Genomic DNA, 57,671 nt, shown 5'->3' with positions numbered 1-57,671 from the left:
CGGCGACAAGGAGATCCTGGCAGCGAGCGGCATGGAAACCCTGGAGATCGTGAGTCGCCTGAACCGGTCCGACGTCGACAGCGCAACGCTCGACGCTCTCCGGATCACCACAGACCGGCTTTGCTCTGAGTACCCGTTCATGCCCAGCGGTCAGCTCCTCATCGAGGGGCGTCAGTGGCTTCGCCGCGTGGTTGACCTGCACACCAAGAGCCTCACCCTTGCACAGCATCGCGAGGTGCTCGCACTTTCGGGTTGGCTCGCCTTGCTCGTCGGATGCGTTGAGTACGACACAGGAGACCGTCACGCGGCAGAGTCCACGCGGCGGGCAGCCCTCTCGCTCGCGACCGAGTCCGACAACCCCGAGGTGGCGGGGTGGGCCCACGAGATGCGGGCATGGTTCGCCCTCACATCCGGCGACTATCGGGGGGTCATCGCCGCAGCCCAAGCCGGGGCCGAAACCGCAGCGCACCACAGCGTCGCTGTGCAGCTCGCCGGCCAGGAGGCCAAAGCTTGGGCGCGACTCGGGGACCGTCGACAGGTTGAAGTGGCCCTCGACAAGGGACGCCGACTGCTTGAAGGGATGCCGTACCCCGAGAACCTGGACAACCACTTTGTTGTCGACCCAGCCAAGTTCGACTTCTACGCGATGGACTGTTACCGCCTCGTTGGCGAAGACCGGCTTGCGCGAACGCTAGCGGACGAGGTTCTTCGGGCGGGAACAGACTTCGACGGCACGGAGCGATCCCCGATGCGCAACGCCGAGGCCCGGGTAACTCTGGGGGTCACCGCAGCGCGAGATGGCGACCTTGAACAAGCGGTCATCCACGGTGAACGTGCCCTACAGGGCGAGCGTCAGTCTGTCCCCTCGCTGATCATGACCAGCCGAGAACTCGCGGCCGTCATGAGGCAGAGATACAGCACCGAACCGGCCGCACGGGAATACTTGAACCACCTGCAAGATCTAGGCAGGGAGAAGCCGGGATTCCTTTCTTCATAAGAGCTCTAGGCGCCTTTCGGGGGGTCCCATAGTTCATTCATCACCATCTCCTCCATATCTATGTCCAGCGACAGAGGTAGCTTGGAAACAAATTCGTCCCTATCAAGCACTGTCTGCACTTTCATGTCGCCTGGCGAATCTGACGCGAGAATTACAGCCACGAGGATGTAGCGCAGCGTTCCCGTTAGCCCGGCGGTGGCCAGATACATTTCCTGCAAGGAAGGGCCTAGGCTCTGACTCGTTTGAGCAGTACGTGGAGCATAGACGGTCAAGGATAAACGCAGAGACGTAAAACGATGCCATGCGACCGAAAGAATAGGGAAGGCTTCGGCTAGTTCGGCTACTTGCTTTGAGTGCTCCTCTCTGAAATCGCGCACGCTCGGAACAAAAAAGACCCCCTGCGAGTTGCCAGAGCATATTTCGTCATAATTCAATATGAACGCGAGGTCGCGCCTAGACAGCTCGCGGGTGAGCCGAAGCAGTGATCGTGCGAGAAGTGCTGTTCGCTCCACGCCCGCGGATTGAACTGCTCCGATAGCCGCCTCTATGCGCTGACGCTGTCTCTTAGGTAGGAGCCTCATCTGGACCCAGCGTTGCCCTCCTAAGAGCTTGTGTAAGGCTAAAGCGATATTGCCAATAGCCACGAGACCAATGAAACCGACCTCCAGCAATAGTTTCATTCTGAGGCGCCCTCGCCACTATGGCTCCCTACCCCAGATCCCAGGATTTTGAATCCCATCAATGAGGCCGCAGCCTTCAGTTCATGAATGACTCCCTGTCGTGCTGTCGATAGCGAAGTCACGGCGTCGCGCCACTCCGAGTACCGGTGGGTGTAATTTTCAACCTCGCCGACTCTAGACCAACAGAAAAACCGTAGAGTAGCGAAATTACGCCAGGCTGCACTCACCTCTGGTCTATACTGCGAGATAGCGATAATGCTGTCCAAATCCCGAGAAGTCCTTTCGCGATCTCGGTGGGCCTGCTCTGATATCAGCAGCAGATTGGGTGTCGAACCGGAGTCGATCTGTTCGCGCACATCCTCCAGCGCATGCACCTGCCGTCGAGTTTCCTCTCGGAGTTCGACCATGAGTTCGTAGAGCCTCTGTCGATGCCGCTCCTCGATTGCTTGCAAGCGCTGAGCAGTCGTGGTCGCGAGCTCCCTCGCCTGGTCGGCTCGCTTATCCTTCATCTGCATTTTTCGGATTATCAACGGCACAGCGATAGCCGTAACAACTCCCCCTCCTGCGGCAATCAGCGCGGTCACGACATCGACTTGCATTTTGCCCCCACGGTTCGACCAGCCCGCAGACCTCCTTCCCGTCGACAGCGGAGCGCAACCAATCCAATGATCAGGGCTCCGAGACGACGACTACCACAGTGATGCAGCACGAATCTCCGTGGTAGCTACGGGTACCGCTGTTACCACAGAGATTGATGTGCAGAAAATGAATTCCTGATAAGGATAGCCATCATCGCGCATGAAGGGAGATAATAGAGCGCACTTTCATTTTCGAAATGCGTTGTGCTATCAACCGGTTCCAGTTGCGGCAAAGGGCTCAACGGCGTTGCGCCGGTTTGCGGGGCACCCATTGTTCGGTACGCTTCGTTGTCCTGGTCTTTGTCCAGTGCGCCGACGGCCGCCACCGTTCCACGTCGTACGCACACACCCTCTGATCTGCTCCCTGAACCCCGACGAACGTCCTCGTACGGCCAAGCGGACAGTTTGAAAGCGTGTTGGGTGATCCTTCCCGAACAAGCCCTGATCACGTTCTCAGCAGCGCGGACAATCCTGGAGGCTGGGTTCCCGACCGCCGATCTCCCTGTCACCGTAGAGACATGAAGAACGACTTACCAGTACGCATCGTCGGCGAGCGCGTAGTCACGGAACCCGGCATCGGGCCAGTGCCGACGGTATGGCTTCCGCTGCACGGGCAGGTCATCGCTGAGCTGCCACCCCGGAAGGGCAACCGCCGTTGGCTGCACGAGACGGTGGGCATTCGTTCCCCGGAGTTCGATGGTGATCAATGGAACCTACCGCGCAGCAGTCTCATGCGGTTGGTGATCGCGGCGGTCGACCGGTACGGGTTCATCGTGCTCTGGCGAGACATGTCAACGCTGTCGCACTGCACAGACAACTGTTTGAAAGCAACGGGAATCGAATGCCAGTGCTCATGCCTGGGAGTGCACCATGGGCAGGACTCTGCAGGATGGTTTGAACGGGTTGGCGACGCAGTGGTGGCCGACCTTGGCGAGTGCATCCGTACAGGTGTCGTCTACGGAGCGAGAGGCACCGATGCGAATGCGGTGATCTACGCCAGCGAGCTGCAAGGCGAGACCTACTGCGTCGATCGCATTGGCCGGCAGCACTGGCCGATGGCCAGCCAATTCATGTGCGTGAGCTGCATGACGGAGCGCGCGACCGTCTGGGACCACTGTCACACTCACGGCTTTGTACGCGCACCACTGTGTAATCCCTGCAACACACGCCACTGGCGTGGCTGGCGGCCGCAATACGGTCGAGCACCGCAGAGCCGCAACCTTGATGACAGCTACTACCGCCAGTGCCCCAAACACGCCGTCGCGTGGAGGCAATGCAGTGCGTAGCCCCGTTAACTGCTTCTCGCCGGGGGCGTCGCCCAGGTCAGCAGTCCCAGCACCGTCTCATTTTCCGTCTCGTTCGTGGCCGCACGTCGCCGTTCCGGGTCGTTCACTGAGCTCCATCCGGCATGTCGTCTGCACGGGATTGAACGCCCCTGAACAACCTCGGATCATGCTCTGAACAGCCCGGACAAACCTGCAAAGCGAGTTACGTGGGTTCGATTCCCGCCACGGCCTCCAGCGCCTGAACGGGCGGAGGAAAGGGCGGCCCCCCCCCCTGGCGGGGTGCCGCCCTTTCGGCCGTCCGTCTCGCTTCGCCTCTCGGTCGACCGATCCGCCCACGGGGGAACTCGATCTCCGGCAGGGTCGTGAGCCACCGCCGGCCAACCGGGGCGAGGCCCGAGGGCCGGGGGCATGTGCCGGTGCCGGGCACTAACCCAGGTGCCGGGCCACGGCCGCCTCGACCTCCGCCACGTCCGCGCCCTCCGCCGCCCAGGCCACGTATCCGTCGGGCCGTACCAGGACGGTCGTCCGGCGGTCGCCCGCCCAGCGCCCCACGGTCAGCCGTCCCTCGTGCGGACCGGGGTCCTCGTACGTCCCGGGCGTGATCAGTACGAACCGGCCGCCGCGCAGCGCCTCGTAGAGCCGGCCGCTCTTCAGGGCGACGTCGGGGGCGCGGGTGCCGGTGAGGCGGTGGGTGCCGCGAGGCGCGGGGTAGGCGTAGCCGATCCCGGTGACCTGCCCCAGCGCCTTGCGCTGGACGGACGGGGCGACGTCGACGATCGCGGAGACCATGGCACGGGCGGTACGCAGCAGCGGATGGCGCGCGCGGGCCAGCCGGACCAGTCCCCCGCTGCTGCGCAGCACCGCTCTGCCGACCGGGTGGCGCTCGGCCTCGTAGCTGTCGAGGAGCCCTTCGGGCGCCCGGCCTTGGACGGCTGCGGCGAGCTTCCAGCTGAGGTTGGCGGCGTCCTGGAGGCCGGTGTTCATGCCCTGCCCACCCGCCGGGGAGTGGATGTGCGCGGCGTCCCCGGCGAGGAAGACCCGTCCGACGCGGTAGTGCGGTGCCTGGCGCTCGTCACTGTGGAAACGGGAGAGCCAGCGGGCGTCGTGCATCCCGTAGTCGGAACCCAGCGCACGGCGGGTGATCTCCTTGACCTCGTCGAGGTCGAGCGGGGCGTCGTCGAAGACCTCGTTGCGGCGGTTCCAGCCCATGACCCGGTACCAGCCGTCGCCGAAGGAGGCGATCATCGCGAAGGCGTCGTCGCGTCCGTTGACCGTGAGGACGTCCTCGGGCTTCTCCGCCAGCCGGACATCGGCCAGGATCAGCGACTTGATGACGGAGACCCCGGGGAAGTCGAGGCCGATCGCCTCCCGGACGGCGCTCCGGTGACCGTCGGCGCCGACGACGTAGGCCGCCCGGCGGGTGACGACCGCTCCGTCCGCGCCGCGCACGTCGAGGTCGACGCCCTCGTCGTCCTGGCGCAGTCCCACGACCTCGCTCTCGTACGCGAAGTCGACACCGGCCTCCCGTGCCCGCCGCTCCAGGAGCCGCTCGACCTCGTACTGGGGGGTGATGAGCAGGAACGGGAAACGCGAGGGCAGTGTGCTCAGATCGAGGGAGAGCCGGCGGAACAGGCGCAGGCCGGTGATGGTGTCGCCGGTGGTGAGCAGTTCGTCGGCGAGGCCCCGGGCGTCGAGCTGCTCCAGCGTGCGGGCGTGCACCCCGAAGGCTCGGGAGAGGTTGCTGGTCTTGCGCGGCCGCTTCTCGACAAGGGTCACGGCGACGCCGGCTGCGGCGAGGTCACCGGCGAGGAGGAGGCCGGTGGGTCCGGAGCCGACGACGATCACGGTGCGGTGGGTGGCGGTGCCGTTCATGGTGGCCTCCTGTTGCCAGCGCCGGGTTGCCGCCTCATGCCTGCCATCTCTTGCCTGCCATCTCGGACGCGCCAACACTTGTTGGCCAACGTCCGTTGACGACCGTACCGAGGCGTCGGCATGGGCGTCAACACGTGTTGGCAAACGGTTGTGGGCCTCCAGCTGTTGACCCATACTCGTTAACCTACGTTCGTTGGCCTACGCTTGTTGGCATGATCGGCAGTGACAGCACCTCCACGGTTACCGGCGCCCGCACCCCACGCCGCTCCGACGCCACCCGCGGCGCGATCCTCGCCGCAGCCCGCGAACGCTTCGCGACCGACGGCTACGAGCGAGCTACCATCCGCGCCATCGCGAGGGACGCGAACATCGATCCGTCGATGGTGATGCGGTACTACGGCAACAAGGAGGGCCTCTTCGCGGCGGCCGTCGCCATCGACCTTCGACTGCCGGACGTGGACGGGGCGGACCGCCGGCAGGACGCCGGGCGGACCCTCGTCGAACACTTCCTCGACATGTGGGAGAACGACGAGGTCCTCACTGCCCTGCTGAGGGTCGGCGTGACCAACCAGGCCGGAGCGGAGCGGATGCAGGGCATCCTGCGCGACCAGCTGCTGCCCGTCGCCCGGCAGGTGTGCCCCGACCCCGAGCAGGCCCCGGCACGGGCGGCACTCATGGCGTCACAGCTGCTCGGACTGGCGCTCACACGCTACGTACTGCGCATGCCGCCGGCGGTGGAGCTGGCGCGGGCGGAGATCGTGGCATGGCTGGCGCCGACGATCCAGCGCTATCTGACCGCGCCAAGTCCCTGAAGCCTGCCGGACGCTCGTGCCCGGCGGATCCACGGGCGCCCGCGAAGCCCGCCACCCGGACCCGCCTCGGCGACGGCGATGTCCGGCAACGCAACGCCGCCCATGAGACCAGGCGCCCGGCGCTCCCGTGGACTCCCCCGCGTCGGACAACGCGTCACGATCACGCCGCCTCACGACCACATCCAGAGGCCTCCGCCTATTCCCTCCTGCCAGATGTGGGGCCAGTGCCCTCGGTCGTCGTCCCCGGAGTCCGTCGGCGTCCGGTCGCCGGCGACAGCATCAGCCCCCGTCAGGGCCGGCGTCGCGGTGGTCGTCAGGTGGGCGTAGGAGTCCGTCAGGCTCTGCGTCGGGGCGAGTGACCTCACGCGGTGAAGCAGCCAGAGGGCGAACGCGAGGGTGGAGACGTCTGTGTTCAGCGGGCGTAGGGCGCCGTCGCCGTCGCTCCAGGCGAGGACCGCTCCCGTCGTCCCGTCCACGACCAAGTCGGCGGCCCCGGTCAGGTGACCCAGGCGGATCAGCCGGTCCGCGCCCGATGGGAGTTCCTCGTCGGGGAAGTCCCCCGGCCACTGGTCCGCGCAGTACTCGGCCAGCGTCCGCAGCGGCGCCTCCGTATCGAGCTGGAACACGCCGCCGTTCTCCGGCAGTCCCGTCTCGCGCAGGAAGCGGCGGGTCGGTTCGTGCGTCAGCGTCGGCGGGAAGTCGACCTCCTCGAAGCGCATGATCCCGCCTGTGCCGAACTCCTCGTCCAGCAACCTGCGCGGCAGCTCCAGGACCAAGCCGCCCTCGGAGCCCCCGATCCGGGCCAGCGGGCGCACCACAGCCGCCGCCGTCCAGAACGGCGGAAGCGCCCCGGCACCCACGCTCCGCTCGAACACCGCGGTCAGCTGCGCCGACGCCCGCTCCACCGCCTCGGGCCCGAACCGGCCCGCCAGGGACGCGGACCGCCCGCGCACCGAGGCCAGTTCCTCCGTCGCCGCAGTGAAACGCAGGACCGCCTCCAGCGAGGGCGCTGACAGAGGAGGGCCGGTGAGGGCCGCATCCCTGCGGGAGTCCGTGAAGTCCGTGAAGTCCGCGACGGAAAGCTCCCCCGGGATCTCCGTCATCCCCGTGAGCCCCGTGCCGCCCGTCACCCCGGCCATCCCCCCAGCCCCCGTCGGCCCCTCCAGGACGATCGACTCCAGCTCTCTGTCGTAGGCGTAGGCGTGGGCGGGGTCCGTGACCAGGTCGTTCCGCAGTTCGGCCGCGAGCCTGTCGAGGGTGCCGAGAGCGTCGAGGGTGTCGAGCGGGTCGGTCAGGTCCGTTGCCTGGCGGGGCTTCCGGGCGCTGGGCGTCTTCGGTCCCCGCTGCGTCGCCCCGGACGGCGGCAGGCCGACGGTCAGCGGGAGCCAGGACGGCACGCGCGCGGCGTACCGGTCGAGCTCCTCGTCGGCCGGTCCGATCGCACCGCCGACAACGGTGTCAGTCGTGATCATGGCTCCCCCGCGCATGTGAACGCATTCGTGCTTCCCCCGTGCGGAACCTCCCGCCACCCGGCGGCAGTTCTCCCACTGCCCAGAACCCTACGCGGCACCACTGACAACGCCGGGAACTCCAGGGGCATCACGCACGACGCACCACGTAAGACGTCAGGAACGCGGAAAAGGCTGCTTCGGGGCTCAGGCGAAGTACACGCCGCCGAGGACGACCACCACGGCCGCCGCCACGAACACCAGGACCCACAGCAGCAGCCGGCCCACCGCGGGAGCGGGCTCGTAGCGCGGTGGCTCCGGGGCCGTCACGCGCCGGTCACCACCGCGGCCTGCGGCCGGATCGGCAGCCGGTTGACGGGGCGGCCGGTCGCCGCGCGGACGGCCGACGCGATCGCCGCCGGGGACGTCACGACCGGCACCGCGCTGACCGCCTTCGCTCCGAAGGGGGCGACGACGTCCCGCTCCTCGACCAGCTTGACGATGCGGATGTCGGGCGCGTCCAGCGAGGTCGGCAGCGCGTAGCCGGTGAGGTCGGGGTGGCGGACCAGACCGCGGGCGGTGCGCAGGTTCTCGGTGAGGGCCGCGCCGACCCCCTGCGTGACGCCGGCCTCGATCCGGGCCGTGACCTGGGCCGGGTTGAGGATGCGGCCGACGTCCTGGGCCAGGGCCAGTTCGACGACGCGGACCGAGCCGAGTTCGATGTCGACGTCCACCACCGCGCGGATCGCGCAGAACGCGAGGCCGACGAACGCGTCGCCCTGGCCCGCGGCGTCCAGCGGCTCCGTCGGGTGGGGCCGGCACTGGGCGGTGGCCCACAGCTCCTTGCCGTCCAGCGCCTCCGTGACGGTCGTCGAGAGCACGCCGTCGTACGACGTGATCTTGCCGTCGGTGATCTGGAGCAGCTCCGTGGACATCCCGAACTTGTGCGCGAGCGGCTGGAGGAGCTGCGTGCGGACCATCTTGGCGGCGCGCTCCACCGCCCCGCCCGACACCCAGGTGTGGCGGCCCCGGCAGCTCGGGCCGGCCGGCGGCTGGTCGGTGTCGACGGGGGCCACGTAGACCTCGTCGATACCGAGGGTCTCCTGGACGATCTGGCGGGCGAGCGTGGTGAAGCCCTGCCCGGTCTCCACGGCCGCGCACAGCACCGTGGCGACGCCGTCGTGGACCTTGACGGTGGCCGTCGAGACCTCGTCCGCGCCCTCGGCGCCGAGCATGTGCACCATGCCGACGCCGTAGCCGACGCCCCGGCGCACCGCGCCCGGTTCGCCCGCGCCCTCGGGACCGCCGGGCAGCAGCCACTCGTCCTCGGGGGTGTCCTTGGGCAGCGCGGGCAGCGGGAAGTCCCGCACCGCCTGGAGCAGTTCGGCGACCGGCGCCGGGCAGGTCACCGTCTGTCCGGTGGGCAGGACATCGCCGGTGGCCATCGCGTTGCGCAGGCGCAGCTCCGCGGGGTCCATGCCGAGCTTCTTCGCCAGCTTGTCCATCTGCGCCTCGTAGGCGGCGCAGACCTGCATGGCGCCCTCGCCGCGTACGTGGCCGGAGGGCGGGTTGTTGGTGCGTACGGCCCAGCCCTCGATGAAGGCGTTCGGGACGACGTAGGGGCCGCAGGCGAAGGAGACGGCGGCGGCGAGCGCCTCGGAGGACGTGTCGGCGTACGCGCCCGCGTCCAGGAGGATCTGTGCCTCGACCTTGACCAGCCTGCCGTCGGCGTCCGCGTGGTGGCGGTAGCGCAGCAGGGTGGGGTGGCGGTGGGCGTGCCCGAGGAAGGACTCCTCGCGCGTAGCGGTGAGTTTGACCGGGCAGCCGGTCTTCAGCGCGAGCAGGCCGAGCGGGAGCTGGATGCCCTGGTCCTCGCGGTCGGCGGTGGCCCCGGGGACGCCGGTGACGACGACCTTGACGCGGTCGGGTTCCAGTCCGTAGCAGGCGGCGGCCGCGTCGCGGTCGGTGTGCGGGTCGGTCGACGCCACGTAGAGCTCGACGCCGCCGTCCGGGCGGGGCACGGCGAGGCCGGCCTCGGCGCCGACGGGCGCCGGGTCCTGGCGGCCGATGCGGTACAGGCCCTCGACGACGAGTTCGCCGGCCGCGTCCGGGTCGCCGTGGCGCAGCGGGATGTGGCGGATCAGGTTGCCGTCGGGGTGCAGGGGTTCGGCCTCGAAGGCCGCTTCCGGGTCGGTGACCGGGTCGAGCACCTCGTACTCGACGATGACGGCGGCGGCGGCCATCCGCGCGGTGTCGGGGTGGTCGGCGGCGACGGCCGCGATGGGCTCCCCGTGGTGGCGTACGACCTCGGAGGCGAACACCGGCCGGTCGGCCTTGCCGCGGCCGTGCAGCGCGGTGCCGGGCACGTCCTCGTGGGTGACGACGGCGTGGACGCCGGGCATCTCACGCGCGTGGGTGGTGTCGATGGACACGATGCGCGCGTGGGGGTGCGGCGATCTCAGCACGGCGGCCCAGAGCAGGCCCTCGGCCCACAGGTCCGCGGCGTACGGGAAGGTGCCCTCGGTCTTGGCGCGGGCCTCGGCGGACGGCAGTGACGCGCCGAGGCCGTGCGGCAGCGGTTCGGGGGCGGGCGGTGCCGCGGTGGTCTCCGTGGCGGCTTCGTTGCTCACGCCTGGCCTCCGTCCTGGCCGTACGGCTGGTCGTGCGGGGTGGCCGGTTCGAACGCCGACCTGTTGACGCCGCCGTCGCCCGGGCCCGCCTGGTGCGGGATGCGGGCCTCGTCGCCGTCCTGGTCCCCGTTGGCGGAGTGCGCCTCGCGTTCGGCGACGACCTCGCGCACGGCGTCCAGGACGCCGCGGTAACCGGAGCAGCGGCACAGGTTTCCGCAGAGGGCCTGGCGGGCCTCCAGCTCGGTCGGCGCCGGGTTGCCCTCCAGCAGGTCGTGCACGGTCATGGCCATGCCCGGAATGCAGAAACCGCACTGGACCGCACCGCACTTGGCGAGCGCCCGCTGCACGTCGGAGGGCTGTCCGTCGGCGGCGAGGCCCTCGACGGTGCGCACCTCGCTGCTCGCGGCGGTGACCGCGGGCACCAGGCAGGACGCCACGAGCCGGCCGTCCACCTGGACGTTGCAGGCGCCGCACTCGCCCTGCGAGCAGCCGTCCTTGGCGCCGGCGAGGCCGAGGCGCTCGCGCAGGACGTAGAGCAGCGATTCGCCGATCCAGGCGTCGGTGACGGGGCGGTCGGCGCCGTTGACCCGCAGGACGTACGACGACATGGGGTGCTCGTCGTGCGCGGGGGCGGGGGCTTCGGTGGTGTCGGTGGTGTCGGTGTCCTCGGAGGCGGACCGTTCCGCCGGGGCCGCGTCGGGTCCGGCGGCGTCCGGGGTTTCGGACGTCACCGGGGCCGACGGGGACGTCTCGTAGGCGGTGCCGGTGGTCTCGGGTCCGGCGGACTCGGGGCCGGTGTCCGGCGCGAACTCCGCCGTCTCCCGGGTGCGGCCGCCGGCCTCGAACTCCGGCCCGGCCGCCTCGAACCCGCGCCCCTGCGTCTCGTGGCCGTGCGGGACCGTCTCGTGGTCCTGCGGGGCCGTCGTGTGTGCGTGCGCGCCCGTCGCGTGGCCGTCCGCGGCCGCCCCGGGTCCGGGCGCGCCCGTGTCGTGGCCGTGCGGAGCCGTCGCCGGTCCGTCCTCGGCCGTCTCGTACGGGTGCGCGTCCGCCTCGGCTCCGCGCCGGGCGTCCTCGTGGCCGTCACGTCCGTAGCCCTCGCGGGCCACCGCCTCAGCGGCCTCAGCGGCCTCGTGGACGCGCTCGGACGCCTCCTGGGCGGCCTGCGCGGTCGCGCCGGGGTAGGAACCGCCCGGCGCCTCTCCCGGCGCCTCAGCGGCCGTTCCGGCACTCGCGTCCGGAGCGTGCTCGCGGGGGCCGGCGAACCACGGCTCGCCCACGGTCTCGGTCGCCCAGGGCGCAGCGGCGCCGCCGGGGAGCGTGGCGGGCGGCGTACCGCCCCACTGCTCGACGAGCGACGACGTGGTGAACTCGCCCGACTCGTCCGGAAGATCACCGCCGGCAACCGGGATCGACCACTGCCCGGTGACGTCGTGCCCGGCGGGCTCGTGCCCGTAGGACGCGCCGTCGGAGGGCTGCTGCCCCTCGGCGGCGTGCGAGCCCTCGGCGTCCGCGAAGGTCCACTGCCCGGTGGCTCCCGGCCGGTACGAGAAGCCGTCGTGGGCGCCCTCCTGGGGCACCGCGTTCGGGTCCGGCCACTGGACGCCCTCGGCCGGCACGGCCCAGCTGCCGGTGGCCGCCGGGTCGGTGCCCGCGGTGGTGGCGGGGGTGACCGTTATCTGCGGGGGCACGTAGCCGTGCCCGGGGGCCGCGAGCGGGCTGTCCCGTTCCGCCAGGAGGGCGTCCATGCCCCCCTCGGGGAGCTTGACGAAGGCGGTGGCGCCGTCGTCGTAGTCCCCCTGCGGCAGCCGCTCCCAGGCTCCGTGGGTGCCGCCTCGGGGGGCGTCCTCTCCGTGCTGGTCGTCGGTCACGACAGCGCCCTCCCCAGTGCTCGTCGGGCCAGCGCGGCGACGGTGCGCCGCAGGTGCAGTACGGCGGGCGGAAGCTGCGGCAGGGAGCCGTCCTCCGCCGGGACGGGGTCCGGGATGCAGGCCGCGGCGACGTAGTCCCCGAAGGCTCCCAGCGCCTCGGGCACCAGGGCGCGGTTGTTGTCCCAGTCGATCAGCGAGGCGACCCACTGCTCGGCGTCCAGGGGGCGCAGCGGCATCGGCGCTATGGCTCCGACGGCGCACCGCACCCCGCGCCGGGCGGGGTCGAGGACGAGCGCCACGGAGGCGATCGCCCGGCCGGGTCCGGTGCGTCCGGTCGCCTTGACGAAGACCTGCGGGGCGTGCAGCAGCGGCACGCGCACGTAGCCGATGAGTTCGCCGCCGCGGAGCATGTCGACGCCCGCGAGGAGGTGCGAGACCGGGATCTCGCGGCGGCCGCCGGCGGGGCCCGCGATGATCAACGTGGCTTCCAGGGCGGCCAGTACGGGCAGCGCGTCCCCGGTGGGCGAGGCGGAGGCGATGTTGCCGCCCAGGGTGCCGGCGTTGCGGATCTGCGGCGGTCCGGCGGCGCGGGCGGCGGCGGCGAGCGCGGGGATGAGGGCGGCGAAGTCGGGGCGGCCCATCCGCGCGTGGGTGAGGCCCGCGCCCAGCAGGGCGTGGCCGTCCTGGTACTGCCAGCCGCGGATCTCGCTGATGCGTCCGAGGCCGACGAGGGCGGCGGGCCTGAGCTGCCCGGAGTTGACGGCCGCCATGAGGTCGGTGCCGCCCGCCACGGGTACGGCGGCCGGCATGGCGGTGAGGGCTGCCACGGCCTCGTCCAGCGAGCCGGGCAGCGTGACGGCTGCCTGCGCCGCCTGCGGTGCTTGCGTGGTCAAACCGGCTGCCCCTTCCCGCTGCCCCACCTGGTCCCACCTGTGTTGCCGTACGGTACGTGCTGACAGGGCGGACGTGGCAACTCTGGCACATCTTCCCCGGCCCTCGACGCGGGGGTCCGCTAGGAGGCATTCGCCCCTCTCACCTGCGAGATGGTCCGTTTTCGCACGGCATCGCCGGTCCGGGCGAATTGGCACTCTTCGGTGACTCCCGGGGCTTTCCTCCGGCCGGCCGCGCTCCCGGGGTGCGCACTCCCCCGGGGCGGCCCTCAAGGCGGCTCCTCAGGCGTTCGGCGGCGCCCCCTCGATCGGGCGTCCGAGCACCCCGGGCCGCCGCTGCCACGGCCGGGGTCCCGTGGGCGGCCGGTAGGCGACACCGAGCGCGTCGAGCCGCGCGTAGTGGGCGCCCATCCGCCGCTCGAACCCGGCGAAGTCCCGTTCGGCGGGGGCCGGCAGGGCGCTCCAGGCGACCTCGGCGAACGCCGCGAGCCGCGGGAACACCTGGTAGTCCACGCGCGCCTGGTCCTCCATCACCTCGGTCCACACGTTCGCCTGGGTGCCCAGCACGTGCCGCGCCTCCTCGGGGGTCAGCTCCGGCGGCACGGGCTCGAAGCGGTAGACGTCCTCCAGGGTGCGGACGTAGCCGATGGGCACCGGCTCGTCCTCGCCGCCGTGCTGACGGTGGTCCAGGTACACCTGCTGCTCGGGGCACATGACGACGTCGTGGCCCGCGCGCGCGGCGGTGATGCCGCCCTGGTAGCCGCGCCAGGAGGACACGGCGGCGCCCGCCGCGAGTCCGCCCTCCAGGATCTCGTCCCAGCCGATCAGCCGACGCCCGCGCGCGGAGAGCCAGTTGTCGAAGTGTCCGATGAACCACGCCTGGAGCCCGTCCTCGTCCCCGACTCCGAGTTCCTCGATACGTGCCTGCGCGGCCGGTGAGCGCTTCCACTGGTCTTTGAGGCACTCGTCGCCGCCGACGTGGAAGAACGTCGAGGGAAAGAGTTCGAGGAGTTCCTCGAAGACCCCTTCGTAGAAGCGGAGGGTGTTGTCGGTGGGGGCGAGTACGTTCTCGGAGATGCCCCAGTTGTCCCAGACGGAGAGGGAGGCCGTGTCGACGACGTCGGAGTTGCCGAGTTCCGGATACGCGGCGATGGCGGCCTGCGAGTGCCCGGGGATGTCGATCTCCGGGACGACGGAGATATGCCGCTCGGCCGCGTAGGCGACGATCTCGCGGATGTCGTCCTGGGTGTAGAAGCCGCCGTGCGGTTTCTCCTCCCACAGGGGTGAGGCGCGGTGGCCGAATTTCGTGCGGGACCGCCAGGCGCCGACCTCCGTGAGTTTCGGGTACTTCTTGATCTGGACACGCCATCCTTGGTCGTCCGTCAGATGGAAGTGGAAGACGTTGAGTTTGTGCGCGGCCAGCAGGTCCAGATAACGCAGGACCCCTTCCTTGGGCGTGAAGTGGCGGGCCACGTCGAGCATCAGGCCGCGCCAGGGGAACCGCGGGCCGTCCTCGACGGACAGCCGCGGCACCGTGTGGCGTCCGCCCGGGCGGACGGGGGCACGCCGGAAGGCGTCGGGGCCGAGCAGCTGACGCAGCGTCTGGGCGCCCCAGAAGACGCCGGCCGCGCCGCCGCCGGTGATCTCGACACCCCGGTCCGCGCTCGTGACCAGCCGGTACGCCTCCGGTTCCAGACCGGCGTCGAGACGCAGCCGTACCGTGTTCGCGCCGTTCGCGCCGTCCTCCTCCCCCGGCGGCAACGGCAGACCGAGCGCCGCGCCGAGGACGGAGCGCAGCCACCTCTGCGTGCCCTCCGTGCCGGGCGCGCCCCACAGGGCGGTCGCCTCGTCGAGCACCGTGTCGCCCGCTGCCGGGCCCGTCACGGCGCGCGGCGCCGGAATCAGATCCATCACGTCAGTCCTTTACCGCTCCGCCGAGGCCCGAGACGAGCCTCCGCTGTACGAGTACGAAGAAGATGAGTACGGGAATCGTCATGAGCGTGGAAGCCGCCATCACGCCGCCCCAGTCCGGCTCGTCGGGTTTGTAGAAGACGAGCAGGGCCATCGGCAGGGTGGACTGGGAGGTGTCGCTGATGATGAACGACTTGGCGAACAGGAAGTCGTTCCAGGCGGAGATGAACGAGAAGACGCTCGTGGCCACCAGTCCCGGGAAGACGAGCGGGAACAGAATCTGCCAGAGGAATCGCGTCCGGCTCGCTCCGTCGATGAACGCCGCCTCCTCCAGCGCCTCGGGAACCGCCTTGACGAAACCCCTCAGCATCCAGATCGCGAAGGGCAGCGAGAAGGCGATGTGGGGCAGGATCAGCGAGCCCAGGGTGTTGAGTTGGCCGAGGTCGCGCATGACGAAGAAGAGCGGGATCGCCAGCGCCTCCACCGGCACCATCTGCGCGATGAGGAACATGATCAGCAGGGTGGTGCGGAAACGGAAGCGGAATCGTGTCACCGCGGTCGCGGCGAGAAAGGCGACGAGCGCCGAGACGACGACCACCGAGCAGGCGACCACGAGGCTGTTGACGAAGTACCGGCCGAATTCCTGTTGCCCGAGGACGCGCCGGAAGGAGTCCAGCGACGGCGAGTTGGTCCAGGGCCGGGGTTCGCTGGACTCGATCTCCCCCGCCGGCTTGAAGGCGCCCAGCACCATCCAGTAGAGCGGGAAGGCGACGGCCACCGCGATCAGCAGCGCGGACGCCTCCGCCGCCAGCCGCCAGGGACGCCGGGGGCGCAAGGCTCCCCGCACGGTGTCCAGAGCACTCACAGTTCCTCCCCCTGCCGGCGCAGCAGCCGCAGGTACACCAGCGTGACGGCCATCAGCAACAGCAGCATCACGACGCCGATCGCGGAGCCGAGGCTGTACTGGGACGAGGCGAACGCCTTCTGGTAGGCGTACACGTTCAGCACGAGGTTCTGCCCGGCGATGCCGCCGCCGTTGGTCATGACGTAGATCTGCGTGAAGACCTTGAAGTCCCAGATGACGGACTGGATCGTGACGACGACCAGGATCGGCCGGAGCATCGGCGCGAGCACCGAGCGCCACACACGCCACTGCGAGGCGCCGTCCAGGGAGGCCGCCTCCAGCACCTCGGACGGCACGGCGCGGATGCCCGCGTACACCGTCACCATCACGAACGGGAAGGAGCACCAGACGACTTCGAGCAGGACGAGCGCGAAGGCGCTGTAACGCCCGTACGTCCATGAGTGGTCGCCGAGCCCGAGGACGCGGTTGACCGGGCCGAAGTCGGGGTCGAAGAGGAACAGCCACACCGTGGAGCCGGTGACGGCCGGGGTCGCCCAGGCACCGAGCGCCGCCAGCATCAGCGCGAGCCGGGGCAGTGCCCGGACCCGGGTCAGCAGGACGGCCAGCGCGCAGCCGGTCGCGAGGGTCGAGACGACGCACGCCGCCGCGAACACCACGGTGGCGAGGAGCACCCGCCAGAACTCGTCGTCGGCGACGAGCGTCGCGTAGTTGCCGACGCCCTGGAAGGTGGTCGGTTCACCGCCGCTGACCTGGGCCTGGGTGTACTCCAGGAACGAGATCAGGCCGAGCTGGTAGAGGGGGTAGACGAGCAGGCCGGCGAGGACGACGAGGGCGGGGGCGAGGTAGAGCCAGGGGGTCCAACCACCGCGCCCGCGCCGCGACTTCACGGGCTTCGTCTTCGCGACGGGGGCCGGCCGGGGCCGTTCGCCGGGCGGTCCGGCGGGTCCGTCCGGGCCGGGCCGCCCGGCGACGCGGAGGGTTTCGTGCGCCGTCATCGGTTCAGCCGACGGAGCTGAAGGCGTCGTCCATCTTCTTCGCCGCGTCCTTCGAGGCCCGCGGCACGTCCTTCTTGCCGCTGACGACCTCCTGGAACATGGTCGGCAGGACGAGCGAGGCGTCGATCTGGGCCCAGGCCGGCGAGGCGGGGACGAACTTGGCGCCCGCGGCGAGGGTCTTGACGAAGGGCTCGACGAACGGCTCCTTCTTCGCGACGTCGGCCCGCACGTCGGTGTACGTCGGCAGGAAGCCCATGGCGTCGAAGAGTTCGCCCTGCGTCTTCTTGGACGCGAGCCGCTTCAGCAGGTCCACGGCGAGGGAGCGGTGCGAGGTGCTCTTCAGGACGCCGAGGTTGTTGCCGCCCGCGAAGGCCGGGGCTATCTCCCCCTTCTTCAGGCCGGGCAGCGGGACGACGGCGTACTTGCCCCGAACCTTTCCGGCTTCCACGGCCGCGTGGCTGAAGTCGCCGCCGATGGCCATGCCGGCCTTGCCCGCGGCGAAGGCGGTGACGGTGTCGTTGCCGCCCATGCCCGCGCACTTGGCGGCCGGGCAGTTGGTGTCGCCGAAGAGCGAGGTGTAGGCCTTGATGCCCTTCTGCGCGGCGGCGCTGTCGATGGCGGAGGCGTACGAACCGCCCTTGCCCCGGGCGAGTTCACCGCCGTTGGCCCAGATGAAGGGCATCGCGCCGTAGGTGTAGGCGCCGCCGACCGCGAGGCCGTACAGGTCGGGCTTCGCGGCCCGGATGCGCCGTGCGGTGTCGATCAGTTCGGCCTGCGTGCGCGGCACGTCGAGGCCGAGGTCCTCGAAGACGTCGGTGCGGTAGTACAGGGCGCGCACGCCGACGAAGAGGGGGGCGCCGTAGACCTTCCCGTCCACCGTCACGGACTGGCGGGCGGTCGGATCGGAGTCCTTGGCCTCCTTCCAGTCGGTGAACTCCCGTGTGATGTCGGCCAGTCCACCGTCCTTGACGTAACCGGCGGTGTCGGTGTTGCCGTACTCGATCACGTCGGGCGCGCTCTTCGGGTCGTTGAAGGCGGCCTTGATGCGCTGGGCGCGCGTCTCGACGGGGATGTACTCGACCTTCACCTCCGCGCCCGGGTGCGCCTTCTCGAAGCCGGCCACGGCGGCGCCGACGACCTTCTCCTTGGGCGCGTTGGCGACCTCCTGGAAGAGCCACACGCGCAGGGTGCCCTTCTTCTCGTCCTTGCCGGAGGAGGAGTCGTCGGACGTCTGTGGGGCGCAGGCGGTGGCGGTCAGCGTGGCCGCCACCAGGGCGGCCAGCGACGCGGTCAGGCGGACAGAGAGCTTCATCGAGCATCCTCCGGGGGGAGTGCGTTGCAACATACGCAATGGCGGTTTCGCACTGCACAACACACCGGAGGCTATGGAGTAGAGGAAGGCGCCCACAAGAGGTCTCAACCACTCTGTGACCCCGGGACGCACTCCGTGCAACGGGCGGACCGCGACGGCTCATCCGGAACCGCACTGCCCGGACCCGGCCGACTTCACCGGACGCCCCCGGGACGGGAGCCGCGCACGCCTCAGGGCACGACAAGGCCGCGGCACCCCGGTCCGGGGTGCCGCGGCCGTGCTGGATCCACGCGGCTGACGCGCCGAGGGAGGGCGGGACCGCCCGCGCCCTACTTCTTGTCGCCGCCCTTGCCACCGTCCTTGTCGCCGCCGGCGCCCATGGACTCGTAGATCTCCTTGCACATGGGGCACACGGGGTACTTCTTCGGGTCGCGGCCCGGGACCCACACCTTGCCGCAGAGGGCCACGACGGGCGTGCCGTCGAGGGCGCTCGCCATGATCTTGTCCTTCTGGACGTAGTGGGCGAAGCGCTCGTGGTCGCCGTCGCCGTGCGACGTCTGCGGCGTCGGCTCTACGAGGGTCCCCGTCCCAGTACCTCGCTGGGGCTGGGTCTCAGGCTCAAGAGTGCTCATGTCCGCAAGGGTACTGAAGGTCACAGCCATCAGTTGAGCGAAGGGTCGTCCGGATAGGTGGCCACCATCGCCAGGTCGCTGCGCTGGCGGCGCAGGACCTCGCGCCACAGCCGCTCCGGGGAGGGCGACGAGACGTCTCCCGGCTCGGACTCGACCACGTACCAGGCCCCCTCGGAGAGCTCGTCCTCCAGCTGTCCCGGGCCCCAGCCCGCGTAGCCGGCGAAGATCCGCAGCGAGCCGAGGGCCGCGGCGAGCAGCTCGGGCGGCGCCTCCAGGTCGACGAGCCCGATCGCGCCGTGCACCCGGCGCCAGCCCAGCGGCGACTGCTCCCCCGACGCGTCGCCGGGGATCACCGCGACGCCCAGAGCCGAGTCGAGCGAGACCGGCCCGCCCTGGAACACCACGCCCGGCTCGCCCGCCAGGTCCGCCCAGGCCTCCAGGATGTCGCCGACGTCCACGGGCGTGGGCCGGTTGAGGACGACGCCCAGGGAGCCCTCCTCGTCGTGGTCGAGGAGCAGCACCACCGCGCGGTCGAAGTTCGGGTCCGCCAGGGCGGGCGTGGCCACGAGCAGCCGCCCTGTGAGCGAGGACACCTCGGTCATGCCAGACATGATCTCGCATCTTCCCGTCACGTGGGGAGCCAATGCGGGTACGCGAGTGAATGCAGCTCAGGGCGTAGAGGAGCGGGACCGGCGCACGGCGTGGCCGGTGACCCGGTGTGCCCGATTAGGAACGGTTCGTGTTGTGGCAAAGCTATGACGTAGCTGGGAGGTCCTCGGGCTTACAGAAGGGGGGTGGGCGGCCATTACGCTTGCCTCTTCAACCCCTGCCCACCTCACCGGAACGCGAGATTCATGACCGTCAACGGCTCTGATGACGTATTGCTTGTCCACGGCGGCACCCCGCTCGAGGGCGAAATCCGTGTCCGCGGTGCGAAGAACCTCGTACCCAAGGCCATGGTCGCGGCCCTGCTGGGCAGCGCTCCGAGCCGACTGCGCAACGTCCCGGACATCCGCGACGTGCGGGTCGTGCGCGGGCTGCTGCAGCTGCACGGCGTGACGGTCCGTCCGGGCGAGGAACCGGGCGAGCTGGTGCTCGACCCGTCGCACGTGGAGAGCGCGAACGTCGCCGACATCGACGCCCACGCGGGCTCCTCGCGCATTCCGATCCTCTTCTGCGGTCCGCTGCTGCACCGCCTGGGGCACGCGTTCATCCCCGGTCTGGGCGGCTGCGACATCGGCGGCCGGCCGATCGACTTCCACTTCGAGGTGCTGCGGCAGTTCGGCGCGAAGATCGAGAAGCGGGCGGACGGCCAGTACCTGGAGGCCCCGCAGCGGCTGCGCGGCACCAAGATCAAGCTGCCGTACCCGTCCGTGGGCGCGACCGAGCAGGTGCTGCTGACCGCGGTGCTCGCCGAGGGCGTCACGGAGCTGGCCAACGCGGCCGTGGAGCCCGAGATCGAGGACCTCATCTGCGTGCTGCAGAAGATGGGCGCGATCATCGCCATGGACACCGACCGGACCATCCGGATCACCGGTGTCGACACCCTGGGCGGCTACACGCACGCGGCCCTCCCGGACCGCCTGGAGGCCGCCTCCTGGGCTTCCGCGGCCCTGGCGACCGAAGGCAACATCTACGTCCGCGGCGCCCAGCAGCGCTCGATGATGACGTTCCTGAACACCTACCGGAAGGTGGGCGGTGCCTTCGAGATCGACGACGAGGGCATCCGCTTCTGGCACCCGGGCGGCCAGCTGAAGTCGATCGCGCTGGAGACGGACGTCCACCCGGGCTTCCAGACCGACTGGCAGCAGCCGCTGGTCGTCGCCCTCACGCAGGCCACGGGCCTGTCGATCATCCACGAGACGGTGTACGAGTCCCGGCTCGGCTTCACCTCGGCGCTGAACCAGATGGGCGCGCACATCCAGCTGTACCGCGAGTGCCTCGGCGGCTCGAACTGCCGCTTCGGCCAGCGCAACTTCCTGCACTCCGCCGTCGTTTCGGGCCCCACGCGGCTCCAGGGCGCCGATCTGGTGATCCCGGACCTGCGCGGCGGGTTCTCGTACCTGATCGCCGCTCTCGCGGCCCAGGGCACCTCCCGGGTGCACGGCATCGACCTCATCAACCGCGGCTACGAGAACTTCATGGAGAAGCTCGTGGAGCTCGGTGCGAAGGTCGAGCTGCCCGGCAAGGCGCTCGGCTAGCGGGACCGGCCCGGGCCGGCGGCGCGACCGCCGGCCCGGGCCACGGCAGACACCACGATGGGGCGGCGCCCGGAAGTCCGGGCGCCGCCCCATTCGCGTACTGCTCGTTGCCGCGCCGTCCCGTGGCGCAGGCGGTTACTACTTACCCTTGGCGGCTTCCTTGAGCTTGCTGCCCGCGGAGACCTTCACGCTGTACCCGGCGGGGATCTGGATCGGGTCGCCGGTCTGCGGGTTGCGCGCGGTGCGAGCGGCACGGTGGGTGCGCTCGAAGGTCAGGAAGCCGGGGATGGTGACCTTCTCGTCGCCCTTGGCGACGATCTCGCCGACGGTCTCGGCGAACGCGGCCAGAACGGCGTCGGCGTCCTTGCGGGTCACCTCGGCGCGGTCGGCCAGCGCGGCCACCAGCTCACTGCGGTTCATGTTGTTACTCCCGTGTTCTTCTTGCCGTTGAGGCGTGCCACGCGGCAGAGCCGCATGTTTGATGCGGCGTAGCCGATGCTGCCAGGGTCCTCGGTCGGTCCCCGGACCCGGGTCCGTCGCCAGACCCTCGCGCCCGAAGACGCATCCTGCCCCCACCTGCGGCGGGAAAGCCAATCCGGCACCCCTGGGAGTCACACGAACACCCTTGGGAGTCACACGAAGAGCGCCACTGCCTCGGAGTGGTGACGCTCCGTCTGCTCCCGGCAGCGGACCGCAGGACCTGGGGACCTGAGCCTGGCCGCCACCCTAAAGGCGGCCGGAGGCCGTGCGTTCCGCGACGCGCCGGGCCTCAAGCGGTCGTGGTACCCGTCACAGCCGGTCTCACACCGATGTGTTGGCGGACGTGCTGTCCGTCACGGTCACCCCGGCCGCCTTCGCGGCGTTGCGCACCGCACCGGCGACGGCGCCCGCGACCTTGTCGTTGAAGACGCTCGGGATGATGTAGTTCGGGTTCAGCTCGTCCTCGGTCACCACGTCCGCGAGGGCGGTCGCGGCGGCCAGCATCATCTCCGTGTTGACCGTACGCGACTGGGCGTCCAGCAGGCCGCGGAAGACGCCCGGGAACACCAGGACGTTGTTGATCTGGTTGGGGAAGTCGGAGCGGCCGGTGGCCACAACTGCGGCCGTCAGGCGGGCGATTGCCGGGTCGACCTCGGGGTCGGGGTTCGCGAGCGCGAACACGATGGCGCCGTCCGCCATGGCGGCCACGTCGTCGCCGTCGATCACGTTCGGGGCGGAGACGCCGATGAAGACGTCGGCGCCGCGCACGGCCTCCTTGAGGGTGCCCGTGAGGCCCTCGGGGTTGGTGTTGTCGGCGATCCAGCGCAGCGGCGAGTCGGCGGCGGCGTCGACGAGGTCCGTCCGGTCCGCGTGCACGACTCCGTGGATGTCGGCCACGACGGCGTTCTTGACGCCCGCGGCGAGCAGCAGCTTGAGGATGGCGGTACCGGCGGCGCCTGCGCCGGACATGACCACGCGGATGTCGCCGATCGCCTTGCCGGCCACCCGCAGGGCGTTCGTCAGGGCGGCGAGGACGACGATCGCCGTGCCGTGCTGGTCGTCGTGGAAGACGGGGATGTCGAGGGCCTCGCGCAGCCGCGCCTCGATCTCGAAGCAGCGGGGAGCGGAGATGTCCTCCAGGTTGATGCCCGCGAAGCCGGGGGCGATGGCCTTGACGATCTCGACGATCGCGTCGGTGTCCTGGGTGTCCAGGCACAGCGGCCAGGCGTCGATGCCGGCGAAGCGCTTGAAGAGGGCGGCCTTGCCCTCCATGACCGGCAGGGCGGCCTTGGGGCCGATGTTGCCGAGGCCGAGCACGGCCGAGCCGTCCGTCACGACCGCAACGGAGTTGCGCTTGATGGTGAGGCGGCGGGCGTCCTCGGGGTTCTCGGCGATCGCCATGCACACGCGGGCCACGCCCGGCGTGTAGATCATCGAGAGGTCGTCGCGGTTGCGGATGGGGTGCTTGGACTGCATCTCGATCTTGCCGCCGAGGTGCATGAGGAACGTACGGTCGGAGACCTTGCCCAGGGTGACGCCCTCGATGGCGCGCAGCTGCTCGACGATCTCGTCGGCGTGGGACGTGGAGGTGGCCGCGATGGTGACGTCGATGCGGAGTTTCTCGTGACCGGACGCCGTGACGTCGAGGCCGGTCACCGAGCCTCCGTGGGACTCGACGGCTCCGGTGAGCTGGGAGACCGCCGTTCCGCTGGCGGGCACCTCCAGCCGGACCGTCATCGAGTAGGAGACGCTGGGCGCCGTTGCCATGGCCGACTTCCTCTGCTTTCACCGTGTTCGCTGCGTACGCCGCGGGAACGGGGTCGTTCCGGCGGCGTCGTCCGATCGTCGCACCTACCGCGGAGTACGTGGTAGCCACCCCGGGTTGCGAACGTTTTGTTCGCAACGACCGAGCACTTTCGGAAAACTACTTCCACCATACGAGAAGTGATGGACGGGAGGGAAGAGCCCGCCGGGACGCACGGTGCCCGGGAACGACGAAAAGGCCCACGTCACGGGGTGACGTGAGCCTTTCGCGAAGTCAATGACACCGACCCGCCATGCTCGCCTCGCGGCAAGTGGTCGCTCGTAGCGACGAAGGTTGGGCCCGGGGGCTTGGATCGGGCCGGTGCCACGTCCAAGGTAACAAACGATCCCCGCAAGGCAATTCCCGTCCCGAAAGTTCATTTCCGGGTCGTCCTGTCGGCGGGCCACGGAAACCCCCTCAGTCCCTCAGCAGATCGGGCACCCCCTGGGCGTCCGGCTCGTCCCGGTCCGCCGAGACGATCGTCAGCTGCTGGGTCGCGCGGGTCAGGGCGACGTACAGCACGCGCAGGCCGGCGGGCGACTCGTCGGCGATCTCCGCGGGCGACACGACGATCGTGGCGTCGTACTCCAGCCCCTTGGCCTCCAGGCTGCCCAGCGCCACCACGCGGTCCCCGAGGCCGGCGAGCCAGCGGGCGGCCTCCTCGCGCCGGTTCATGGCCACCACGACGCCCACCGTGCCGTCCACGCGCTCCAGCAGCCGCTCGGCCTCCGCCCGGACGCTCTGGGCGAGCGAGTCCCGCACGACGGCGAAGCGCGGCTCGACGCCCGTGGACCGTACGGCCGAGGGGGACTGCGAGCCGGGCATGGCGAGGGCGAGGACCTTGGCGGCCAGCTCGGCGATCTCGGCCGGGTTGCGGTAGTTCACCGTCAGGGTGAAACGGCGCCGTGGACGGGACCCCAGGGCCTCGTCACGGGCCTGCGCGGCCTCCTCGGGGTCGGACCACGAGGACTGGGCCGGGTCGCCGACGACCGTCCACGTGGCGTGCCGGCCCCGGCGCCCGACCATGCGCCACTGCATGGGCGTGAGGTCCTGCGCCTCGTCGACGATGACGTGCGCGTACTCCACCCGCTCCTGGGCGAGCCGCTCGGCCCGCTCGCGCTGCGACTCCTCGCGCACCGGCATCAGCTCCTCCAGGCCGGTGAGCTGGTCCAGCGGGTCGAGGTCGCGCCGCTTCCGGGGCCGGGCGGGCGTCCCGAGGATCGCCTGGAGCTCGTCCAGCATGGCGACATCGTGCACCGAGAGCCCCTCCCGCCGCAGCGAGCGGGCCACCTTGCGGACCTCGCCGGGATTCAGGATCCGCCGCGCCCACCGGCCGAGCCGCTTCTCGTCGGCCATGGCGGACAGCACGCCCCGCGGGGTCAGCTCGGGCCACCAGGCGTCCAGGAACTCGATGAAGCCGTCCTCGGAGGTGACGTCCTCGTCGAAGGACGACCGCAGCTCGGCGGCCAGCTCGGGGTCCGTGTGCCGCGTACCGGCGCCCGAGCGGGACCACAGGGCGTCCAGCAGCAGCTTGCGGGCACGCGGGCGCAGCAGGTTGACCGGCGCGGTCCCGCTGAGCGCGCTCTGCCGGATTTGGTCCAGCTCGTCGGCCTCCAGCTCGATCCGCCGGCCGAAGGCGACCACCCGCAGCCGGCCGGGCGTGCCGGCGGGTGCCCCGGCCTGCTCGGCGTCCTCGCCGAGGGCGAGCTGCTCGCCGCCCGCGGGACGGCCGGAGCCGCCCCGGGAGGACGGGCCGCGCCCGGCGCCCCACGGTGTCTCCAGGGCCCCGCGGGCGGCCTTCCGCAGCACCTTGAGCATGCGGTACGAGCCCTTGGCGCGGGCCACCGCCGGGGAGTCGTACTGGGTGGCCTCCGCGCCGTCCACCAGGGAGCCGATGGCGCGGATGGCGACCTGGCCCTCCTCGCCGAGCGAGGGCAGCACGCCCTCGGTGTACGCGACGAGCAGCGGGGTCGGGGAGACGATCAGGATGCCGCCGGCGTATCTGCGGCGGTCCTGGTAGAGGAGGTAGGCGGCGCGGTGCAGGGCCACCGCCGTCTTGCCCGTGCCGGGGCCGCCCTCGACGTAGGTCACCGAGGCGGCGGGCGCCCGGATCACCAGGTCCTGCTCGGCCTGGATGGACGCCACGATGTCGCGCATGGTGTGGCTGCGGGCCTGGCCGAGGGCGGCCATGAGGGCGCCGTCGCCGATCACGGCGAGTTTCTCGCCGTCCAGGGTCGCCGTCAGCTCCGGCCGCATCAGGTCGTCCTCGACCCCGAGGACGCGGCGGCCCTTGGAGCGGATGACCCGGCGGCGGACCACCCGGCCCGGCTCGACGGGCGTCGACCGGTAGAAGGGCGCCGCCGCGGGGGCGCGCCAGTCGATGACGAGCGGCGCGTAGTCGGCGTCCAGGACGCCGATACGGCCGATGTGGAGCGTCTCCGCGATCTCCGCGGTGTTGTCCTCGCGGACGGCGCCCTCGGCCGGGTCGACCGCGGTGTACGCGCCGTCCGGGCCCTTCTTGCCGTCCTTCCCGAGGAGCAGGTCGATCCGGCCGAAGAGGAAGTCCTCGAACTCGTTGTTGAGGCGGTTGAGGTGAATTCCCGCGCGGAACACCTGGGCGTCGCGCTCCGCGAGCGCCCCCGGCGTACCGACCTGACCGCGCTTGGCGGCGTCGTTCATCAGGAACTCGGCCTCGTGGATCTTCTCCTCGAGGCGCTGGTACACCCGGTCCAGGTGTTCCTGTTCGACGCCGATCTCCCGGTCGCGTACGGAATCTCCGGCCGAGTCGAGCGCGGCGGAACCCTCGACCGGACCGAGCGCGGCCTGCTGTTGAACCTGAGCGGCCACCGGGCCCCCTTCTGACGTGCTGGGCAGCCGTCAACCGTACGCGAAGGGGGGCCCGCCAGGCTACGTGTGCGCTCCGGGACCGCTCACGCGTCCCGCGGAGGCACGCTCACGCGTCCACCTCCACGAGCCGCTTCCCGTCGAAGGTCATGACCTCGAAGTGGTCGATCTCGTTCGGGGTGAAGGCGGCGCCGCCGTGGACGTAGAGCGGCTGCTTGGCCTGCTCCGTCTTGGCGTTCTCGATGCCGTAGCCCCACTTCGGGACCGCCCAGGAGGTCACGGTCTCACGCTCGCCGTTCTTGCCGACGGCGATGAGGGAGCACTTGAGCGGGCCCTTGACGTTCTTCAGCTCCAGGACCGCGTGCGTGCCCCAGGGCTTCGGCTCCGTCGCGACCACGGCGTTGACCTTGGTGCCCGGGTCCGTGGCGTGGACCTTGTCGGACATCACGTCGAAGGCGGCCTTGGCGGGGCTGGTGGGATGCGGCATCCCGGCCTCGTCGGTCGTGCCGCCGCCGCTGACCGCCATCACCGTCAGCGGGCCGCCGATGATCAGCGCGGCCGCGGCCGCCACCAGGTACATGCCGCGCCGGCGCTTGCGGGCGCGCCGCTCGGCGACCTCGTCGACCAGCCGTTCCGCGAGCCGCGGAGCGGGGCGGGCCGACAGGGACTCGCCGATGGCCGGGGTGCCCTGGGAGCCGGGGAGGTCCGCGAGGGCCGCCAGCATCGGTTCCATCCCGGCGAGCTCGTCGAGCTGCTGGGCGCACCATTCGCAGGTGGCGAGGTGCGCCTCGAAGGCGGTCGCCTCGGCGTCGTCGAGGATGCCGAGGGCGTAGGCGCCGACGGTCTCGTGCTCATTAGGGCCCTGTGATCCCTGCATGGATCCAGGACTACCCGTTCCGAATCCCCCGTAAATGCTCATGCCGTCACCCCCCGCTCCTCCAGTGCCAGCTTCATCGACCTCAGTGCGTAGAAAACTCTCGAGCGCACGGTGCCACTGGGGATTCCGAGCGTCTCGGCCGCCTCATTGACCGTACGCCCCTTGAAGTACGTCTCGACCAGAACCTCCCGGTGGGCAGGGGTCAGGTCGTCCAGCGCGTCAGACAGTGTCATCAGCCACAACGCCTTGTCGATCTCGTCCTCCGCGGGGATGACCTCCAGCGGCGACGGGTCGACCTCCTGCGGCCGGGCCTGCCGGCTGCGGTGGCCGTCGATGACGATGCGCCGGGCGACCGTCACCAGCCAGGGGCGTACCGAACCGGTGGCCCGATTGAGCTGACCGGCGTTCTTCCAGGCACGGATGAGCGTCTCCTGCACGACGTCCTCGGCCCGCTGCCGGTCACCCGCGACCAGCCGGAGCACGTAGGCGAGCAGGGGTCCGGCGTGCTCGCGGTACAGCGCCCGCATCAGCTCCTCGTCAGGTTCCGAGGGCTGGGACGCTCGATGTCGTGCCCTTGGCGGGCGTTCATCAGCCACGGCGGAATCCTTGCGCACGCCTACCTCCGGTGTCCCCGATTCGACCGGGGTCCCCCAGTCGGTCGCTCACCACCGGGTACGGACCCGGATGCGCCCGTGTTCAAAGTGGTCGCACAAATTTCTTGAGCGGGGTGTGACAGGAGGGTAGTTCACGCCCGGGCGAGTGCCGCACGCCGCCTGTGTCTGGCCACCCGCTCGCGGTTCCCGCACACCTCGCTGGAGCACCAGCGGCGCCGGCGCCCGCGCGAGGTGTCCAGGTACACGATCGGGCAGTTGTCCCCCTCGCAACGCCGCAGGCAGGCCCGGGCGACGGGGTCGGTGAGCAGCTCAAGGGCGTCGCGTGCCACCGCCGCGAGCAGCGGGGCACGGAGCAGCGGCCCGTGCAGGCGCCGCAGCAGCGACCCGTCCTCGGTGCGCACGGCGCGGGGCGCGGGCGGCGCGTGCAGGGCGAGCGCGTTGACGCGGGCCAGGTCCGCGTCGGCGGGCCGTCCGTCCAGCTCGCCGCTCACCAACCGCTCGATGTGGCCGCGCAGTTCGTGGCAGGCGACGAGCCAGGCCTCGTCCACCGCGCCCAGCGGGGTCCCCTCGGGCACCAGGCCGGAGCCGGCGATCCAGGCCCGCAACCGCTCGGCGGAGCCGAGCCGTTCCTCGGGATGGGTGGTCGCCACCAGGTCCAGGCAGATCCGCCCGGAGTCGAACCGCATGTCGTACGAGGCCGTGGCCGTGCCCGATGCCATGCGCCTGTCACCGCCTTGGGTTACCGCTCCGCGAGGGGTCCGTGCGGGGTCCGTACTCCTACAGTGCCTTTCCCCGGCCGTCGCGGGAACCCCCGCGCTGGACGTCCGCTTATGCGACCGCGCGCCTCGGCCATGTCCCCATGGCGATCACGCCGGTTGACTGGACGGCATGACACAGAACAGCAGGGGGCGGCGTACGGCCGCCGGAGGTGTGCTGGCCGCGGCCGCCGTCGCGACGGGCCTGGTCGCCGGGGTCTTCTACGTGTTCGCGTGCGCCGTGATGCCGGCGCTGGCCCGCAGCGAGGACCGCGTGTACGTCGAGGTCGTGCAGAACGTCAACGAGGTGATCCAGAACCCGGTGTTCCTCCTGAGCTTCCTGGGGGCGCTGCTGCTCACGGCGGTCTCCGCCTGGCAGTCGCGCGGCGAGCCGGGGCTCCGGGGCTGGGTGGGGGCGGCGCTGCTCGCCTACGCGCTCGCCTTCCTCGTCACCGTCGCCGTGAACATCCCGCTCAACGACGCCCTCGCGGACGCCGGAGACCCGGCGAAGATCGCCGATCCGGCCGCCGTGCGCGAGGAGTTCGAGGACCCGTGGGTGGCGTGGAACGTCGTACGGGCCCTGCTGTCCACCGTCGCGCTGGGCTGCCTCGCCCGGGCCCTCGTCGGGTACGGGAGGATCAACCGGGCTCAGGAATCGGCGTACTTGGCGTCGGCGGCCGGGTCGAGCGCCAGCCGGTAGCCGCGCTTGACCACGGTCTGGATCAGCTTGGGCGCGCCGAGGGCGGTCCGCAGCCGCGCCATCGCCGTCTCCACGGCGTGCTCGTCGCGGCCCGCCCCGGGCAGCGCCCGCAGCAGGTCGGACCGGGAGACCACCCAGCCCGGCCGCCTGGCCAGGGCCCGCAGCAGCGACATCCCGGCGGGCGGCACCGGCCGCAGCCGCTCGTCGACCAGCACCGCGTGCCCGCGGATCTCCACCCGGTGGCCCGCGATCGGCAGCGTCCGGGCGCGGCCGGGCAGTTCCTGGCACAGCAGCTGGACGAGGGGGCCGAGCCGGAAGCGCTCGGGCTGGACGGTGTCGATGCCGTGGGCCTGCAAGGGCAGCGCGGTGACGGGGCCCACGCAGGCGGGCAGCACGTCGTGGTGGAGCGCGGCGAGCAGTTCGGGCAGCAGGCCCCGGTCCTCGGCGCGGGAGAGCAGGGAGGCCGCGGCGGGGGCGCTGGTGAAGGTGAGCGCGTCCACACCGCGGGTGACGGCCGCGTCGAGCAGCCGGTCGACGGGGCCGATGTCCTCCGGCGGCATCCACCGGTAGACCGGTACGCCCACGACCTCGGCGCCCGCCTCCCGCAGCGACTCGACGAATCCGGGCAGCGGTTCGCCGTGCAGCTGGATGGCGACGCGGCGGCCCTCGACCCCCTCGTCCAGCAGCCGGTCCAGCACCTCCGCCATGGACTCGGAGGACGGCGACCACGCCTCGGTCAGGCCCTGGGCCCGGATCGCGCCCTTGACCTTGGGGCCGCGGGCGAGCAGTTCGACCCCGCGCAGCCGTGCCAGCAGGTCCTCGCCGAGGCCCCAGCCGTCGGCGGCCTCGACCCAGCCCCGGAAGCCGATGGCGGTGGTGGCGATGACGACGTCCGGGGCCTGGTCGATCAGTTCCTTGGTGGCGGCGAGCAGTTCGCTGTCGTCGGCGAGCGGCACGATGCGCAGGGCGGGGGCGTGCACCACGAGGGCGCCGCGCCGCTGGAGCAGGGCTCCGAGTTCGTCGGCCCGACGCGCGGCCGTCACGCCCACGGTGAACCCCGCGAGGGGGCCGTGGTCTGGTCGCTGCTGTTCGTCGTACATGGCTTTCGTCCCGGCTCTCGTCGTGCGCTCGAGTCGTCGTGCGGTCGCGGCTGGCCCGAGCCTGTCAACGCCCCGTGACAGGCTCGGTTCAGCCGCGTGTCGCGCGTGTAACGTCACACTTCGGCGTAGCTGAGCTGCGGGTTCGTCTCCGAGGCCGCCGTCGTGGAGCTCGCGGAGGCCGCCGGACGACGAAGGTATACGGCCCAGGTGACCGCGAAGCACACCCCGTAGAAGGCCAGGAAGGAGACGAAGGCTCCGGTGCCGGAGCCGTAGGAGAGGAACGACTGCCGGAAGGCGAGGTTGATGGCGACGCCGCCGAGCGCGCCCACCGCGCCGATGAGCCCCATGGAGGCCCCGGACAGCCGGCGCCCGTACACGGCGGCCGCCTCTCCGGTCAGCCCCTTGGCGAGGGCCTTGTTCTGGAAGATGCCGGGGATCATCTTGTAGGTCGACCCGTTGCCGAGGCCGCTGAGCACGAACAGCGCGATGAAGGCGACGGTGAACAGCGGCAGCGACTTCCGCATCGAGGCCGCGATGATCACCGAGGTGGCCGCGGCCATGGCGACGAAGTTCCACAGGGTGATCCTGGAGCCGCCGTACCGGTCGGCGAGCCAGCCGCCGACGGGCCGGATCAGCGAGCCGAGCAGCGGTCCGATGAAGGTGACGTAGGCGGCCTCCAGCGGGGTGCGCCCGAACTGGTTCTGCAGCACCTGGCCGAAGGCGAAGCTGTATCCGATGAACGACCCGAACGTCCCGATGTAGAGGAACGCCATGATCCAGGTGTGTCCGTCCCGCGCGGCGTCCTTGGCGGCGCCGGTGTCGTTCTTCACGGACGAGATGTTGTCCATGTAGACGGCGGCGAGCACGGCGGCGACGACGATGAGCGGGATGTAGATGCCGAGCAGCACCCGCGGTCCGCCGCTCGCGCCGATGATCGCGAGGGCGACGAGCTGGATCACCGGCACGCCGATGTTGCCGCCGCCCGCGTTGAGTCCGAGCGCCCAGCCCTTCTTGCGCAGCGGGAAGAACGCGTTGATGTTGGTCATGCTGGAGGCGAAGTTGCCGCCGCCGATGCCGGCGAGCAGGCCGACCAGCAGGAAGGTGGAGAAGGAGGTCCCCGGCTCCATCACGGTGAACGCGGCCACCGAGGGGATGAGCAGCAGGCTCGCCGAGACGATCGTCCAGTTCCGCCCGCCGAAGACGGCCACCGCGAAGGTGTACGGCACGCGCACGACGGCGCCGACCAGCGTCACCATCGAGGTGAGCATGAACTTGTCGGCCGGGGTCAGGCCGTACTCCGGTCCCATGAACAGCACGAGCACGGACCACAGGGTCCAGATCGAGAACCCGATGTGCTCGGACAGCACGGAGAAGAACAGGTTCCGCCGGGCGACCTTCTCACCCGTCTCTTTCCAGAAGGTCTCGTCCTCGGGGTCCCACTCGTCGATCCAGCGGCCTCCCCTGCTCTGTGCGGGGGCTGTGTTCGGGGCTGTCATGACGCCTCCACGGTTCTCCGGTGCTCAGGTGTCGTACGGGTGACGACTCCTGAAGGTAGGGAGAGCGCGTTTCCGCCCTGTGGCTGTGGGTGACCGGAAGGGAACGTTGCTCTCACGTGCGGCCGGGGGCGGCGGTGAGGCTCCGGACGGCGGCCCGTCATCGTCGGCGGCGGGCGTACGACACGGCCCGGGCCCGCCGCGTACGGTGTGCCCGGGCCTGCCGGTGTGCGGGTCTCCGGTGGTTCAGCCCCGGTGGGTGCCCGCCCGCTTCGGCCGGGAACCGTCCGGCCACAGCCGGGGCGAGCGCTTGGCCGCGAGGTCCTCCATCCATCCGAAGCAGACGACGCAGCCGCCGACGAGCAGCCAGGTGGCGGCCAGCACCGGCCAGGGGCTCTCCAGCAGCCAGGCGTAGTGGCGCCACATCACGTCGATGCCCCACAGCCGGTCCCAGAGCGTGGCTGCGACCAGGATGCACACGTTGTGCCAGAGGTAGATCGTCACCGCGCGGGAGTTGAAGAGCGTGATCAGCCGGTCCCAGCGGCGCAGCAGCCGGGGCCACTCGGACCACGAGGGGCTGAAGTGCAGGAGCAGCAGCACCGTCGCGAACGACCAGAGGGCCTGGCCGACCGGGATGTCGTCGAGGTCGTGCCCCTCGGTGAGGTTGTGTCTCATCGCGTACCAGAGGCCGAGGCAGGCGACCGCGGGCGCCACGGACGGGACCACGTAGCGCGGGATGCGCGCGAGGATCCCCTCCTGGTGGGCCATGCCGAGGATCCAGCAGGCGCCGAAGGTGCTGAAGTCCGTGAGCGTCGAGGGGACGCGCTCGCCTGGGAGGGTGATCCAGCCCAGGTCGAGCGCCAGGGCCAGGGCGATCGGCGACAGGATCGTCGCCCACGGGAGCGCGCGCAGCGCCCGCAGCAGGAAGGGCGACAGCAGCACGAACCAGATGTACGCCCGCAGGTACCACAGGGGTCCGGCGAACTCCGTGGCCCAGTCCTCGCCGACGAAGCCGTGCCAGCCGGGGAGGCCCTCGGCGTAGGGCGGGTCGCTCAGCGGGAGGATCCAGAAGCCCAGGTGGAGCCACCACCAGCCGGGGTGGCCCTCGGCGTCCGGGCCCCACCCCTGGAGGACCATGCCGGAGACGCCGACGACGCCGAGCAGCCACATCGGGGGCAGCAGCCTGCGCAGCCGACCCTTGACGACCTGGAGTGCCGGGCGTTTGAGCGAGCGGGCCATGAGGCTGCCGGCGAGGGCGAACATCACGCCCATGGAGGGGAACACCAGCGGGAGCCAGGCCCACCCCATGAGGTGGTAGAAGACGACCCGGAACAGCGCGACGGCGCGCAGCAGGTCGAAGTAGCGGTCCCTGCCGGAGCTCGGAGCCGCCGCGGACGCGCCGCCGGGAGGTGCGGCCGTTTCCGGGCCGGTGGCCTGCCGCGGGACGGTGGCCGTCGGGTACGGCGCCTCCGGTGCCGCCGCCCGGCCGGGGCCGGTGTCCGGCCGGGCGGCGCCCTGTGACGAGGTGCTCATGCGACCGGCCCCCCGTCCATCGCGGGCTGCCGTTCCTCGGGCAGCGCGTCGGGCAGGCGTACGTCTCCGGTGCGCCGGAGTTTCTGCCAGCGCAGCCGGCCGCCGGTGAGGGCGGTGATCCAGGACTGCAGCAGCACCACGTACATGAGCTGGCGGTAGAGGATCTGCTGGAGGGGCAGTGAGACGAGGGGGCTCATGTTCTCCCGGTCGAGTGCGAAGGCGTAGGCGGCGCAGACGCCCTGCACGGCCGCCACGGCCAGCCAGGCGAGGACGGTCTTCTCGGTCGGCCCGAACACCACTCCGTACAGGAGGAAGACGTCGATCAGGGGGGCCAGGAGGGGGGCGACGACCATGAACAGCGACACCAGCGGCAGGCCGACGCGTCCGAACCGGCCCGAGGGGCCCCGCTCGACGATCGCCCGGCGGTGCTTCCAGATCGCCTGCATGGTGCCGTAGGACCAGCGGTAGCGCTGGGACCACAGCTGCTGCACGGAGGCCGGGGCCTCGGTCCAGGCGCGCGCGTTCTCCGCGTACACCACCCGCCAGCCGTCCCGGTGCAGGGCCATCGTGATGTCGGTGTCCTCGGCGAGCGTGTCGTCGCTCATGCCGCCGACGCGCTCCAGGGCGGAGCGGCGGAACGCGCCGACCGCGCCCGGGATGGTCGGCATGCAGCGCAGGATGTCGTACATGCGGCGGTCGAGGTTGAAGCCCATCACGTACTCGATGTGCTGCCACGCGCCGATCAGCGAATCGCGGTTGCCGACCTTGGCGTTGCCCGCGACGGCGCCGACCCTCGGGTCCGCGAAGGGCTGCACCAGCTCGCGGACGGTGGCCGGTTCGAAGACCGTGTCGCCGTCCATCATCACGACGAGGTCGTGGCGGGCGTTGGCCAGGCCGCGGTTGAGGGCGGCGGGCTTGCCCGCGTTCAGCTGGCGCACGACGCGGACGTCGGGCAGCCGCAGTCCCTCGACGATCCGGGCGGTGCCGTCGCTGGAGCCGTCGTCGACGACGACCACCTCGATGGGGTGCTCGCTCGCCATCAGGGAACGGACGGTGCTCTCGATGCACTTGGCCTCGTTGTACGCGGGGACCAGCACCGACACCGGTTCGGTGACCGGGGCCGGGCCCCAGCGGAAGTCGCGGCGGCGGACCCGGCGGGTGTGCAGGCCGGACAGCAGCAGCATCAGGCCGAAGCGGGCGAAGACGAGGACACCGATCACGGCGAGGCCCGCGACCAGCACGCCGGTGGTCCGCTCGGACGCCTGGACCGCGAGGACCCAGGCCTCGCCCTTCCACCGGTCGGGGCCGCTCACGCGGGTGTGCGCGCTGGGCGCGGCGAGGGCCTCGGTGAGGTTCGTGAACCGGTAGCCCCGCTCCCGGAGTTCGGGCAGCAGGGTGCCGAGCGCCTGGACGGTCTGGTGGCGGTCCCCGCCCGAGTCGTGCATCAGCACGATGGCGCCCTCGCCGTCCCGCGGGGTGGAGCGGCGGACGATCTCGGCGGCGCCGGGCTTGCGCCAGTCCTCGCTGTCGCGGTCGTTGACGACCGTGATGTAGCCGCGGGTGCCGATGTAACGCGTGACCGGCCAGGAGCGGTTGTCCATCGCGTCGGCGGCGGAGGAGTACGGGGGCCGGAACAGGGAGGTGCGGATGCCCGCGGCGCCGGCGAGCGCAAGCTGGTTCTGGGACAGCTCCCAGTCGATGCGCTTCTTCGACTGGTAGGAGAGATCGGGGTGGTTGAAGGTGTGCAGGCCGATCTCGTGGCCCTCCCGCACCATCCGGCGGACGAGTTCGGGGTGGCGCGAGGCCATGGTGCCGGTGACGAAGAAGACGGCGTGCGCGCGGTGCTTGGCGAGGACGTCGAGGACCTTTGGCGTCCACGTGGGGTCCGGTCCGTCGTCGAAGGTGAGGACGAGGCGGTGGTCCGGGACGTCCAGGGTGGCGGTGCGGCCGCCGCGGGTGTCGATGACCGGGCCGCCCGCGAGGATCTTCTCGGGGACGCTGTCGCTGGGCGCGGCGGACCGGACGCGGTGGTCGGCGAGGATCTCGCTGTGCACGAAGCCGCGCAGCATCAGCATCGCCATCAGGGCGACGAGCAGGAGCGAGGGCAGCAGGTAGCGCATGGGCAGGCGGCGGCGGGCGCGTGCCGCGGGCGCCCGCCGGGCGGCCCGCCCGGTGCGCGGGGTGCGCGGGGTGGGGACGCGGCGGCCGGTACGCGGTGCGCGGCCGCCGCGCTGGGTGCGGGGTGCCATCAGAGGACGTTCTCCCCGCGCGGGGTGCCGGCGGCGGCCACGGTGGTGGTGCCGGAGTGCCTGCTCCCGGTGGTGTCGGACACGGTGGTGGTGCCGGGTCCCTCGTCGGCCGGGGGCTGCGAGGACGAGCCGCTGGGCGGGCCGCCGACCGAGGTGCTCGGGGCCGGCGGGCCGGACACGGTCGCCGACGGTTCGGGGCCGGGGTCCTTGCTGGTGGAGCTCGGCTTCGGGCGGGCGGTGCCGGCCGTGGGCCGCGGGTTCGCGGTCGCGCCGGGGGCGGTGGCGCTGCCCGAGGGACGGGCCGCCGGACCGCCGCCGGGGGACGCCGACGCGGTGCCACCGGCCGAGGGACCGGCGCCCGGAGCGGTGCTGCCCGCGCCCGGCGGGTCCGCGTCGTCGACGGGCCGCGGCGGGGTGTCGACCCGGCCGGCCGGAGGGTCGTCCTGCCGTGCGGGCACCGGCAGCCAGGGCGCGTTGGAGTTGCCCGACAGGAGGGTGACGCCGATGACGACGGCGTACACCGCGCAGGCCAGGCCGACGAGGACGCCGAGACGGCGGAAGGTGCGGCCGCGGCGGCCCGACTCGTCGACGAAGACCGGGCCGTCCGAGCCCTCCGCACCGCCCGGGGCGGTCCGGGCGCGCCGGCCCGGCCAGGCGCCCACCTCCCGTCCGGCGCCGTCGAGTTGGACCGTCACCTCGTGCGGGTCGTGGGTGTGGGTCGGCTCGCCGGTCCGCTCCCATGAGGGCGGTGCGGCCGGGTCGTCCGCCTGCCCGGCGGCCGGATCGCCCGTTTCGCCGGCGGGTCCGGCGGTCGTGTCGGCCGCGGACGGAGCGGCCGGGGCCGGGTCGTCGGCCGTCGCGGCGGACCCGCGCCCGCCGGGCTCCGGTTCGGCCGTCGGCTCGGCGAAGAGGTCGCTCGGCGGGAGGGCCGTCGGGACGGCCGCCCGCTCGGTGGTCGGCCACGAGGAGGTCTTGGCGGCTTCCGGCCAGGTCACCTGCTCGGGGATGGACACCGGCGCCGGCACGGGTGCCGGGGACCGGGTGTGGCTTCGGGTCGAAGGAGTGGCTTGACCGACACCGTCCGAGTCTGCAATTTGCTGATCGGGTTGGGCGTCTTTTCGCCAGTTCTTTACGCGCACGTACATCCCCCAGGGACAGGTTCGAGGCGCACGCGACGACCCCGGGCACTACGCACTTTGTCGGTACTTGTCGGCCGGACCAGGCCCCCACCCGGTCCGAGCGCCCCCTTTTGTCACACTGCGCCCGGGCCACGAATGTAGCGCACACGGGTGACACCCGTTGCGCTAAGTCATCAGAGACTCATCATGACGAGTGCATCGGTGGCCGGAATCCATCCGTCGGCCGGGCGCTCCAACCACTGTTTCTCGCCAGCCAGTTCGAGGGCCGCCCGGCGCAGCGCGTCGAGCCCCGAGTGCACCAGGCCCTTTCGCCACACGAGCGACACGGGCGACAGCGGGACCGGGTCGACGAGCGGACGCAGCACCGTCTCCGGCATGGCCGGAAAATCCACCACGGCGAGGACCGGGGTCCGGGTCTTCGCCATGACGCGCCGGAACTCCTCGGCCCCGACGGCCACGGGTGCGGGCGACGCCAGTTCGATCCCGCGCCCCTCGAAGAGCCGCAGGGCGAGGTCGGTCCACTCCAGCGTGCCGGGGTTCCCGGCCCCCGCGTAGACGGTCTCCCCGGCGAGCGCGTCCAGCGGCACCACGTCCAGGGCGGCGAGCCGGTGATCCTCGGGCAGGAGGACGGCCATCGGCTCGTACCGCACGGGCTGGTGCTCCAGGCGGGCCCGGACCGCGGGATCGAGGCCGCCGAACCTGCCGAAGGACGCGTCCAGGCGGCCGGCGAGCATCGCCTGGGCGGCGCCGGTCAGTCCGCTCTCGAAACGGGCCATCAGCTCACTGTCCGGGGCGAGTTCGCGTGCCCGGTCCAGGACCCGGCCGGAGATCAGCCCCGGGGAGTTGACGTCGACGAGCAGGGGCGTCTCCGCGGACGGGTGCCGCCTTCCCGAGCCCGCCCGGCCGAAGGCGGCCAGCAGCGCGTCCTGCGCCTCGGTCACCCGGCGCGCGTACGGGAGCAGCCGGACGCCGTCGGAGGTCAGCGCCACCTGCCGGGTGGTCCGCGTGAACAGCTCGGCCCCCAACTCGCGCTCCAGGCGGCGGATGTCGCGGCTGAGCGCCTGCTGGGCGACGTAGAGACGGGCGGCGGCACGGGTGAAGTGCAGTTCCTCGGCGACGGCGAGGAAGGCGCGCAGCAGGCGCGGGTCGGCGGACATCCGGCGAACTTACAACCGAGGTGCGTCAATCGCCATCGAGTTCGGTGTTGGACCGTCGGCGGCCGGGCGGGCGACGGTGGAGCCATGCCGCAGCAGCCGTCCGGGGAACCGCCCTCGACCTTCGCCACCGTCACCGGGGACACCCTGGTCGTCGCCGATCTCAGCCCCCGCCGCAGGCGCCCCGCCGGGCCGCCGCGCGAGGACGGCCCCGGGCGCGGAACCTCCCGCGGCGCCGGCCGCGGACCCTCCGTCCGCGCCCCCTACCGCCGTCTGTTCGCCGTGCCGGGCGCCCGCGCCTTCACCCTGGGGAACCTGCTGGCCCGCCTGCCCATGGGCATGTTCAGCGTCAGCGCGGTCATCATGATCGCCGGGTCGCGCGGCTCGTACGCGCTCGCCGGTGCCGTCACCGCCACCGGACTGGCCGCGACCGCCGTCGTCGCGCCGTGGACGGCCCGGCTCGTCGACCGCCACGGGCAGGCCCGGGTCGCCGTGCCCGCGACGGTGACCGCCGCGCTCGGCTCGCTCGCGCTGCTGCTCTGCGTCCACTACGACGCCCCGGCCTGGACGCTCTTCGCCGCGTACGCCGCCACGGCCACGACGCCCAACACCGGCGGCCTGTCACGCGCCCGCTGGGCCCACCTCCTCGCCGGCGACGCCGAGGCGCTGCACACCGCGAACTCCTTCGAACAGGCCGTGGACGAGCTGTGCTTCATGCTCGGCCCGGTGCTCGCCGCCTTCCTGTGCGGGGCGCTCTTCCCGGAGGCCGGCACACTGACCGGCGCCGTCCTGCTGGTCACCGGGGTGCTGGTCTTCGCCGCCCAGCGCGCCACGGAACCGCCGGTGCGGCGCGGCCGGGGGCCGGCCGGCGGCTCGCCGCTCCGCGCGCCGGGCATGGCCCCGCTGCTCCTCGCCTTCCTCGCGGTCGGCGCCGTCTTCGGGGCGATGGAGATCGTCACCATCGCGTTCGCGGACGCGCGCGGCCACCGCCCTGCCGCCGGGGCGATCCTCGCCCTCCAGGCGGCCGGGTCCTGTGCGGCGGGCCTGCTGTACGGGGCGCTCCGGCCGGGCGGGCCGGCCGCGCGCCGGTTCCCCTGGTGCGTGGCCGCCATGACCGCGCTGATGACGCTGCCGCTGCTCGCGGCGTCCCTGACCGGGTCCCTCGCCGTTCTCGCCGGCGCTCTGCTCGTGGCCGGGATGGCGACCGCGCCGACGATGATCACCGGCATGACCGTCGTCCAGGAACGCACCCCCGAGGGGAGGCTGAACGAAGGCATGACGCTCGCCGTGACGGGGCTCCTCGGAGGTATCGCCTGCGGTTCGGCGGCGGGCGGCTGGATGGTGGAACGGGCGTCGGCCGCGGCCGGTTTCGCGGTGCCGGTGGCGGCGGGAGCGCTCGCGCTGGCGGTCTCGGCGACGGGAGCGGTACGGGCCCGACGCGGCCGGGGGAAGTGAACTCCCCCGCGCCGTCCGGCCCTTGGGACGAGCGGCTTGATTCACGCGCACCCCATTGACGTGCCCACGCACCCCACATACCTTCGCCCGTCGAAGCGCTTCGACGCGATCGTGCGGGGCGTGGACGCGGGCGTGGGCCGGGCCGGCCTCCCGTCCCGGAGCCGAAGCGGGAGCGGGGAGGCGGACCGATGGTCAGGATCACCGATGTGGCCCGGCACGCGGGGGTGTCCGCGAGCACCGTCTCGTACGCCCTGAGCGGCAAGCGCCCCATCTCCGCGGAGACCCGGCAGCGCATCGAGGCGTCCATCCGCCTGCTCGGCTACCGCCCGCACGCCGGTGCCCGGGCGCTCGCCGGCAGCAGGTCCAAGGTGCTGGCCCTCGTGGTGCCGCTGCGCACGGGGGTAGACGTGCCGGTCGTGACGCGGTTCGCGGTGTCGGTGGTGACCGCCGCGCGCCGGTACGACCACGACGTCCTGCTCCTCACGCAGGAGGAGGGCCACGAGGGGCTGCGGCGGGTCGCGGACACCGCCCTGGCGGACGCGCTGATCGTGATGGACGTCCAGCTCCGCGATCCGCGGCTGCCGCTGCTGCGGGCGCTGGACCGGCCCTCGGTGCTCATCGGGTTCCCGGCCGCGCCCGGCGGGCTCACCTGCGTCGATCTGGACTTCCGGGCGGCCGCGGACCTGTGCGTCGGGCACCTGGCGGGGCTCGGGCACCGGGTCGTCGCGCTCGTCGGGTCGCCGCCCGAGGTGTACGTGCGCGGGACGGCGTTCGCCCAGCACGTCGTGCGGGGCTTCACCGCCGCGGCCGACCGGCACGGGATGTCCTCCTCGGTGCACCCGTGCGAGGCCACGCCCGCCGCGGCGCGTGCGCTCGCGGAACGGCTGCTGCGGGAGCGGCCCGCCCTCACCGGGGTCGTGGTGCACAACGAGGCGGTGCTGGCGCCCCTCGTGGACGCCTTCGAGGCGCTCGGGGTGCGGGTGCCCGGCGATCTCTCGGTGACCGCGATCTGCCCGGACGAGTCGGCGGAGCGGGCCCGGGTGCCGGTCACCGCCGTGTCCCTGCCCTCGGCCGAGTTGGGCGCGGGCGCCGTGGACCTGGTGATGAGGAAGCTGCGCGGCACGCCCGTACCGGAGGCGACCGTGCTGGAACCCCGGCTGACGGAACGTTCCAGCACGGCTCCCGGGCCCGTGCGCTGAGCCCGCGGGCCGGGTCCCTCACGGTCCGGCCCCGGGCGCGCGGCGGACGGGGCCGGCGACCGGACGCGGGACGGGACCGCGCGGTGGACCGGTACCGGCTCAGCCGAGTCCCCAGGCGTGAGCGAGCGTGTGGGCGGCGCACAGGTTCACGTCGAGGACGTACGCCCCCGCCGTCCCGCACTGCGTGGCCCCGGTCCCCGGGTCGACGGGCTGTCCGTGTCCCATGCCGGTGATGCCGTACGTCTCCACGACCGTGCGGCCGGTGCCGTCGCGGAAGACCTGGTGCGGGTATCCGGCCACGGTGTCGGCGGCGTCCGCCGTCTGGTCGGCGCCGTGCACGTCGGTCCACTGCTTCATCAGGTCGGTCATGTTGACGGGCTTGACGGTGTAGTCGGCCGTCCCCTGGAACACGGTCAGCGTCGGCCAGGGCCCGGTGTGTCCGGGGTTCGCGGCCCGCACCCGGTCGCCCCACTGCTTCGCGGTCTGGGTGGCCCCCACGTACATGCACACGTACGGCGACCCGGCGGCCTGCGCGCACCCGTACGGCAGTCCCGCGACGACCCCGCCCGCGGCGAACTTCTCGGGGTACGCGGCCATCATCACGGTGGTCATCCCGCCGCCCGCGGACAGTCCGGTGACGTACACGCGCGAGGCGTCGCCGGAGACGTCGGCGAGCTGCCGGTCGACCATCTGCGCGATGGACGCGGCCTCGCCCTGGCCGCGCGCGATGTCACCGCTCTGGAACCAGTCGAAGCAGGAGTTGAGGTTGTTGGCGGACTGCTGCTGCGGCAGGACGACGGAGAAGCCCCAGCGGTCGGCCAGTTGGAGCCAGCCGCTGCCGGTGCCGTATCCGGCGGCGTTCTGGGTGCACCCGTGCATCGCGACGACGACGGGCCGCCCGGCGGGCAGCCCGTCGGGCACGTACCGGTACATCTTCAGCGCTCCGGGGTTGGTGCCGAAGCCGGTCACCTCCTGCGGGGAGGCGGCCGAGGCCCGTCCCGGGGCCAGCAGGACGGAGAGGAGGGCGGCCAGCAGGGCCACCAGGACGACGGGGCGTGACGCGGCTCTGGTCGGTGTCATGGGGAGGGACCGTAGAAGGCTGAACAACTCCCCGATATGGCCGGGGACACCACAACGGCGCGCCCCGCTCTGGTGTGCCGACCCGTACCCGGCGGCCGACGGCGCCCGGCCGGTCCCCGTACGGGAGCGAACCCCCGTACGGGGACCGGTGACTTGGTGGTGAGGGGCCTCAGCCCTGCCGCAGCGGGGGCATCGGCAGCGGGATGCCGTAGGCGGTGGCGCCCGCGCCGACCCCGCCCTCGCAGGTGCCCGGCGGCTGGGTGCCCGTGCCCCGCGTGGAGGGACGCTCGGCGGCCCAGAACATGTGGCCGAGCATGCCGGAGCTGACCCCGGCCCCGTTCGGGGCGACGCTCTGCACGTAGGAACCCGTCGATTTCTGAAGCGAGTTGGCGAAGTCGACGCATTCGGGCAGGGATTTCGTCTGGTCGCTGATGTAGACGGCGCCGGTGAACTTGGCGGGGGCGAGCGGTGGCACCGGCGGTGAATAGGTGGGCTTTCCGTCCACGTGCTCCTGCCAGTTGGCGATCGCGGAACTCGTGGAGGGCTGGCGCGCGGGCACCATGGCGTTCGCGTAGTCGAGCACGGGCCGGTCCGTACGCAGCCAGTCGGCGGTCGCCTTGCGGTTGATGCCGATCAGCCAGCGGTCGCCGGCCGCGGTGTCGATGGTGAGCCGGGCGGCCGGATCGGCGCCCGAGGCGTCGTAGGGATGCACCGCGCGGTAGGCGTCGATGAAGGACTGCAGTCCGGCGAGGTCGGGGGCGGTGTTCTGCTCGTAGTCGATCTCGATGCCGACGCCGAGGTCGCTCGCGACCGCCGCCGCGTTCCGTCCCAGCCGCGCCGCGTCCTCGGCGAGGGCGGCGTCCCACTCGTCGGTGTAGGTGATCCCGCCGATGGAGAGCATCACGCGGATTCCGCGGGAGGTGAAGTACTGCACGATGTCCCGGGTCATGCCCCGGGGCACGCCGTCGACGGTCGTGGCGTCGTTCGCGCGGTGCAGCAGCCGCTGCGGCTCCACGAAGCTCAGCACCACGAGGTTGACGGAGGGCCGCCCGTCGCCCCGGTCGACGAGCCAGTGGTTCATGGAGTCGAAGGCGCTGACGCCGCGCACGGTGCCCCAGGTGCAGGCGTCGTCGCCGCAGTGCCAGGCGCCGTAGATCTGCGGCGGGGTGACGGTGGCGGCCGAGGCCACGGGGGCCTGCGGGACCAGCAGGGCGAGGAGCAGCCCGAGGACGGCGAGCACGCTGGTGCGCAGCCCGCCGATGCCGTGCGACCGGCGGCCGCCGGTCGTGCGGAGGGAGGATCGGGACGGTCTGTGGCGCATACGGACCTCCGGAGAGGGGGCGGCCTGCGGGACACGGGGGGCGGCGCGCCGAGCGTGTCAGGTCCAGACCAACTCGGCAAGAGTGCCCGCGGCGGGCCGTGTACGCCGGTGCCGGGCAGCACCCGCACCGGGGCCGTGCGCGTCCGTCCCGAACGCGCACGCACAGGACGAAGGCCCCGCAGCCGGAGCTGCGGGGCCTTCGTCACTATGAATCACAAACATGGGATGAGTGGAGATGGCGGGAATCGAACCCGCGTCCAACGGTGCAGAATCAGGGCTTCTCCGAGCGCAGTTCGCTACGATTTTCTCAGCCCCGGAGATCACGCGAACAAGTCTCCGACGGGCTCAGTCACTGTTTGATTTCCCATCGGACCCCGTGACCGGGCCCGATGGTTTAGTTCCCTAGATTATGCCAGGATCCGGGTCGGGAACACTCCCGGGCTGACACCCATTTAGGGTCCTTCAGTCACTGCTTATTAGGCAGCGAGGGCGAAGGACTGGGAATCGCGCTTGGTATTGGCGATTATTTTTTGCGACATATGGTTTACGAGATCATTGCCGCTTCCTCGGCTCGCTTCCCCTGCTTCGACAGCCGCTGTCGAAACCGATCATCCCCATGTTGATTTTTCAAAGCCGGACCTCGCGGTCCACGCACCCGCTGTGAGGTGCAGTGCCATCGTACGTGACCAACGCGCCGCGATGCCAGCGTATTCCCAGCGGCCCGCCCGCCACGGGGCGGCACGGCGGGGCTACTGGGCCCGCTCCCTGCGCTTGACGGCCGCGATCGCCCGGTCCGACTCGCGCCGGTCCTGCTTCTCGCGCAGCGTCTGACGCTTGTCGTACTCCTTCTTTCCGCGGGCCAGCGCGATCTCGGCCTTCGCGCGCCCGTCCTTGAAGTACAGGGCGAGGGGCACGATCGTGTGACCCGTCTCCTGGGACTTCGCCTCCAGCTTGTCGATCTCCTCGCGGTGCAGGAGCAGCTTGCGCTTGCGGCGCACCGTGTGGTTCGTCCAGGTGCCCTGGCTGTACTCCGGGATGTGGGCGTTGTGCAGCCACGCCTCGTTCCCGTCGATCTGGACGAAGCCGTCGGTGAGCGAGGCCCGGCCCTGGCGCAGCGACTTCACCTCGGTGCCGGTCAGCACGAGCCCGGCCTCGTAGGTGTCGATGATCGCGTAGTCGTGCCGCGCCTTCTTGTTCTGGGCGACGATCTTCTTCTTGCCGTCCTTGGTCCTGCCGGACGCGGCCTGGCTGCCCTGCTTCTGCTGGGACTCTTTCGGTACGTACATTCCCTTGGCCATAGTGCTGGCCATTTTCGCACTACAGGGGGGTCGAGGGGGAACCCGATTTCCGCACCGGCCCCCGGACGCTACGCAGGGTTGCCGAGACCGCTCAGTACCGTCACCGCCCGGCGGACGGCCTCCTCGTCCGCCTCCAGGTCGGGGGTGATGCCCCGGCCGTCGACGGTGCGTCCCGCGGGGGTCCGGTAGTGCCCGACCGTGAGCTCGGCGACGGAGCCGTCGGGGAGCCTGCTCGGCATCTGCACCGAGCCCTTGCCGAAGGTCCTGGAACCGACGACGACCGCCCGGCCGCGGTCCTGGAGGGCACCCGTGAGGAGTTCGGCGGCGCTCATCGTGCCGCCGTCGACGAGGGTCACCAGGGCCCTGTCCGTGTCGCCGCCGGGGTCGGCGTGCAGGGCGCGCTGGGCGCCGCGCACGTCGTAGGTGGCGACCAGGCCGCCGTCAAGGAAGGCGGAGGCTGCGGTGACGGCCTCGGTGACCAGCCCGCCGGAGTTGCCGCGCAGGTCCAGGACGACGCCGGCCCGCCGGGGCGCGTCGGCGACGGCGGAGCGCACCCGTTCGCCGGAACCCTTGGTGAAGGCGGCGACCTTGATCACGGTGACGCCGCCGGCGAGCCGGTGCACGGTCACGGGGTCCGTGGACAGGCGGGCCCGGCGCAGCGTCTCGCTCCACGCGCGCGTGCCGCGCTCCAGGCCGACGGAGACCCGCGTGCCCGCGGACGCGTCCTCGGCGTCGCCGCGCAGCAGCGAGACGACCTCCGTCACCGGCCGCCCGGCGACCGTCCGGCCGTCCACACTGCGCAGCCGGTCCCCCTTGCGGATCCCGGCGGTCGCGGCGGGCGAGCCGCTCTGCACGCGGGACACCTCGATACGGCCGTCCCGCTCGCGCCGGGCCCACAGCCCGACGCCGGTGTACTCGCCGTCGAGCGCCTCCTCGAACTCCTCGTACTCGCCCTGGGAGTAGACGGCGCTCCAGCGGTCCCCGCTGCGGCTGACGGCCCGTTCGGCGGCCTCCATGGGGGACTTGCCGTCGGCCATGGCCTCGGCGGCGGCGCGGGTGACGTCCTCGCGGTGGCTCGCCGGGACCGGACGCTGGGCGCCGGACGGGGAATTCCGGCCGTGCTCGGGAAGGGAACCGGTGGCGGCCCCGGCGGCGAGCACACCGGCGAAAACCAATGTCAGGGCGGCCCCGCGGCCGATGCGGCGGGGCTGACAGAACAGGTCACGGCCTGACATGCCGGTGAGTCTAGGACAACGCGGGAGGGCCGCACCGCCTGTTGGCGGTACGGCCCTCTTGGCATGCGTCACACCTTCAGGTACTTGCGCAACGCGAAGAACGCGGCCAGCGCCGGCATCAGCAGACTCGTCGCGAGGATGAGCGGCAGCTTGGTCAACACGGCGTCCCAGCCGATGAAGTTGATCAGGTTCAGCTTCTCCGACAGGGCCAGGCCGTGGTCGATGATGAAGTACCGGGCGACCACGAGGAAGCCGCACGCGACACCGCCGCCGATGAGTCCGGCGACCGCGGCCTCCGCGATGAACGGCGCCTGGATGTAGAACCCGGAGGCGCCCACCAGCCGCATGATGCCGGTCTCGCGGCGGCGGCTGAACGCGGAGACGCGCACCGTGTTGACGATCAGCATCAGGGCGACGACCAGCATCATCGCCATCACCGCGCGCGCAGCCCAGTTCATGCCGTTGAGCAGCCCGAAGAGGTTGTCCAGGATGCCCTTCTGGTCCTGCACGGACTGCACGCCGGCCCGGCCGTCGAAGGCGGTGGCGATGACCTGGTACTTCTCCGGGTCGTCCAGCTTGATCCGGTACGACTCCTGCATCTGGTCCGGGGTCAGCGAGCTGGCCAGCGGGGAGTCGCCGAACTGCTCCTTGTAGTGCTTGTACGCCTGGTCCGCCGACTCGTACTCGACCTTCTCGACGGCCGGCATCTTGCTCAGGTCGCTCTTGATCTGGGCCTTCTGCTCAGTGGTGACCGCCCCCTTGGCGCAGTTGGGGTCGGACTCCGCGTCGCTCTTGTTGCAGAGGAAGATCGAGACGTTGACCTTGTCGTACCAGTAGCCCTTCATCGTGTTCACCTGGTCGCTCATCAGGAGCGAACCGCCGAACAGGGCGAGCGAGAGGGCGACCGAGACGATGACGGCGAAGGTCATCGTGAGATTGCGACGGAGACCGACACCGATCTCCGACAGAACGAACTGGGCGCGCATGGCGTTCGCTTAAGCCTTTCCGTGGATCGTCAGTGCTGGTAGCCGTAGACGCCGCGCGCCTGGTCGCGGACGAGACGGCCCTGCTCCAGCTCGATGACGCGCTTGCGCATCTGGTCCACGATGTTCTGGTCGTGGGTCGCCATCACCACGGTCGTGCCCGTGCGGTTGATGCGGTCGAGCAGCTTCATGATGCCGACGGAGGTCTGCGGGTCGAGGTTTCCGGTCGGCTCGTCGGCGATGAGGAGCTTCGGCCGGTTGACGAAGGCGCGCGCGATGGCGACGCGCTGCTGTTCACCGCCGGAGAGCTCGCCGGGCATCCGGTCCTCCTTGCCGCCCAGCCCGACGAGGTCGAGCACCTGGGGCACGGACTTGCGGATCTCACCGCGCGACTTGCCGATGACCTCCTGCGCGAAGGCGACGTTCTCGGCGACCGTCTTGTTCGGCAGGAGACGGAAGTCCTGGAACACGGTCCCCAGCTGGCGGCGCATCTGCGGCACCTTCCAGTTGGAGAGGCGCGCGAGGTCCTTGCCCAGGACGTGCACCTGACCGTGGCTGGCCCGTTCCTCACGGAGGACCAGCCTGAGGAAGGTGGACTTTCCGGAGCCGGAGGACCCCACGAGGAACACGAACTCACCGCGCTCGACCTCCAGGGAGACATCCCTGAGAGCGGGGCGGGTCTGCTTGGGGTAGACCTTGGAGACGTTGTCGAATCGGATCACGGATGCACCACGGGTCGCCGGGGGTAGGTGTGCGTGACCATACGCGAACCGGGTGCGGGAGCGCAGTCGGCGTACGGGGTTGCGCGAGGCTTGCGCGTTTTGTCCCGCATCTGAGGGGTGGGAGAGACGTCTTCCGGCCGGGAACGGGCCTCGTTCCCGCCAGGACCGGGCAGGATGGGGCGAGCCGCGCCGAAATCCGCGGAACCTGGCACAGTGGAGGGGGAACGGTCTCGTTCCCCGCGGCGTTATACACGCGGAGAGACAGCGCAAGGAGGGCCGGCGCATGACGTACGACCGATTGGTGTGCGCGAACTGCGCTTCGCCCGTGAGCGAGGGCCGCTGCCACGTCTGCCGCGCGAACAGGGAGCGCCTCCAGCAGGAGAGCCCCTTCGCCGGACTGAACCCGATGGCGCTGATCGCACTGCTCGCCGTGCTGATCGCCGCGGTGGCACTGCTGGCCCGCTAGGGCCTCATCCACCTTTTCCGCCGCCCCGCGACCCGCGGGGCAGTCCTCGTCCGACACGGGGAAAGGGCCCGGAGCGTCTCGCTCCGGGCCCTTTCTCGCGTGTGGTGTGTCACACGGCCGTGCGTCAGGCGGCGGCGCCGCCGCGGCCGCCCGCGAGGCGGGGCAGCAGGCGGAAGCCGATACCGCCGGCGATCATGGTGGCCGCGCCGACCAGCAGGAACGCGGTCTGGCCGGCACCCGTCTCGGCCAGCTCGCCGTCGTTGTCGCCCTGGGCCGTGGTGTCGGAGCCGGTGTCCGCGCCGGTGTCGGTCAGAGCCGAGGAGCCCTCGCCCTGCTCGACGGGCTGGGAGCCGCCGTCCGGGTCGGTGTCGTTGCCGCCGGAGCCGTCGCCGCCGCCGTTGCCGTTACCGCCGCCGTTGCCGTTGCCACCGCCGTTGCCGTTCCCGCCGCCGTTGCCGTTGCCCGGCTCGGTCGGGTCACCCGGCTCGGAGGGCTCGGCGGACGGCTCCGGCGGGTCCTCCGACGGAGGAGTGGCCGACGGGGTCGGGTCCGGGTCGGTCGGAAGGCCCGTGTTGGACGGGGTCGGCGCCGGCGGCGTCGACGGGTCGTCGGGACCGGCGACCTTCACGCCGATACCGTCCTCGTCGGCACTGGCGCCGACGCTCAGGCCGCCCACGTTCACGCCGACGTCCAGCGCCGAAGCGGCACCCGCGGCGGTCAGGGACGCACCGGCTGCGATCACCGCGCCGGCGGCTATGCGCGCCGCGCGGATCCGCGTCTTCTTGGTCATCTGCCTGCTACCCCCAGTAGCTCATCGTCAGTGGAGCAGCGCCCGGGGCCACGGCGTCACAGGCGGCGTTGCGAAGCCCCCCGGTTCACATGCGCCCCAGAGATACGCATGCCACGCGTCACCCTTCCCACTTTTCAAAGCAACGTCAAGGTCGTTGCGCACGCGATGTCCTGATGGGTGCCATTTGCCTGCCGTGAGGACATGTGACTGTGATGTAAAACCCAGACAACCCACACACGAAAGGCAACTGCCGTCCGGAGAACGGCAGTTGCCTTGTCGACAAAGCGGCGGGAATGGGACCCGGTTACTTCTCCTGCTGCTTGCGCCAGCGAATTCCGGCCTCCAGGAAGCCGTCGATCTCACCGTTGAACACGGCCTCGGGGTTGCCGACTTCGAACTCGGTGCGCAGGTCCTTGACCATCTGGTACGGGTGCAGGACGTACGAACGCATCTGGTTGCCCCAGGAGTTGCCGCCGTCGCCCTTGAGGGCGTCCATCTTGGCCTGCTCCTCCTGGCGGCGCCGCTCCAGGAGCTTGGCCTGCAGGACGTTCATCGCGGACGCCTTGTTCTGGATCTGCGAGCGCTCGTTCTGGCAGGAGACCACGATCCCGGTGGGGAGGTGGGTCAGGCGGACCGCGGAGTCGGTCGTGTTGACGCCCTGGCCGCCCGGACCGGACGAGCGGTACACGTCGACGCGCAGCTCGGACTCGTCGATCTCGATGTGGTCGGTCTGCTCGACCACCGGCAGGATCTCGACACCGGCGAACGACGTCTGCCGGCGTCCCTGGTTGTCGAAGGGCGAGATGCGCACCAGGCGGTGCGTGCCCTGCTCGACGGACAGCGTGCCGTAGGCGTACGGGACGTGGACGGCGAAGGTGGTCGACTTGATGCCGGCCTCTTCCGCGTACGAGGTCTCGTAGAGCTCCGTCTTGTAGCCGTGCCGCTCCGCCCAGCGCAGGTACATGCGCTGGAGCTTCTCGGTGAAGTCGGAGGCGTCGACGCCGCCGGCCTCGGCGCGGATGGTGACGACGGCCTCACGGGAGTCGTACTCGCCCGAGAGCAGCGTACGGACCTCCATCTCGTCCAGCGCCTTCTTGACCGCGGTGAGCTCGGTCTCCGCCTCGGCGCGGGTGTCCGAGTCGTCCTCCTCCTCGGCCATCTGGAAGAGGATGCTCAGGTCGTCGATCCTGCTGCGCAGGGCCTCCGCCTTGCGGACCTCGGCCTGGAGGTGGCTCAGCTTGCTGGTGATCTTCTGCGCCGCGTCCGGGTCGTCCCACAGGGACGGCGCGGCCGCCTGCTCCTCGAGCACGGCGACATCTGCCCTCATCTTGTCGAGGTCCAGGACGGCCTCGATCGACTCCATGGTCGAGGAGAGGGACTTGAGCTCTTCGGATACATCGACGACTGCCACGCCTCCAGCGTAACGGCTACGACAACCACCCCCACCGCCTCCGCCCACCGCCGCCCACTCCCAGCGCCCCGCGCCAGGGCTGACGCCGAGGCGGGACAAGCCCTCGGCGCCTCCGGGGTGCCACCCTGGTGGGCCCGCTTCCCCACGGACAACAGCGCCGCGCGCTGCGCCGGACGCCCAGCGGGGTCCACAAGCCCGGCGCCTACGGGACGCCGCCCGGGCGGCCCCACTCCCCCACGTACACAAGCACCCCCCGCTGCGGCTGAGCCCGAGGCGGGTCGGCGAACCCGGCGCCAGCGGGGAGCCGCCTGCGCCCACCCTCCCCCACTCTCGGCTCCGCTCGAGCGGGGGGACCCCCATCGCCCCAAGCGGCACGCATGCCCGCAGCGGGAGCGGACGGACGGCCCGAGCCGCACGCATGCCCGCAGCTCATGCGGGTGGACAGCCGCCCCCGGCCGGGGTGGGCGTCGCCCACCGGCCCGCACCAGGGCCACCGACCCCGCGCCCCCGCAGCTCAGCCCCTACGAACCGCAAGCCGCCATGCGACCGAAGGGGCCGTGCCGGTACATCAAATGGCCGTCGAGACGGGGACGTACCCGACCGAGGAACGCTGGTGACGGACGCCCACAACAACTACCGACGGCCGGATGTACCGGCACGGACCCGACCCACCCACCGGACCGACAGCGCCCCGACGCCCACCACACCGACGTCCATCAAGGCACCGCAGGCGCCGACGTCTCCTTGTCGTCCCGGGGTGTGGCCCCCGCGTCGTCCCCCGACGTGGCCACCCACGTCCCCACGCCCACCGCCGCGACCAACGCCACCGCCGCCGCCCCCAGCGTGATCCTCCGCCGCCGGGCGGACGCCCGATGCCGGGCCGACCCAGGCCGCGGCGCCCCCGCAGCCCGCGGCGCCCGAGCCGTCCCCCGCGCACCCCCGGCCAGCTCGTCCGGCCCCGGCACCCGCATCGACGTATGCGTGTCCCGGTTCGAGTCGGGCGCAGCCCCCGGCACCAACGGCACCGCCCCCCGCCGAACCCGCCCCCGCTCCGCCCGCTCCCCCTCACGCACCGGAACGGCCTCGGCCGCCTCCTCGTACGCGCCCTCGCCCTCCTCCGGCTCCGCGTCCGGCTCGTCCACGTCCAGCGGCGGCATCCCGGCCAGCAGCGGCAGCTGCTCCCGCAGCCGCGCCCCCAGCTCGGACGCCCGCAACCGGGACGCCGGCGCCTTGGCGAGGCACTGCACGATCAGCTGCCACAGCTCGTCGGGGATACCGGGCAGCGGCACCACACGCTCGGTGACGTGCCGCCGCAGCACCGCCCCGGGGTGCCCGCCCCCGAAGGGGGTGAACCCGGCCAGCAGCTCGTACAGCACCGTCGCGAGCGCGTAGATGTCGACGGCGGCCCGCGGCGGCAGCCCCTCGATGATCTCGGGGGCGAGATAGTCCGGCGTGCCGATGATCTTCGTCGCCCGGGTCCGCCGGGGCGAGTCGATGAGCTTGGCCACGCCGAAGTCCGTCAGCAGCGCGGGATGCGAGCCGCCCGGCCCGAGGGGGCCCTGCATGTCCAGGAGGACGTTCTCGGGCTTCACGTCCCGGTGGACGACCCCGGCGGCGTGCGCCGCGGCGAGCCCGTCCGCGACGTCGGCGACGATCGCGACCGCGGCCTCGGGGGCCAGCCGCCGCTCCCGGTCGAGCCGGGTCCGCAGATCGGTGCCGCGGACGAGGTCCATGACGAGCGCGAGGTCGTTGCCGTCCACGACGAGGTCGCGCACCGCGACCACGTGGGGGTGGTCGAGCCCCAGAAGCGCCGTGCGCTCCTGGACGAAGCGCCCCACGAGCTCCTGGTCGGACGCGAGGTCCTCGCGCAGCAGCTTGATGGCGACGGGGCCCTCCGGCCCCTCGCCCAGCCACACCGTGCCGGCGCTGCCCCGCCCCAGGATCTGGTTGGCGGTGTACCGGCTGCCGATCTTCCGTGCCAAGACTGCTCCTACAGACGCGTGTTGTCGTCAAAACTACGCGCCGGAACAGCCAACCTTCACCGCGGAGACGGAAATCACCCCTCAGGTGTCGACAAATCCCCAGAGTCGGCACCCCCGAAGAGCCGAAGCCACCCCAAAGCGACCTGTCATGACCACCTCGGGCAACCCCTCATGACCCCTCATGACCGCTCCGGACCGCTCCGGACCGCTCCGGAGCAAGCTCTCAGGACCGCTCCGGAGCAACCTCACTGCCCGGACTTGGCGCCCAGGTCCCCGATCCACCCACTCACGGTGTTGAACCAGTCGCTCAGCTGCTCCCAGTAGCCCTTGGTGGTGCCGATCCACTCCTGGAGGGGGCTCAGCTCCCAGACCAGCCATCCGGCGACGAACAGGATGACGACGGTGAACAGGCACCCCTTGAGGCAGCCGAGGCCGGGGATCTTCATCGGGTTGGCGCTCCGCTGCCGGGGCTCGCGCGGCTGCCGGGGGGCGGGCTGCTGGGGCTGCTGCGGCGCGGGAGCGTACCGCTGCGGCTGCTGCCGTTGCGGTTGCTGCTGCGGCTGCTGCCGTTGCGGCGCGTACTGCTGAGGCTGCTGCTGCGGATACCCGTACCCGGGCGGCGGCTGCTGCCCCTGGGGCCGCTGCTGCTGCTGAGGCCGCTGTTGTTGCGGCCGCTGCTGGGGCCGGGCCACCTGCCGCTGGGGCCGGCGCCGCAGCGGATCGTCCTCGGGGTCGAGGTACGACTGGACCTGCGTCTGCTCGTTGCGGTCACGGGCCGCCCGCAGCTGGCTCTGCCAGGGGTGCGGGTCCTCGGGCTGACCGGGCTGCCCCTGCTGCCCGCCCGGCCCGTTCGGCGGCACCGGAGGCAGCACGGCGGTCGGATCGGCGGCCCCGCGGTGCGGCAGCACGGACGTCGGATCGGCGGCACCGGAGGTGTGCGGCAGGACGCTGGTGGCGCCGTTCGGGTCGTAGGCGCCCGCACCGTGCGGCAGCACCTGCGTCGGGTCGGCGGCACCCGGCGTGCCGGGCACGGGGGCGGGAGCCGGATCGGGCGCGAGGAGCGCGCCGACCCCCTCCGCGGCGGCGATCTGCGCGGGGCTGGCGTGCACGCCGACCCCCTGGGCGACCGTGCGCAGCCCGCGGGCGAGGTTCTCGGCGCTGGGCCGCTCGTCGGGGTTCTTGCGCAGGCACCGCTCGATGACGGTCCACAGCGGGTCCGGCACGGTCGAGGGCCGGCGGGGCTCGGCGCTCAGGTGCTGGTGGAGCACCTCCAGGGCCGACCCTCCGGAGAACGGCGGACGCCCGGTCACCAGCTCGTAGAGCAGGATGCCGGCGCCGTAGATGTCGACGGCGGACGTCTGGGGGCGGCCCTCGGCGGACTCGGGCGCCACGTACGCGGGCGTGCCGACGAACTCGTGGGTGCGGGTGAGCCCGGGTGAGTCGGCGAGCCGGGCGATGCCGAAGTCGGTCAGCATCGGGTGCATCTGGCCGCCGTCCTGCTTGAGCAGGACGTTCGCCGGCTTGAGGTCGCGGTGGACGACCCCGTCGGCGTGGCTGGCGGCGAGCGCGTCGGCCACCTGGGCGGTGAGGAGGGCGGCGGCGACGGGCGAGAAGGGCCCGTTCTCGCGGAGGTATCGGTGCAGGTCGGGACCGTCGACGAGGTCCATGACCAGCGCGAGCAGGTCTCCCTCGACGACCAGGTCGCGGACCCGGACGATGTTCGGGTGGGTCAGGCGCAGCAGCACCGACCGCTCCCGCAGGAACCGCATCACGACGTCCGCGTCGCTTGCCAGCTCCTCCTTGAGGACCTTGATCGCCACGGTCTCGCCGGGCTGCCCGGCGACGGCCGCCTCGGCGCCCGCGGTCTCCCTCTGGCGGGCGCGCCAGACGGTGCCTGTGGCGCCGCGTCCCAGCGGCTCCTCAAGGAGGTACTTGCTCCCTACCGGCCGCACGTCATGCGCTCCCTGCTGCTTGCTTGGCTGGTCCGTCCACCGTCGTCCACGTCGCTCGGAGTGCTCGGGTGTTCCGCCCCACTGTAGTGCCGTGGGGCGCGGGACCGGGCTGTCGTCCGGCTGTGCTTCCCGTGCCCGCTCCGGTGCCTGCGGCGGCGTCCGCGTACGGGTCCCGTACGTGTTCGAAGGAAAGACGCTCGCTTCGGACCGTTGGTTGCCGAACCCTGGACGTGACCGATCTCAAGCGGGCACCGGTCGGGCACTGGTCAGGCACTTTTGCGGGCAGAGCCGACCAATCAAGATCACTTGTTCCCGGGCGGCGGGCGTGTTGTCGGTGTCAGGTGCGAGGATGCCCTCAGTACTGGCCGACGTGCCCGTGTGCGGTGGGGGAGTCTGCGGTGGGGGACCGCGGCGCAGTCTCGTCCCCGTTCCGGGTGCCCGCGCGGAAGGGACCCCTGACGGCGATGCAGATCCGGCTGACCGTCGTAGACCCGCTGGGCCCGCCCTCGGAGCCGCGGGGGCGAGCCGCCGCCTGCGATGTGCTGGTCACCGCCCCCGCGGGGACGGCGCTGGCCGCGATCGCGTCCGGACTGGCCTCGGCGGTGGCGGCGGGCGACGGTCCGCTCGTGCTGTACGCGGGTGCCGAGCGGCTCGACGCGCAGCGCTGCACCCTGGGCGAGCCGCCGCTGACGGACGGCGCCGTGCTGTCGCTGGGCGCCCCCGCGGAGCCCGGCCCCGACGAGAGCGACGTCACCGCCCAGCTGCATGTGATCGCGGGTCCCGACGCGGGCGGTGTCCACCTGCTGCACGGCGGCCGGATCCACATCGGCCGCTCGGCCGACGCGGACGTCCCGCTGGACGACCCGGACGTGTCCCGGCTGCACTGCGCGGTCACGGTCTCGGCCGACGGCCGCGTCGCGGTCGCCGACCTCGGCTCCACGAACGGCACGGCCATCGACGGCGCCCGGGTGGGCGAGCGTCCGGTGCGGTTCGGGCCGGGGGCGCTGCTGCGGGTCGGCGAGTCCGCGCTGCGTCTCGCCCCGGCCACCGGCGTCGGGACGGTCCCGACCGCGCCCGACGGCGAGGGACACGTGCGGGTGCCCGCCGTGGGCTCGCGGGAGACCGGCCTCACCGGGAGCGGCCCTTCCTCCGGTGCGGCCGGCCGGACGTCCACGGTGCCTTCGGGGGCACCCCGGCAGACCGCCGCCGTGCCCCACGCGCGCGTGGAGGGCACCGAGACCCCGGCGGCGGGAACCCGTACGGACGGGGGTGCAGGGCGGGACCCGTACGCCCCGGCGGGCGAGACCCATCACGGCTACGGCTCCGGGGGCTGGGGCTCGGCCGGAGGTGTCCCGGGCGCGCAGGGGCACGAACCCGGCGCGGACCCCGTCGTCCCCGGGCAGGGACGCGCACCCCGTATCGAGAACGGCCGCCCCGCCGCGGCGGCCCCGGCACCGCGCCCCGACCGGCACGGCGACCCCGGGGCACGCGGCGAGGGAGCCACGGCGGCCCCCGGCGCGGGCACCCGCGAGGGCGGCGCCCCGGGCCCTGCCGCCCCCGGCACCGACGTGCCGCCCGGCGTCCGCAAGCGCGGCTTCTCCGCCTGGGCGCGGCGGCTGACCGGCGGCCGGGGCGAGCTGCCCGAGGCCGGCCCCGGGACCTACGACGACGAACCGGCGGCCGAGGCGGCGGACCCCGTGACCGCTCCGGCGCTGGTGCCGGACACCTGGCCGGACCCCGCGACCCTGCTGCTCACGGCGCTCGGCCCGGGGCCGCGGCTGTGGGAGCGCGAGCCGGGGCACCCGGAGATGCTCACCGTGCGGCTGGGCACGGCCGACCGCGCGGCGCCCGACGGCTCGGGTCTGCTGCCCGCCGTGCCGGTGACGGCGGGGCTGCGCGAGGTCGGCTCGCTCGGTCTGGCGGGACCCCGGGCGCGGCTGGCGGGGCTGGCCCGCGCGGTCGTCGCCCAGCTCGCCGCGCTGCACTCCCCCGACACCCTTGAGATCGTCCTGATCAGCACCGACCGTTCGCGCGGCGTGGAGGAGCGCACCGCCGAGTGGTCCTGGCTCGGCTGGCTCCCGCACGTCCGCCCCGGTCACGGCCAGGACTGCCGTCTCCTCCTCGCCTACGACCGCGACCAGGCGACCGCGCGCGCGGACGAGCTGCTGCGCCGTCTCGACGACCACCTCACGGAGGCCGGAGGTGCGGCGGGCGCCCGTCCGTCCCCCGGCGCGGCGGGTCCCGTGCGCGGAGCCGCCCGCCGTCCCTCGTGGGCGCGGGGCGAGGACCCGGAGGACGTCGCGGAGGGCCCGTACACCGTGCTCGTCGTGGACGGCGACCCCGGCGGCGCGGGAGTGCGCGACGCGGTGGTGCGGCTGGCGCGCGAGGGCGCCCGGGCGGGCATCCACGTGGTGTGTCTCGCCGAGACGGCGGCCGCGTCCCCGGCGTCCCCGGTGACGCGGACGTACGAGGCCGCCTGCGAGGCGGCGCCCGGTTTCCGGGAGTGCGGTGCCGTCGCGCTGCTCAGCGGTGACGTGGCGACCGCCCTGCACCTGATGCGGGTCGCGCCGGGCGGCCCCGCGGATCCGTCCGGAGCCCCGCGCCCGGGCACCGCTCCCGATCGGGGCGAGCTGCCCTCCGGGCACGGCCGGCACACCCCGCCCGGCACCGGGCCGGAAGACTCCCCGGCCGGCTCCCCGGACCGCCCCGACGGCGGCTCCGTCCCGGGTTTCGTCGGACACGGCACCGTCGCCGCGGTGGACGCGGTGTCGGCGGCCTGGGCCGAGCGGTTCGCGCGGGCGCTCGCACCCCTGCGCACCGACGGCACCGGCGACCGGCACGCACGCGTGTCCGCGCCGCTGCCCCAGGCGGCACGGCTGCTCGACGAGTTGGGGCTCGCCCGCGCCACCCCCGCGTCCCTGCTGGCCCGTTGGGCCGACGCGGCCGACGACACCGAGGCGCTCGGCGGCCGGGCCCGCGCGGTGCTCGGAGCGGGACCGCGCGGCCCGGTCTGCGTCGACCTCGCCGCCGACGGCCCGCACCTGCTGATCGAGGGACCCCCGGGCAGCGGCCGTACGGAGCTGCTGCGGTCGCTGGCCGCGTCGCTCGCCGCCGCGGAGCGCCCGGACCGGCTCGGCATCGTCCTGATAGACGGGCGGGACCACACCGGCGGCAAGGGCGCGCAGGGACCGGCCGACGGACTCGCCGCCTGTACGGACCTGCCGCACGTCTCGACCCACCTCACCGCCAACGACCCCGTGCGCATGCGGGAGTTCGCGCAGTCCCTGAGCGCCGAGCTGAAGCGGCGGGCCGAGCTGCTCGGCCGCCAGGACTTCACCGAGTGGCACACGAACCGCGAGGTGTCCGGCCGGATGGTCACCCAGCGCTCGGCGAGCGGCTCGTCCGGCACCGGGGACCTCGACAGCCCCACCACGTCGACGATCAGGCTGCGCCCGGCGGCGGCCCGCCGGCAGGCGGAGCCGGGGCCGCCGCTGGCCCGTCTCGTCGTGGTGGTCGACGACCTGGACTCCCTGCTGTCGCCCGCGCTGGGTTCGCCCGGTAGGCCCTCGGCGGGCTCCGTCGTACGGGCGCTGGAGGCGGTGGCCCGGGAAGGCGAGCGGCTCGGCGTGCACCTGGTGGCGACGACCGGGATGTGCGGGCGGGCGACGGACACGGAGCTGGCCAGGACGGCCGCGCTGCGGGTCACGCTGGACGCGCCGACGCCGGGAGCGGACGAACCTGCGCCGGGACGGGGGCGGGTGTCCGGGGCGGACGGACGCGTCACGCCCTTCCAGGGCGGGCGGGTGACGGGCCGGATCCCCCGTACGGCGACACAGCGGCCCACGGTGGTGCCCCTGGAGTGGCAGCGGATGGGGGACCCGCCGGCCCGGCGGCCCGTGCGGGAGCTCGGCAACGGCCCGACCGATCTGGCGCTGCTTGCCAGCGCGTTGGAGCGGGCGGCCCGTTCGGTCGCCGCGACCGAGGTCCCCTCGCTGCTC

At 72.0% G+C, this 57,671-nt stretch carries 45 protein-coding genes and 1 other RNA gene (2 of these 46 cut by a window edge); 9 read left to right on the top strand and 37 right to left on the bottom strand.

Annotation, left to right across the window (positions count from 1 at the left end; translation table 11 throughout):
• Positions 1 to 997, top strand: partial view of an XRE family transcriptional regulator gene (locus ACZ4VA_RS00430; protein WP_468079055.1) — the 3' portion only. Its footprint begins 251 nt before the window's first position; the window shows 997 of its 1,248 coding nt (coding positions 252–1,248); its start codon lies beyond the left edge, outside the window; it ends in the stop codon at positions 995 to 997.
• A gap of 5 nt (positions 998 to 1,002) precedes the next feature.
• Here ACZ4VA_RS00430 and ACZ4VA_RS00425 read toward each other — a convergent pair whose 3' ends face one another.
• Together ACZ4VA_RS00425 and ACZ4VA_RS00420 are read right to left on the bottom strand one after the other, a co-directional pair.
• Entirely contained in the window at positions 1,003 to 1,374 is a 372-nt protein-coding gene (locus ACZ4VA_RS00425) for a hypothetical protein (protein ID WP_468079053.1), read from the bottom strand.
• Between the two features lie 299 nt (positions 1,375 to 1,673).
• On the bottom strand, positions 1,674 to 2,261 hold the full coding sequence (locus tag ACZ4VA_RS00420; protein WP_468079051.1) for a hypothetical protein: 588 nt from the start codon (positions 2,259 to 2,261) through the stop codon (positions 1,674 to 1,676).
• A 572-nt stretch (positions 2,262 to 2,833) separates the two neighbouring features.
• On the opposite strand from ACZ4VA_RS00420, the gene ACZ4VA_RS00415 reads away from it, so the two are divergent.
• On the top strand, positions 2,834 to 3,601 hold the full coding sequence (locus ACZ4VA_RS00415; protein WP_468079049.1) for an endonuclease domain-containing protein: 768 nt from the start codon (positions 2,834 to 2,836) through the stop codon (positions 3,599 to 3,601).
• 426 nt (positions 3,602 to 4,027) lie between these two features.
• On the opposite strand, the gene ACZ4VA_RS00410 is transcribed toward ACZ4VA_RS00415, so the two are convergent.
• Positions 4,028 to 5,473, bottom strand: a complete 1,446-nt coding sequence (locus ACZ4VA_RS00410; RefSeq protein WP_468079047.1) for an FAD-dependent monooxygenase — start codon at positions 5,471 to 5,473, stop codon at positions 4,028 to 4,030.
• 212 nt (positions 5,474 to 5,685) lie between these two features.
• Between ACZ4VA_RS00410 and ACZ4VA_RS00405 the strand changes: the two genes are divergently transcribed.
• A complete protein-coding gene (locus tag ACZ4VA_RS00405; RefSeq protein WP_356237605.1) occupies positions 5,686 to 6,285 on the top strand; it encodes a TetR/AcrR family transcriptional regulator in 600 nt (199 codons plus the stop codon).
• Between the two features lie 170 nt (positions 6,286 to 6,455).
• On the opposite strand, the gene ACZ4VA_RS00400 is transcribed toward ACZ4VA_RS00405, so the two are convergent.
• From ACZ4VA_RS00400 to ACZ4VA_RS00350, 11 genes are all read right to left on the bottom strand, one after another.
• Positions 6,456 to 7,757, bottom strand: a complete 1,302-nt coding sequence (locus ACZ4VA_RS00400) for an SUKH-4 family immunity protein (RefSeq protein WP_468079045.1) — start codon at positions 7,755 to 7,757, stop codon at positions 6,456 to 6,458.
• Positions 7,758 to 7,940: 183 nt separating this feature from the next.
• Positions 7,941 to 8,063 carry a hypothetical protein gene (locus ACZ4VA_RS00395; protein ID WP_355781661.1) on the bottom strand — a complete coding sequence of 41 codons (123 nt, stop codon included), beginning with the start codon at positions 8,061 to 8,063 and terminating at the stop codon, positions 7,941 to 7,943.
• The gene (locus tag ACZ4VA_RS00390) at positions 8,060 to 10,363 is read right to left on the bottom strand and encodes a xanthine dehydrogenase family protein molybdopterin-binding subunit (RefSeq protein ID WP_355781658.1); all 2,304 of its coding nucleotides are present in this window, start codon (positions 10,361 to 10,363) and stop codon (positions 8,060 to 8,062) included. Before ACZ4VA_RS00390 ends, ACZ4VA_RS00395 begins: the two co-directional genes overlap by 4 nt.
• A complete protein-coding gene (locus ACZ4VA_RS00385) occupies positions 10,360 to 12,231 on the bottom strand; it encodes a 2Fe-2S iron-sulfur cluster-binding protein (RefSeq protein WP_356172840.1) in 1,872 nt (623 codons plus the stop codon). Before ACZ4VA_RS00385 ends, ACZ4VA_RS00390 begins: the two co-directional genes overlap by 4 nt.
• Positions 12,228 to 13,124, bottom strand: a complete 897-nt coding sequence (locus ACZ4VA_RS00380) for an FAD binding domain-containing protein (protein WP_355793981.1) — start codon at positions 13,122 to 13,124, stop codon at positions 12,228 to 12,230. Before ACZ4VA_RS00380 ends, ACZ4VA_RS00385 begins: the two co-directional genes overlap by 4 nt.
• A gap of 279 nt (positions 13,125 to 13,403) precedes the next feature.
• Positions 13,404 to 15,032 (bottom strand): beta-N-acetylhexosaminidase, encoded by a 1,629-nt coding sequence (locus tag ACZ4VA_RS00375; RefSeq protein WP_356172842.1) that lies wholly within the window; start codon positions 15,030 to 15,032, stop codon positions 13,404 to 13,406.
• A gap of 4 nt (positions 15,033 to 15,036) precedes the next feature.
• Positions 15,037 to 15,897 carry a carbohydrate ABC transporter permease gene (locus ACZ4VA_RS00370; protein ID WP_388903929.1) on the bottom strand — a complete coding sequence of 287 codons (861 nt, stop codon included), beginning with the start codon at positions 15,895 to 15,897 and terminating at the stop codon, positions 15,037 to 15,039.
• Positions 15,894 to 16,892, bottom strand: coding sequence for a carbohydrate ABC transporter permease (locus ACZ4VA_RS00365; RefSeq protein ID WP_468079042.1), 999 nt, complete (start codon positions 16,890 to 16,892; stop codon positions 15,894 to 15,896). The genes ACZ4VA_RS00370 and ACZ4VA_RS00365 overlap by 4 nt, the downstream gene beginning before the upstream one ends.
• Before the next feature lie 4 nt (positions 16,893 to 16,896).
• A complete protein-coding gene (locus ACZ4VA_RS00360; protein ID WP_355785732.1) occupies positions 16,897 to 18,204 on the bottom strand; it encodes an extracellular solute-binding protein in 1,308 nt (435 codons plus the stop codon).
• A gap of 329 nt (positions 18,205 to 18,533) precedes the next feature.
• A complete protein-coding gene (locus ACZ4VA_RS00355; RefSeq protein ID WP_356172847.1) occupies positions 18,534 to 18,836 on the bottom strand; it encodes a DUF3039 domain-containing protein in 303 nt (100 codons plus the stop codon).
• Between the two features lie 29 nt (positions 18,837 to 18,865).
• A complete protein-coding gene (locus ACZ4VA_RS00350; protein WP_389389661.1) occupies positions 18,866 to 19,438 on the bottom strand; it encodes a YqgE/AlgH family protein in 573 nt (190 codons plus the stop codon).
• A 252-nt stretch (positions 19,439 to 19,690) separates the two neighbouring features.
• On the opposite strand from ACZ4VA_RS00350, the gene murA reads away from it, so the two are divergent.
• Positions 19,691 to 21,037 carry a UDP-N-acetylglucosamine 1-carboxyvinyltransferase gene (murA, locus tag ACZ4VA_RS00345; RefSeq protein ID WP_355794412.1) on the top strand — a complete coding sequence of 449 codons (1,347 nt, stop codon included), beginning with the start codon at positions 19,691 to 19,693 and terminating at the stop codon, positions 21,035 to 21,037.
• A 138-nt stretch (positions 21,038 to 21,175) separates the two neighbouring features.
• Here the strand turns inward: murA and ACZ4VA_RS00340 are convergent, their stop codons facing one another.
• From ACZ4VA_RS00340 to ACZ4VA_RS00315, 6 genes are all read right to left on the bottom strand, one after another.
• Positions 21,176 to 21,457 (bottom strand): HU family DNA-binding protein, encoded by a 282-nt coding sequence (locus tag ACZ4VA_RS00340; RefSeq protein WP_007382399.1) that lies wholly within the window; start codon positions 21,455 to 21,457, stop codon positions 21,176 to 21,178.
• A gap of 381 nt (positions 21,458 to 21,838) precedes the next feature.
• Entirely contained in the window at positions 21,839 to 23,284 is a 1,446-nt protein-coding gene (locus tag ACZ4VA_RS00335; protein ID WP_356172853.1) for an NAD-dependent malic enzyme, read from the bottom strand.
• A gap of 454 nt (positions 23,285 to 23,738) precedes the next feature.
• Positions 23,739 to 26,168, bottom strand: coding sequence for a HelD family protein (locus ACZ4VA_RS00330; protein WP_468079038.1), 2,430 nt, complete (start codon positions 26,166 to 26,168; stop codon positions 23,739 to 23,741).
• 106 nt (positions 26,169 to 26,274) lie between these two features.
• Positions 26,275 to 27,042, bottom strand: a complete 768-nt coding sequence (locus ACZ4VA_RS00325) for an anti-sigma factor family protein (protein ID WP_388903933.1) — start codon at positions 27,040 to 27,042, stop codon at positions 26,275 to 26,277.
• 38 nt (positions 27,043 to 27,080) lie between these two features.
• Positions 27,081 to 27,656, bottom strand: coding sequence for a sigma-70 family RNA polymerase sigma factor (locus ACZ4VA_RS00320; protein WP_121402637.1), 576 nt, complete (start codon positions 27,654 to 27,656; stop codon positions 27,081 to 27,083).
• 131 nt (positions 27,657 to 27,787) lie between these two features.
• The gene (locus tag ACZ4VA_RS00315) at positions 27,788 to 28,375 is read right to left on the bottom strand and encodes a CGNR zinc finger domain-containing protein (RefSeq protein ID WP_355782149.1); all 588 of its coding nucleotides are present in this window, start codon (positions 28,373 to 28,375) and stop codon (positions 27,788 to 27,790) included.
• 169 nt (positions 28,376 to 28,544) lie between these two features.
• Here ACZ4VA_RS00315 and ACZ4VA_RS00310 point away from each other — a divergent pair, with 169 nt between their 5' ends.
• The gene (locus ACZ4VA_RS00310) at positions 28,545 to 29,111 is read left to right on the top strand and encodes an anthrone oxygenase family protein (RefSeq protein ID WP_468079035.1); all 567 of its coding nucleotides are present in this window, start codon (positions 28,545 to 28,547) and stop codon (positions 29,109 to 29,111) included.
• Here ACZ4VA_RS00310 and ACZ4VA_RS00305 read toward each other — a convergent pair.
• The 6 genes from ACZ4VA_RS00305 to ACZ4VA_RS00280 form a co-directional block, all read right to left on the bottom strand.
• The gene (locus tag ACZ4VA_RS00305; RefSeq protein ID WP_355782143.1) at positions 29,060 to 30,211 is read right to left on the bottom strand and encodes a uroporphyrinogen-III synthase; all 1,152 of its coding nucleotides are present in this window, start codon (positions 30,209 to 30,211) and stop codon (positions 29,060 to 29,062) included. The genes ACZ4VA_RS00310 and ACZ4VA_RS00305 overlap by 52 nt on opposite strands.
• 113 nt (positions 30,212 to 30,324) lie before the next feature.
• Positions 30,325 to 31,707, bottom strand: a complete 1,383-nt coding sequence (locus ACZ4VA_RS00300; protein ID WP_355782140.1) for a nitrate/nitrite transporter — start codon at positions 31,705 to 31,707, stop codon at positions 30,325 to 30,327.
• A gap of 243 nt (positions 31,708 to 31,950) precedes the next feature.
• Complete coding sequence (locus tag ACZ4VA_RS00295) at positions 31,951 to 33,237, bottom strand: acyltransferase family protein (RefSeq protein ID WP_468079032.1); 1,287 nt, start codon at positions 33,235 to 33,237, stop codon at positions 31,951 to 31,953.
• A complete protein-coding gene (locus ACZ4VA_RS00290) occupies positions 33,234 to 35,486 on the bottom strand; it encodes a bifunctional polysaccharide deacetylase/glycosyltransferase family 2 protein (protein ID WP_356172862.1) in 2,253 nt (750 codons plus the stop codon). The genes ACZ4VA_RS00295 and ACZ4VA_RS00290 overlap by 4 nt, the downstream gene beginning before the upstream one ends.
• Positions 35,486 to 36,481 carry a hypothetical protein gene (locus tag ACZ4VA_RS00285; protein WP_468079030.1) on the bottom strand — a complete coding sequence of 332 codons (996 nt, stop codon included), beginning with the start codon at positions 36,479 to 36,481 and terminating at the stop codon, positions 35,486 to 35,488. Before ACZ4VA_RS00285 ends, ACZ4VA_RS00290 begins: the two co-directional genes overlap by 1 nt.
• A 317-nt stretch (positions 36,482 to 36,798) precedes the next feature.
• Complete coding sequence (locus ACZ4VA_RS00280) at positions 36,799 to 37,782, bottom strand: LysR family transcriptional regulator (protein WP_389389668.1); 984 nt, start codon at positions 37,780 to 37,782, stop codon at positions 36,799 to 36,801.
• A gap of 84 nt (positions 37,783 to 37,866) precedes the next feature.
• Between ACZ4VA_RS00280 and ACZ4VA_RS00275 the strand changes: the two genes are divergently transcribed.
• Entirely contained in the window at positions 37,867 to 39,234 is a 1,368-nt protein-coding gene (locus ACZ4VA_RS00275; RefSeq protein WP_356172870.1) for an MFS transporter, read from the top strand.
• 188 nt (positions 39,235 to 39,422) lie between these two features.
• Positions 39,423 to 40,433 (top strand): LacI family DNA-binding transcriptional regulator, encoded by a 1,011-nt coding sequence (locus ACZ4VA_RS00270; RefSeq protein WP_452922472.1) that lies wholly within the window; start codon positions 39,423 to 39,425, stop codon positions 40,431 to 40,433.
• 99 nt (positions 40,434 to 40,532) lie between these two features.
• Here the strand turns inward: ACZ4VA_RS00270 and ACZ4VA_RS00265 are convergent, their stop codons facing one another.
• The 7 genes from ACZ4VA_RS00265 to ftsE form a co-directional block, all read right to left on the bottom strand.
• Positions 40,533 to 41,513, bottom strand: a complete 981-nt coding sequence (locus tag ACZ4VA_RS00265) for an extracellular catalytic domain type 1 short-chain-length polyhydroxyalkanoate depolymerase (protein WP_356172875.1) — start codon at positions 41,511 to 41,513, stop codon at positions 40,533 to 40,535.
• A gap of 169 nt (positions 41,514 to 41,682) precedes the next feature.
• Entirely contained in the window at positions 41,683 to 42,834 is a 1,152-nt protein-coding gene (locus ACZ4VA_RS00260; RefSeq protein ID WP_389389670.1) for a glycoside hydrolase family 18 protein, read from the bottom strand.
• A 227-nt stretch (positions 42,835 to 43,061) separates the two neighbouring features.
• Positions 43,062 to 43,450, bottom strand: a transfer-messenger RNA (tmRNA) gene (gene ssrA, locus ACZ4VA_RS00255).
• 133 nt (positions 43,451 to 43,583) lie between these two features.
• Positions 43,584 to 44,120, bottom strand: a complete 537-nt coding sequence (gene smpB / locus ACZ4VA_RS00250; RefSeq protein ID WP_355784365.1) for an SsrA-binding protein SmpB — start codon at positions 44,118 to 44,120, stop codon at positions 43,584 to 43,586.
• An 80-nt stretch (positions 44,121 to 44,200) separates the two neighbouring features.
• The gene (locus ACZ4VA_RS00245) at positions 44,201 to 45,367 is read right to left on the bottom strand and encodes a S41 family peptidase (RefSeq protein ID WP_355784362.1); all 1,167 of its coding nucleotides are present in this window, start codon (positions 45,365 to 45,367) and stop codon (positions 44,201 to 44,203) included.
• A gap of 68 nt (positions 45,368 to 45,435) precedes the next feature.
• Positions 45,436 to 46,353 carry a permease-like cell division protein FtsX gene (ftsX, locus tag ACZ4VA_RS00240; protein WP_355784359.1) on the bottom strand — a complete coding sequence of 306 codons (918 nt, stop codon included), beginning with the start codon at positions 46,351 to 46,353 and terminating at the stop codon, positions 45,436 to 45,438.
• 29 nt (positions 46,354 to 46,382) lie between these two features.
• Positions 46,383 to 47,072: a cell division ATP-binding protein FtsE gene (gene ftsE, locus ACZ4VA_RS00235; protein WP_355784357.1), complete on the bottom strand. Its 690-nt coding sequence runs from the start codon at positions 47,070 to 47,072 to the stop codon at positions 46,383 to 46,385.
• 283 nt (positions 47,073 to 47,355) lie between these two features.
• Between ftsE and ACZ4VA_RS00230 the strand changes: the two genes are divergently transcribed.
• Positions 47,356 to 47,538 (top strand): hypothetical protein, encoded by a 183-nt coding sequence (locus ACZ4VA_RS00230; RefSeq protein ID WP_121402609.1) that lies wholly within the window; start codon positions 47,356 to 47,358, stop codon positions 47,536 to 47,538.
• 124 nt (positions 47,539 to 47,662) lie between these two features.
• Here ACZ4VA_RS00230 and ACZ4VA_RS00225 read toward each other — a convergent pair whose 3' ends face one another.
• From ACZ4VA_RS00225 to ACZ4VA_RS00210, 4 genes are all read right to left on the bottom strand, one after another.
• The gene (locus ACZ4VA_RS00225) at positions 47,663 to 48,328 is read right to left on the bottom strand and encodes a hypothetical protein (RefSeq protein ID WP_355784354.1); all 666 of its coding nucleotides are present in this window, start codon (positions 48,326 to 48,328) and stop codon (positions 47,663 to 47,665) included.
• A 304-nt stretch (positions 48,329 to 48,632) separates the two neighbouring features.
• Complete coding sequence (gene prfB / locus ACZ4VA_RS00220; protein WP_355784351.1) at positions 48,633 to 49,739, bottom strand: peptide chain release factor 2; 1,107 nt, start codon at positions 49,737 to 49,739, stop codon at positions 48,633 to 48,635.
• A gap of 716 nt (positions 49,740 to 50,455) precedes the next feature.
• Positions 50,456 to 51,721 (bottom strand): serine/threonine-protein kinase, encoded by a 1,266-nt coding sequence (locus tag ACZ4VA_RS00215; RefSeq protein ID WP_356174249.1) that lies wholly within the window; start codon positions 51,719 to 51,721, stop codon positions 50,456 to 50,458.
• Positions 51,722 to 51,966: 245 nt separating this feature from the next.
• Entirely contained in the window at positions 51,967 to 53,673 is a 1,707-nt protein-coding gene (locus ACZ4VA_RS00210) for a serine/threonine-protein kinase (protein ID WP_356174246.1), read from the bottom strand.
• Between the two features lie 464 nt (positions 53,674 to 54,137).
• Between ACZ4VA_RS00210 and ACZ4VA_RS00205 the strand changes: the two genes are divergently transcribed.
• On the top strand, positions 54,138 to 57,671 hold the 5' portion of the coding sequence (locus ACZ4VA_RS00205) for an FHA domain-containing protein (protein WP_468079023.1). It continues 3 nt past the right edge of the window; 3,534 of the gene's 3,537 nt are visible here — the first part of the coding sequence; it begins with the start codon at positions 54,138 to 54,140; the stop codon falls past the right edge of the window.

The sequence above is a fragment of the Streptomyces sp. NPDC028308 genome (assembly GCF_055565855.1).
This window is presented reverse-complemented; position numbering and strand designations above follow the sequence as displayed.

What these genes read in the sequence shown, in the direction of transcription:
- ACZ4VA_RS00230 (WP_121402609.1), top strand. Translation starts at nt 47,356, where the DNA reads ATGACGTACGACCGATTGGTGTGCGCGAACTGCGCTTCGCCCGTGAGC.
- ACZ4VA_RS00325 (WP_388903933.1), bottom strand. Translation starts at nt 27,042, where the DNA reads ATGCAGGGATCACAGGGCCCTAATGAGCACGAGACCGTCGGCGCCTAC.
- ACZ4VA_RS00305 (WP_355782143.1), bottom strand. Translation starts at nt 30,211, where the DNA reads ATGTACGACGAACAGCAGCGACCAGACCACGGCCCCCTCGCGGGGTTC.
- ACZ4VA_RS00265 (WP_356172875.1), bottom strand. Translation starts at nt 41,513, where the DNA reads ATGACACCGACCAGAGCCGCGTCACGCCCCGTCGTCCTGGTGGCCCTG.
- ACZ4VA_RS00335 (WP_356172853.1), bottom strand. Translation starts at nt 23,284, where the DNA reads ATGGCAACGGCGCCCAGCGTCTCCTACTCGATGACGGTCCGGCTGGAG.
- ACZ4VA_RS00280 (WP_389389668.1), bottom strand. Translation starts at nt 37,782, where the DNA reads ATGTCCGCCGACCCGCGCCTGCTGCGCGCCTTCCTCGCCGTCGCCGAG.
- ACZ4VA_RS00360 (WP_355785732.1), bottom strand. Translation starts at nt 18,204, where the DNA reads ATGAAGCTCTCTGTCCGCCTGACCGCGTCGCTGGCCGCCCTGGTGGCG.
- ACZ4VA_RS00225 (WP_355784354.1), bottom strand. Translation starts at nt 48,328, where the DNA reads ATGACCAAGAAGACGCGGATCCGCGCGGCGCGCATAGCCGCCGGCGCG.
- ACZ4VA_RS00295 (WP_468079032.1), bottom strand. Translation starts at nt 33,237, where the DNA reads ATGAGCACCTCGTCACAGGGCGCCGCCCGGCCGGACACCGGCCCCGGC.
- ACZ4VA_RS00260 (WP_389389670.1), bottom strand. Translation starts at nt 42,834, where the DNA reads ATGCGCCACAGACCGTCCCGATCCTCCCTCCGCACGACCGGCGGCCGC.
- ACZ4VA_RS00245 (WP_355784362.1), bottom strand. Translation starts at nt 45,367, where the DNA reads ATGTCAGGCCGTGACCTGTTCTGTCAGCCCCGCCGCATCGGCCGCGGG.
- ACZ4VA_RS00315 (WP_355782149.1), bottom strand. Translation starts at nt 28,375, where the DNA reads ATGGCATCGGGCACGGCCACGGCCTCGTACGACATGCGGTTCGACTCC.
- ACZ4VA_RS00410 (WP_468079047.1), bottom strand. Translation starts at nt 5,473, where the DNA reads ATGAACGGCACCGCCACCCACCGCACCGTGATCGTCGTCGGCTCCGGA.
- ACZ4VA_RS00300 (WP_355782140.1), bottom strand. Translation starts at nt 31,707, where the DNA reads ATGACAGCCCCGAACACAGCCCCCGCACAGAGCAGGGGAGGCCGCTGG.
- ACZ4VA_RS00355 (WP_356172847.1), bottom strand. Translation starts at nt 18,836, where the DNA reads ATGAGCACTCTTGAGCCTGAGACCCAGCCCCAGCGAGGTACTGGGACG.
- ACZ4VA_RS00270 (WP_452922472.1), top strand. Translation starts at nt 39,423, where the DNA reads ATGGTCAGGATCACCGATGTGGCCCGGCACGCGGGGGTGTCCGCGAGC.
- ACZ4VA_RS00415 (WP_468079049.1), top strand. Translation starts at nt 2,834, where the DNA reads ATGAAGAACGACTTACCAGTACGCATCGTCGGCGAGCGCGTAGTCACG.
- murA (WP_355794412.1), top strand. Translation starts at nt 19,691, where the DNA reads ATGACCGTCAACGGCTCTGATGACGTATTGCTTGTCCACGGCGGCACC.
- ACZ4VA_RS00375 (WP_356172842.1), bottom strand. Translation starts at nt 15,032, where the DNA reads ATGGATCTGATTCCGGCGCCGCGCGCCGTGACGGGCCCGGCAGCGGGC.
- ACZ4VA_RS00290 (WP_356172862.1), bottom strand. Translation starts at nt 35,486, where the DNA reads ATGGCACCCCGCACCCAGCGCGGCGGCCGCGCACCGCGTACCGGCCGC.
- ACZ4VA_RS00400 (WP_468079045.1), bottom strand. Translation starts at nt 7,757, where the DNA reads ATGATCACGACTGACACCGTTGTCGGCGGTGCGATCGGACCGGCCGAC.
- ftsX (WP_355784359.1), bottom strand. Translation starts at nt 46,353, where the DNA reads ATGCGCGCCCAGTTCGTTCTGTCGGAGATCGGTGTCGGTCTCCGTCGC.
- ACZ4VA_RS00340 (WP_007382399.1), bottom strand. Translation starts at nt 21,457, where the DNA reads ATGAACCGCAGTGAGCTGGTGGCCGCGCTGGCCGACCGCGCCGAGGTG.
- ACZ4VA_RS00405 (WP_356237605.1), top strand. Translation starts at nt 5,686, where the DNA reads ATGATCGGCAGTGACAGCACCTCCACGGTTACCGGCGCCCGCACCCCA.
- ACZ4VA_RS00310 (WP_468079035.1), top strand. Translation starts at nt 28,545, where the DNA reads ATGACACAGAACAGCAGGGGGCGGCGTACGGCCGCCGGAGGTGTGCTG.
- ACZ4VA_RS00365 (WP_468079042.1), bottom strand. Translation starts at nt 16,892, where the DNA reads ATGACGGCGCACGAAACCCTCCGCGTCGCCGGGCGGCCCGGCCCGGAC.
- ACZ4VA_RS00275 (WP_356172870.1), top strand. Translation starts at nt 37,867, where the DNA reads ATGCCGCAGCAGCCGTCCGGGGAACCGCCCTCGACCTTCGCCACCGTC.
- smpB (WP_355784365.1), bottom strand. Translation starts at nt 44,120, where the DNA reads ATGTACGTACCGAAAGAGTCCCAGCAGAAGCAGGGCAGCCAGGCCGCG.
- ACZ4VA_RS00350 (WP_389389661.1), bottom strand. Translation starts at nt 19,438, where the DNA reads ATGACCGAGGTGTCCTCGCTCACAGGGCGGCTGCTCGTGGCCACGCCC.